Below are 55,412 nucleotides of genomic sequence, written 5' to 3'. Positions count from 1 at the left end.
GATGACCGCGTCGGTCACCACCGTCGACCAGCGCGCCGACCAGCTCCGCGGCACCTTCGACTGGATCGATCCGGGCGACGCGAAAGCGCTCGCCGCGTTCGTCGGCGCCCGCCGCTGAGGCCGGGAATCCGCGCCGCCGGGTTCCCTGGTCATCCTGCCGAGTGGGCGGACCACCCGGGTCCGATCCACCTGCCATCTGGACGCGCACGGCCGACCTGGAGTGATCAGGCGGTCTCCTTGCGGCGGCGGCGGTCGCGGACGTAGATGACCGCGGTCTTGCCCTTCTCCGTGGTGCGGCGTTCCGACTCGAACAGGGCGGTGGCCGCGAGCAGGTCGCTCAGCTTGGTGTAACCCCAGTTGCGGGCGTCGAAGTCGGGACTCTGCTTGGTCAGGATGTGCCCGACCGAGGCGAGGGTGGCCCAGCCGTCGTCGTCGGAAGCCGCCTCGACCGCGTTGCGCAGCTTGTTGACCAGCGCGCTGTCCGACTTGAGCCGGGCGGCCGGGATCGGCGGCTGCGGGGCCGCGGGGGCGTCGGCCGGTTCCGCGGGGCTGTGCGGCGCGGTCAGGTTCTCGGTGTAGATGAACTTGTCGCAGGCGGCCACGAACGGTTTCGGGGTCTTCCGCTCGCCGAAGCCGTAGACGATCAGGCCGCTCTCCCGGATCCGCGCGGCGAGCCGGGTGAAGTCGCTGTCGCTGGACACGATGCAGAACCCGTCGAGCCGCCCGGAGTAGAGCAGGTCCATCGCGTCGATCACCATGGCGGCGTCGGTGGCGTTCTTCCCGGTGGTGTACGCGAACTGCTGGATCGGCTGGATGCTGTACGCCAGCAGGTGCTCCTTCCACCCTCGCAGGTTGGTGCCCGTCCAGTCGCCGTAGGCCCGCTTGACGTGCGCGGTCCCGTATTTCGCCACCTCGGCGAGCAGCCCCTCGACGATCGCCGGCTGCGCGTTGTCCGCGTCGACCAGCACCGCAAGCCGCGCGGCGCTCTCGTTGGCCCCGATGCTCATCGCACCTCCCGCTGCCCGACGATACCCAACCCCCGATCATCACCGGAACGCCACGGGCCCGCGCCCGCCCGCCGTGGGATCTCGCGGCACGGCCGGCGAGCGGGCGGCCGCTAAGATCGGATCGTGAGCCGCCTGATCCTCGACGAGACCGCTGAGATCGGGGTCGACAGCCGCGGCCTGGTGCGGGGCGAGGACACCGTCGCCGAGTGGCGCGACCCCGACGGTCCGCTGCCCTGGGCCGTCGAGGACTGGCAGCCCGAGCCCGAGATCGTGGCGTGCGCGCAGCTGGGCGAGTGGGCGGCGGTCCTGGCCCGGGTCGGCCGGCACGCCCAGCTCGGGGTCCGGCGCGACGGCCGCCGCCCCGACTGGCACGGCCTGAGCAAATCGCCCGAGGACATGAACCGGGGGATGGTCGGCGCCACCCTGCTGGGCCCGCTGCGACTGGCCGAGGTCACCGCGGTCACCCGCCGTGAGGACCTGATCGGCGTGCAGGTGCAGGGCGCCCGCCGGGTGCAGCAGATCGTCGTGCCGCGGCATGTGGAGAATCCGCCCGGCGACGCGCTCGACCCGGCCTTGGCCCGGCACGCGGTCACCGCCATCGCCGCGCAGGCCCCCGGCGCCCCGCTCGACCTGCCCGACGAGCTGACCCGCGACCTGCAGCGGCTGCTGCACCGCAAACCGTTCCGCACCACGTGGATCGCGGTCGGCCTGCGGGTCGCCGAGACGTGGGAGCTGCCCGGCGGGTTTCAGGTGCCGGTGGTCTACGACGTGGAGCCGGGCCAGGTCCAGGGGTTCGTGGTGGACGAGGCGACCGGCGCGCCGCACAGCACCCTGCAGGCCTGCCGCAACCATCACCTGTCCGGCCGGCCCGCCTGGTGCTCGTACTGCCTGAGTCCCACCTGCGGGGCGTGCGCCGAGGCGGTCCGGCCGTGCCGGCTGTGCCAGGGCGCGGTCTGCGGCGACTGTGTGGCGACCGCGGACGGCCGCTGCCCGGCCTGCGCCCGGCTGACCAGGGTCGGCATGCTGGCCCGCGGCCGCTACGGGGTGTCCGGCGGCGGCTCGGTCTGGCACGGCGAGGTTCCCAACGTTCAGGTCACCATCCGTGAGCAGCGCAATTATTGGACGCTGGAGCGCTGGGACCGCTATGACCGGGTCACCTTCCCGCTCGATCCGCCCACCATCCATGCGTTGCGCGAGTGGGTCAAAACCTCATGATCAGGCGGACCGTCGACCGGCGGAATCCGTGAGATTCGCGGCCTCCGCCTCTTCCGCCGTGGCGCAGGCGACGACCACGTCGTACATCGTGCGGTAGAACGCCGCGGCGGCCAGCGTCGAGCGGCGGTCGACGCCGCCCGCCAGCTTGGCGTGGCCGTTGCGGTCCGGCGCGAAGGCCAGCAGATAGCGGGCGCTGCTGCGGGCGGCGAGCGCGTCCTGGAAGACGCCGCGGGTGGTGCCGGGTGCGACGCGTGACTCGAGGACGACCAGGTCCTGGTCGCGCAGATGCCCGGCGACCGTGTCCGCGGCGGCCAGCACCAGGCTCAGGTCGGGCCGCCCGCGGTGCGGCGGGGCCGGGACGGCGATCAGGTGCACGGTGCAGCCGGACAGCCAGGCCGGGTCGTCGGTGACGTGGTACCGCCCGGTCTCGTGCATCCGCACCAGGTCGTCGCCGAGCGGTGACCGGCCGGCGCGCAGTTCCGCGACGAGGCCGGCGTCGTGGTCGAATCCGACGACGGTGTGCCCGGCGGTGACCGCGGCCCGGGCGAGGGCCAGGCCGGCGCGGTCCTGCCCGACGACGGCGACGCGGTGACGGGTGGCGGCGAACTCGGCTGAGGTGGCGATGGCGGTGGCTCCTTGCCGTCGTGCGGAAACGGTCGAGAAAGAAGATAGATCGCTTCGGCTCTGTCGGTAATCGCTCGGCGGGGGTCCTCCGATCGGCGCTTTCCGCACCGTTCGAGCGGTTCCGGTGTCCGTTTCCGGTCAGACCCTTGAGCCCAGGATGTCACTGACCGTACGGATGAGCGGCGTCCGCGGGTGACCTTCGACCTTGACAGGCAAGCGCCTATCCCAGCAGGGTGGAGCGCCTATAGCTGGTGATCTGGGCGGCGCGCCGAGCGGGCCGAGCCGGTGGGCAAATGGTTACACACGGTGAGGGAGTTCGGGTGGATCTACATCCGCAGGACTATGACGACCTGGTGCACGGGCAGTCGATGGTCGAGCAGTGGCGGCGCAGTGACCACGCGGTCGCGGTGGCCGCCGAGCTGATGAAGCTGCACGGCGGCACGGTGCCGATGAGCGAGCTGCTCTGGGCCGGTGCCGAGGCCTTCCTGCCGCGTCAGTGGAACGCCGGCCGGGCCGCCGAGCCCGCCGACGCCGCGGCCGAGGTCTACGACCGGTGGCGCCGGCTCACCGACCGCCGCCTGCAGCGGCAGCGGCAGGCCGAGGCGGCCCGGGCCGAGCAGGCCCGCCAGGAGCAGGCCGACGGCAACAAGAGCTGATCAGCGGCGCCGCTTCAGGGTGCGCTCGTAGTCCTGGAAGCGCGCCTTGGCGATCACGGACCGGTCCGCGGTGCGCAGCACGATGCCCTCGGGCCGTCCCTGGCCGCTGTCGTCCAGAGCGACCAGGGTCCGCGGCAGCCGCTCGCCGAGGAACGCGTGCATCCCGGCCACGTCGGCCGGCAGGTCGGCGCCGTCCATGGTGAACAGCTGCGGGGCCAGGTCGAAGGCGGTCACCGCGCGCAGCTCGTCCTCGGTGGCCCAGGTCTGGCCGCCGTCCTCGCGCCAGGCGGCGATCCGTGGCGCCGGCCAGGTCAGCAGCTCGGCGAGACCGCTCACCTCGGCGACGTCGAAGAGCCGCCAGCCGATCGCGCCCCGGGTGCTGTAGTTCTTCGCCTGGGCGCCGATCCTGCCGCCGTACAGCTCCAGGTAGTACACCCGCAGGGTGTCCGCCGGCAGGTGCTGGTCGGGCAGGTTCTCGGCGACGGTGCGCAGGCTCGCGACGATGCCCTGCGACGGGTTGCCGATCAGGTCGCCGCGCGCGTACAGCAGCTCCTCGCGCGAGCCGATCAGGTGATTGCCGTCGGGCAGCATGATCAGGCGCGAGTTCGTGCCGTCGATCTTCTCCGAGGCGTACACCGGGCCGGGCAGGACGGTCACCGTCTCGGTCAGCCCGCCGTTGCGCGGGTCCAGCTCGTGATAGGTCGGGATCGACGGGTACTTGGTCAGTGAGTTCAGCGCGGTGAGGTCGGCGGTGCGCATGTCGAAGTCGGCCATGCGCACAGGTATGTCATGCCGGCGCCCCGCACCGCTAGCGATTTGGGGCGCCGGCGGCCGGTCTCAGTTCACGAACACCGGGGCCGCGGCGGAGGTGACCACCGGGGTGTACCGGGCGGTGAAGTAGCCGTCGGCGACGCACGCCGCCGGGCCGCTGGACTTGGTGAAGTGCTGGTCGGTGAAGGTGATCGAGTTGTCGGTGTTGTCGGCCACCGCGCTGATCGTGTTGTTCGCCGCGACGAAGTTGCAGGTGACCGAGCCCAGCAGGGACTTGAGGTCGAGAGTGGCGGAGATCGGCGCGGCGTCGGTGCCGGAGACCGTGACGGTGCCGTCGCTGGCGACCGTCGTGGCGTACGGCTGCTTGTTGATCGTGACGCTGTTGACGCCGGTGACCCCGGGGACGCCGCTGACCGTGCAGCCGGCGACGGCCAGGGTGGCGCCGAGCGCGGCGGCGCCGGGCGCGGCCGGGTTGTCGTTGACCGTGGCGCTGAAGCTCGACGTGCTGCACTTCATGCCGTTGCTGCCGCCCGGTGCGGTGGCGAACCGGGCCAGGCTGCCGCTGACGATCCCGGCCGAGATGGTGTCACCGACCGCGACGGCCGGGCCGGCCAGGGCGTCGGTCGTCAATACCGCGGTGTCGTCGGCCAGGGCCGGGGCGGCGGTGAGCAGCAGGGTGGCGGTGACGCCGGTCAGGGCCGCGGCGATGATGCGGGACTTGTGCATGGGGGTGCACCTCTCTGGTGGGAAACGGGGGATCAGGATGCTGCGAGGGCCCGGGTCAGGTCGTCCAGGCTGGGGGAGACGGCGAACGAGGTGTCGTTGCCGCTGAACACGACCGCGTTCCTGCCGGCCGCCGAGGGCAGCGGGCCGAAGGCCAGGTCGATCAGCGGGTCGAGGCTGCCCGGGATCAGGCCGCAGCCGCTCGCCTTCGGCACGGCGTACGCGTTGTCGACCAGCGTGGCCCCGGTGAAGCCGACGCCGAGGGTCTGGAAGCCGTTCGGGTCAGGGTCGATGCTGATCGTGCCGGCGTCGCCGGTGGCCGGCTTGTTCGGTGCCGGCGGGCTGGTGGTTCCGGTGGTCGGGCTGAAGCGGATCGGGTCGGTGTCCGATCCGATGTAGCACCTGGCGCCGAACAGCGCGTTGTACAGGTGCAGTTTGATCGGCATGACGAACACCGGGGTGTCCTCGCCGGTGGCCAGCGGGACGAAGCCGGTGATCGGGCCGGCCAGCTCGACCTGGGCGAAGACGCTGGTCACTCCGGGGATGATGTTGGCAATGCCGGGGATGGCGACCTGCAGCGGTTTGGCGACCAGCGTCCTGCCCCCGGCCGCGGGCACGGTGGAGTACACGTTGGCCTCGGAGCCGTCGGGGAAGGTCCGGGTCGGCGCCGAGGCCGGCCAGTACACCCCGAACTGCAGGGTGATCGGGTTGTTCAGGGCCACGGTGGTCGATCCGATCGTGACGCTGCCGCCGTGGGTGACCGAGTACACGCAGCCGACCTGCAGGTTCGACGGATCCTTCATGGCCGGCGCGCTGAGCGGGCAGTTCTCCATTCCGCTGTACGTCGCGGCCCGGGCCGCCCCGGGGGTGAGTGCCACGGTCGCCACGCTGGCGGCGATCATGGCGAGGATGAATGTCAGCCGTGACGCGGTCATGCGCCACTCCTTCGAGGGGATCGCGATGGACGGTGGGTGCGTCCCGGCCGTTTCCGCAGCGTTCCGGGGCTTCCAGTGGCGGGTGATACTGGGGGGACCCGCCACGGGCACCATCGAGAGCCGTACCTGACGGTATGAGAAACCCCAGCGGTATGTCATGTCAAGACATTGAGGGACGACAATGACGAACACAGCAATCGGGCCCCTCCCGGGCGCCCGCGCCGGACGTGATCCCGCGCGGGCGATCAAACGCGGCCCGCGGTCGATGACGCCCGAGGCGGTCGCCGCGACCCAGCGGGAGCGCCTCTTCGACGCGCTGGTGCACACGGTCGCCGAGAAGGGCTACGCGAACGCCCGGGTCAGCGACATCTGCACGGCGGCCGGGGTGACCCGCCCGGCGTTCTACGCGCTGTTCGCCGGCAAGGAGGACGCGTTCCTGGACACCTACCGGCACGGTACGGGTGTCGTGCTGCGACTGATGGACGACGCGTACGCGAACGCCGGTGACTGGCACGACGGCGCCCGGGCCGCGCTGAAGGTGCTGCTGGACGTGCTGGCCAGCGTGCCCGCCTTCGCCGCGATGGCGATCGTGGAGATCGACGCGGCCGGCCCGCTGGCCCGCCGGGAGCGCACCGAGCTGCTCGGCCGGTTCGCCCGGTTCTTCGCCGAGGCGCCGGGCGTGCCGGACGGCCTGGTCGGTGCGATCGTCGGCGGCGTCTACGCGGCCATCTACGGTCATGTCTCGACCGGGCGGGTGGCGGAGTTGCCGGACCTGCTGCCGATGCTCAGCTATTTCATGATGGCGCCGTTCCTGGGGCGCGACGGCGCGGCCGCGGAGCTGGCGTGCCAGCCCGCCGGGGAGCGGGTCGTCGCACCGTGCGCCACGTCAGATACCGACGAGGTTTTTCACTGACCGGAATGCGGGCGGATCGGCTTGACGCATCTCGTTACCGCGGCGTAACTTCGCCGAAACGCATCGAGAGTCACCGATAGTTTCGCTGGCGGCGGCATCCGCAGTGCCGACCGCGGCGACATCGCCCGCAAAGGAGCGTGAATGTCCTCCACCCGATACGGCCACACCCGCTGGCGCCGGTTCACCGCGATGCTGCTGGGCGGTCTGGCCATCACCGTCGGCCTCGTGTTGCTGACCGGCAGGGGGGTGCTGGCCGCCTCCTTCTCGATCTCCGGCATGCCGTTCACCGTCACCAGCCCCAAGCTGCACGGCTACGGCTTCGAGCAGTACGCCGAGCTCGATCAGATGGCCCCGGGCAGCCCGAACGAGGGTGACACCGGCGGCCAGGTCGTGGTGATCGTCTCCGCGATCAAGGACGCCCAGCTCGACGGGCTGTGCCAGAGCATCGCGCTGGGCGGCATCAACCTCAAGATCTCGGCCGGCAGTGCCACCAACAAGGTCACCGCCGACACGCTCGTCGTCGACTCCGACCTGATCACCGGCAACGCCGACTTCAAGGCGATCGACATCGGCCGGGACGCCAGCACCCTGGACCGGGTCAAGGGCAAGACCGGCGCGATCGGCGTGTTCGGCCAGCAGGCCGAAGAGGTGACCATCACCAACCTCAAGCAGAACAACTACGCCACCACGGCGGCCACCTTCCACCTGCCCAGCCTGCACATGTCGTTCACCTCGGACGGCTGCTGACCATGTCCGGATCCGCCGGAGCCGACCACCGGGTCTCGCCGGGCGCGCGCGTCTGGCGGGCCTTCCGGCACTGGCAGCTGGCCCGGCCGTTCTGGGGCGGCCTGCTGGTGCTGCTCGGTGGGCTGGAGATCCTGATGACGGTGTGGGCGCCGCTGGGCGTCGTGCTGCACGTCGGCATGCAGAACTTCATCGGCTACCTGCTCCCGCTGGTCATCGTCCTGCTCGGGCTGCTGATCCTGTTCAACCCGGCGCAACGGATCTTCTACTCGCTGATCGCGATGGTCTGCGCGCTGGCCTCCTGGATCACCTCGAACATGGGTGGCTTCCTGATCGGCCTGCTGCTCGCCCTGGTCGGGGCGGCGCTGACCTTCGCCTGGGCGCTGCCCGCACCGGTCCCGGTCGTCGCCGAGGCGCCGGAACCGCGATCCCCCGACAATCCGGAGCCGTCGGCGTAGCGTGAGAAGACCGATCGTCAAATCAGGGGGGAGATATGACGATGAGCAGCAAGTGGAGTGCTGTTACCGCGACCCTGCTGTTTCTCGGCGGGATCGGGATCGTTCAGGGCGTTGCCGTGTCGCCCGCCACGGCCGCGCCCGTGCCGGCCGGCGTGGTTGCCGGCGGCGCGCACGGCGGAGCCGCGGTCGGAGACCGGGATTTCCGTCAGGGATACCGGGACGGCTACAGCGACGGCTGGCGGCAGGCCAAGCAGGACTGCCGTGAGCCGCTGACCGCCTTCCGCGGGTTGCGCAACCGTGACGACGACTATGCCCGCGGCTTCGACCGGGGCTTCGGGCGCGGTTTCGCGGCGGGCTTCCGCGAGTACTGCTGATCCTGCACCACCGCGAACTCTCCAAGGTGACATCGGGGGCGGGCGTGAGCGCTCGCCCCCGATGCCGTTGCGCCGCGGCGTCCGGGGACCGACTCGACCGGCTCGCCGCCGTACGCCCAGCCGCGCAGCGTGCCGGACATGGCCGCCGCCGACGCGCCGGAGCGGGGGCGCTGCCAGGGCGCTGAGCGTGTGTCGGGGGAGAAGCAATCGGCGCCACTCGATATAGGGGCTTCAGCGGGACACCCTTCTCGTGGTTGACTGTCGGATCAGGTGGGAAAGCCCTTTCCTGGAGGTCGCGATGCGTCGGCGTACCCTGTTGAAAATTCCCGCACTCGGTGCCGGAGCGGCCGTCACGGTCCCGCACCGACCGGACCTGATCATCGAGCCGGGGGACAGCGTGCAGGCCGCGATCGACGCCGTCGCGACCGGGGTGATCGGCCTGCGCCCCGGTGTCTACCGCGGCCGGGTCATCGTGCCGGCCGATCGGATCGGCCTGGAACTGCGCGGCCTCGGGCGCCGGCCGGACGATGTGGTGATCGCCGACGACCGGGCCAACGGCACGCTCAAACCCGACGGCACCCCCTGGGGCACCTCCGGCAGCGCCTCGGTCACCGTCGACGGCGCCGGCTTCCGGGCGGTCAACCTGACCTTCGCCAACCTGTTCGACGAGGCGGCCCACCCGGAGATCACCAACCGGCAGGCGGTCGCCGTGCTGACCCGCGCCGACCGGCTCACCTTCGACCGGGTCCGGTTCCTGGCCAACCAGGACACCCTCTACGTGAACAGCACCGCGGCCGGGGTGGCGGCCCGCGCGTACTTCCGCGACTGCTACGTCGAAGGCGACGTCGACTTCATCTTCGGCCGCGCCACCGCGGTGTTCGATCGCTGCCACCTCCACTCGCTCGACCGCGGGACCAGTCCGGACGGCTACGTGACCGCGCCCAGCACCGACGCCGCCAACCCGCACGGGCTGCTGTTCGCGCACTGCCGGTTCACCTCGAACGCGCCGCCCGGCACGGTGTTCCTGGGCCGGCCCTGGCATCCCGGCAACGACCCGGGCGCGACCGGGCAGACGATCATCCGGGAGTCGTGGATCGGCGCCCACATCGGCGCGACCGGCTGGAGCGACTTCGGCTCCTGGCCCTGGCGGGCCGCCCGCTTCGCCGAATATCGCAACTTCGGGCCGGGCGCGCGGTGCGGACCCGACCGGCCACAACTCAGCAGAGCCGAGGCCACGTCGTACGACATCGAGGATTTTCTGTGGTGAAGTTTCTCCTCGCCCTACTCCTGGCCCTGGGTGGCGCCGCCGTGCCGGCCGCCGCCACCGCCGCCACCGAGCACACCGTCACCTTCGACAGGTATTCGCTGATGCTCGACGGGCGGCGCACCTTCGTCTGGTCCGGCGAATTCCACCCCTACCGGCTGCCCAGCCCCGACCTGTGGCGTGACGTGCTGCAGAAGATGAAGGCCAACGGCTACACCGCGACCAGCGTCTACTTCGACTGGGGCTACCACTCGCCGGCGCCCGGCGTCTACGACTTCCGCGGCGTGCGCGACATGGACCGGCTGCTCGACATCGCCGCCGAGGTCGGGCTGTACGTGATCGCGCGACCCGGCCCGTACATCAACGCCGAGGTCGACGCCGGCGGCTTTCCCGGCTGGCTGACCACACAGGCCGGCAAGGCCCGCACCGACGCCCCCGACTACCTCGCGGCGAGCGACGAGTGGCTCGGGCGGATCGACGCGATCATCCGGCGACACCAGTACACCGACGGGCACGGACCGGTCATCCTCTACCAGATCGAGAACGAGCTGGCGGCGGTCGGCGACAGCCAGAAACGCTACATGCGGCATCTGTACGACCGGGTCCGCGCCGACGGCATCACGGTGCCGATCTTCCACAACGACAAGGGCCGCAACGGCTACTGGACACCACCCGCGGCCGACCTGTACGCCTTCGACGGCTACCCCGGCGGCACCTGCCGCACCGACGGCACGGTCGGCGCGCCCGCGGTCGCTCCGGACTGGGGCATGTACGGACCCGGCGGCCCGAAGGGCGGCGCCACCGCGTCCCCCGACACCCCGGGTTTCGTCGCCGAATTCGGCGGCGGCTGGTTCGACTACTGGGGCAGCGCCGGCACCTACCCGTGCACCGCGCAACGCGAAGGCCCCGGCTACGAACGCGTCTTCTACGGCACCAACATCGCCAACCGGCTCAGCATCCAGAACTTCTACATGACCTTCGGCGGTACGTCGTGGGGCTGGCTGCCGGCGCCGGTCGTCTACACGTCCTACGACTACGGGGCCGCGATCGCCGAGGACCGGTCGCTGCGACCGAAAGTGAACACCATGCGGGAGCTCGGCTACTTCCTGCAGAGCACTCCGCCGATCACCAAACTGGAACGCGGCCCGGACCTCGTCCCGTCCTCCGGCGCGATCAAGGTCTATCACCCGGTCAACCCGGACGACGGCACCCAGTTCCTGATCGCCGTGCACAACCCGTCGAACGCCCGCACCGACGACACGGCCACCGTCCCGCTCACCGTCGACGGCCGCGCCTACACCGTGCCGCTGCGGATCAACGGCCAGGACGCGAAAATCCTGACCGCGGCGTACGACGTGAGCGGCCAGCGCCTCGTGTACTCCACCTCCGAGTTGATGACGCACACCGCGGACACCCTGCTGCTGTACGGGCGGGACGGGGAGACCGGCGAGACGGTCCTCAACTATCCGGCCGCGCCGGTGGTCAGCGGGGCGGTGGACAGCAGCTACGACCCGGCCACCGGCGACCTCCGGCTGAGCTACCCGCATGTCGGGCTGACGTCGGTGCGGATCAGCGGCGGTGGGCGGCCCGCGGTCACCCTGCTGATCGCCGACCAGTCGACTGCGGACACCTTCTGGAAGTCCGGGGACGTCCTGGTGCAGGGTCCCGCGCTGCTCCGGGACGCCCGCTTCGCCGGCGACGAGCTGCGGCTGACCGGCGACACCGCGGCGGCCACCCCGCTGCGGGTCTGGTCGCCGCGCCCCTACCGGACGCTGACCTGGAACGGCCGCCGCGTCGCCGCACCGGGCCGGCCCACCGTTTCCCGCTCCGGTCCGCTCACGGCCCTGCTTCCCGGGCCGGAGCCGGTCACCCTGCCGGCCCTCGACCGGTGGCGCTGGTCCGCCGAACCCGAGGAGTCCGACGACACCTGGACGCCGGCCACGCTGACCGGCACCAACAGCACCACCGAACCGCCCGCCGGCCAGCCCGTGTTGACCGCCGACGACTACGGCTTCCACCATGGCGACGTCTGGTACCGCGGCCACTACACCGGTTCGCTCCCGGACACGGTCACCTTCGACTACGGCGCCGGCGGCGCCGGCATGCTGCAGGCCTGGCTCGACGGCACCTACCTGGGCCAGCACACCCTGCCCACCGCCCTGGCGTCGCCACCGACCCGCGGCACCGCGACCTTCACCGTCCCGGAAGCCCGGCGTGCCACCGGCGACCACGTCCTGTCCATCATGGTCCGGAACAACGGCCACAACGAGGACGGCGGCGTCAACGACGCCCACAAGGAGGGCCGCGGCCTGATCTCCACCAGCGTCCCCGCCACCTGGAGGATCCAGGGCGAAACCCCGGACCCGGTCCGCGGCGTCACCAACAACGGCGGCCTCTACGGCGAACGCCACGGCTGGAGCCTGCCCGGCTACCCGGACCGCACCTGGTCCGCCCCGCCGGCCACCACCCCGACCGGCACCTCCTGGTACCGCACCACCGTCGACCTGCACGTCCCGCGGGTCGACGACGCGTCGATCGCCCTGACCATCGGCGAACCCGGGGTCAAGGGCGGCCACTACCGGGCGCTGATCTTCGTGAACGGCTGGAACATGGGCCAGTACATCGCCGACGTCGGCCCGCAGCACACCTTCACCCTGCCCGCCGGCATCCTCGACCCGCACGGCCACAACACCCTGGCCCTGGCGGTGACCGGCGACGGCGGCACCCTGGAGCCGCTCCACCTGACCACCACCACCGTGGTCCGCGGCGGCGTCCCGGTCCGCCGGGTCGCCTCCCCGCCCTATCGTCACTAGCCCGGGAGAACCGGCCGGCGGCGCGGTCGTCCCGCGCGATCGGCACCGTCGGCCGGCCGGCGCGGCCTCCGTGTCAGCCCCAGCACTCCCACCCGCCGGTGGGGTAGCTGCTCAGCCGGTCGACGACGCCCGTGCCGTAGGTCTGCCAGCAAGCCGACGTCGTATTGATGGCGACCTTACGATCGCCGTCCACCCAGAACCAGTCGTGATCGGTGGCGCCCCACCGCTTCGCGTGACCGACGCCGATCGCCGCGCAACAATGGTGCAGATACCGACCGCCGAGCTTCGATGCGGCCCAGGCGGGAGTGCCCGGTGCGAAGATCGGAACCGCGAGCAGCGCATTCAGAATGCACGACCATGCCCGCCCGCCTCCTCCGTCGGTGTATCCGTGCCCTGTGCGGGTAGGCGGATGTCCATGCGTATCGGAAACATGCAAGTCCGGTTCCTCGGTGGCCCGGCCGGCTGCCTCGGCATGATCGTGGTGTCGATCCTGCTGTCGGTCGCACTGACCGTACTGCTCAACCTCTTCCTGCGGTGACCGCCCTCGCAATCTGCGGCACGGGGGGCGTCACCGGAGACGGCGGGCCGTGCCGGTCAGCCAGGCATGCACTCGTAGTTCGCACAGGACGGTCCAGCCCCCGACCGCCTGATCGATCCACCGAAGACGCTGGCCTCCACCATGTGCCGGAGCGCCGGGTGTGTCCGGGACGGAGAGGTCATCGCCGACGGTCTTCGAGCTTTGGATCGCCCACGGCTGCGGACATGCGAAAGGGCGCCCGTTCTCGAGGGGCGCCCTTTCCGCATCGCCTGGCCGGTGCGGCTAGAACCAGACTTTTCGTCCACCGACCGGGCGGCCGACGGCACCGAGGATCCAGAGCGCGGCACCGACCACCAGGAGGACGAGGCCGACCGTGTAGAGGATCGACACGTGCAGGAAGATGCCCAACAGCAGAAGGATGAGCCCGAAAATCAGCACGACTTGCTCCGTTTCGTCAGCGGGTGTCTCCCGCCGACCGGGCTGTTACCCAGCCCCTCGGAAAGCCAATCTTCCCGATGGACGACCCGGTGCTGCCGGCGTGAAAAGGTGGCCCGCTGCCGGGAACCGGCGGGCATCGTGCTCCGTCGAAGTCGAGTCGGGGAGTGCGCGGGGTGACGCCGCAACGGGCGGGAAGTGGGCGGGCGATGGGTGCGGGACGAGGTTCGCGGAACAGGGCGGTCGGGACGCGCCTTCTCGGGGCGGCGCTGCTGTGCTCACTGCTGACGGCATGTGGCGACGCCGAGGTCGCCGCCCCCGCTGCCGACCCGGGCGCCGCGGCCGGGGTCACCGACTGCGGGACGTTCACCCTGGGGCAGGGGGAGAGCCTGCCGGCGTCCGCCGCCCGCTGCCTGATCGAGGCGGTCCATGCCGGGCGGCCGGCGCGGCTGGCGGTGACCCGGCCGACGGTCGAGGGTGACCCGATTCCGGTCACCTACACGGCCGGTGCTGACGGCCGGGTGGAGGTGGTCACCGATGCGCGCCGGGACAGGTTCGGTGGGCGGACGGTGACCCGGGACTTCTGCACCGGGCCGTCTGCTACGCCGGAGCTGGAGTTCGCTCGATGCTCGTGATCCTGGCGGCGGCCCAGCGGGTGACGGGTGGATAGATGGCGCCGCCCGCGGCGAACAGGGCGGCGAGGACCAGCCAGCCGGCGCTGTGCAGGCCCAGGACGCAGGCGGTGACCAGGGGCGGGGCGAGCATGTCGCCGACGCCGCGGCCGGCGAAGTAGGTGCCCTGGTACTGCCCCTGGGCCCAGGGTGGGGTGATCGCGAAGACGATGCCCCAGCTGCCGGTGGAGAGCCACAGTTCGCCGACGACGTGGATGATCGCGGCCAGCGTGATCAGGGTGCCGGCCAGCCATGGGGGGTGGCCGGCGGTGGCGGCGAGGACGGCGCAGGACAGGGCGAGGATCAGGCAGCCGCGGACGGCGGCGCGCCGGGCGCCGGGCAGGTCGTGCACGTCGCGGGCGGTCCGGACCTGGAGCAGGACGCAGCCGGCGGTGTTGATGACGAGGGTGACCGAGATCAACCAGAGCGGGGCGTGGGCGCCGGCGGCCAGCCACAGCGGGAGGCCGATGCCGAGCAGGTCGTTGTAGACGGCGGAGAGCAGTCCGTCGACGGCGGCGAAGACCAGGAACGGGCGGTCGCGCAGGGCGACGAGGCGGGGGCCGCCGGGCGGGGTGACCTGCGGGGGAACGGCCGGGGCCCGGGTGAGCAGGGCGGCCGCGACCACGAAGGTCGCGGCGTTGACGAGCAGGATCACGACGTACGCCCGATCGGTCTGCAGCAACAGCGGGATGCTGCCGCCGAGAGTGCCGAGACCGATCCCGGCGTTGGTCATGGTGCGCATTCTGGCGCGCATCCGGAGCCGGCCGGAGGCCGCGACGGAGCCGGCGGCAAGCGCGCCGTTGGCGCCTTTGACCAGGGCGGTGGCGACCGCGATGACGCAGGACAGCAGCCCGAACGCCAGCGGGGAGCGGACCGCGAGCAGGGCGGTGTACGCGCCGGCGAGCACGATCAGGGCCAGGATGGACAGTCGTTTCGGGCCGTGCCGGTCGGCGAGGTAGCCGAGCGGCGTCATCGCCAGCACCCCGGCGGCGGCCCCGGCGCTGAGTCCGATAGCGATCATGGCGGGGCTGAGGCCGGCGACCGTGGTCAGGTAGAGCACGCTGATGGTGACGTAGGCGCCGTTGCCGATCGCGTTCACCAGGGTGGCCAGGAGGAGGACGGTCATACCGTCCATCTAACAAGACGTACGTACGGTTTTCAACGGGGAGTGCCGGGAGAAGGCAGGCGCATCAGACAGCCGACCGCCATCGCCGCGGCCCGCCTGATCATCACCGAAGGCGCCGGGCGCCGGCCCGCGCCCATCGCGCCGCTGGGCACCGGCCCGCGCCCATCGCGCCGCTGGGCACCGGCCCGCGCCCATCGCACCGCTGGGCACCGGCCCGCGCTCATCGCACCGCCGGTGAGCGGCACCGTCGTGGCCGCCGCGCCGAGCTCTTAGCGCGGCCTTAACGATCGGACAGCGTGCCGATAGCCACCGCCCCGCGAAAGTGTGCACATCCGAAACGACCTGGAGGTTCATCCGATGTTGAAGATCCGTACCGCGGTGTTCATGGCTACCGGCGCACTCGCCGCTCTCGGCGTGGCGGGCACCGCGCTCGCGGCGGACGGGGCAGACGACACCTCGGCTTCGCCCTCGGCGTCGATGGCGGCGTCGTACGACCGGGGCGGTGCCGCCGTGGGCGTCGCGGAAGCCAAGGCGATCGCGATCCGGGTCGCCGGGGGCGGGTACGTGCGCTCCGTCGAGCGGGAGACCGAGCACGGCCGTCCGGTGTGGGACGTCGACCTGATCGTCGGCGGCGTGGAGCACGACGTGGACGTGGACCGGGCCAGCGGCGAGGTGCTGCGCCACCGGATCGAGGGGGCGAACGGTCCGGCCGCGTCGGGCGGCGCCACCGCGGCGGCGTCTGCGTCGGCGGACGACCACGGCCGGCAGGCCGAGCCGGGCGACGACAGGGGCGGCGCGAGCACGCGGTCGCGGCGCGTCGAGCCCGGGGACGACAACGGTGGTGCGGGCACGCGGCACGCCGAGCCCGGCGACGACAAGGGTGGCCACGGGCGTGGCGGCGACGACCGGGGCGGCGACGACCGGGGTGGCCGGGGGCGCGGCTCGGACGACTGACGCCGGCCGCGGCGGCCGCCCCGCCCGTGGGGGGCCGCCGCTCACCGTCGTACGGTGATAAAAAGGTTTTTGTGATCATCGATGATTCGTCGCCGTTCTCCGATCTGGACGCCTACACGGCGCTGCCTCGCCTCGGCGGGCTCCGCCTCTCCCCGGACGGCCGCCGCCTGGTCGTCGGCGTCGCCACCCCGGACCGGAAGAAGAACCGGTATGTCAGCGCCCTGTGGGAGATCGACCCGGACGGCGGGCGACCGGCCCGGCGGCTGACCCGCAGCGCCGCCGGCGAGTCCGCGGCCGCGTTCACCGCCGCCGGCGATCTGCTGTTCACCTCGGCCCGCCCGGATCCGGTGGCCGAGTCCGCGGACGAGCCGGTCGCCGGGCTGTGGCTGCTCCCGGCCGGTGGCGGCGAGCCGCGGCTGCTGACCGCTCCGGGCGGCGGGGTGCGCGGCCCGGTCGTGGCCGGCCCGGACGGCACGGTGGTGACCGGCGCGTCGGTGCTGACCTCCGCCGCCGACCTGGACGCCGACCGGAAGCTGCGCGAGGGGCGCCGGGACGCCGGGGTCTCCGCGATCCTCTACGAGGAATATCCGATCCGCCACTGGGACCACTTCATCGGGGCCGACCGCACCCGCCTGATCGCCCTCGACCTCGGCGCCGACGCTGCCGGGCAGCCCGTGCCGCGCGATCTCACCGGGCACGCCGGACGGGCCCTCGGCGAGGAGCCGGCCTGGGACCTCAGCCCGGACGGGCGCACCCTGGTGGCGCTCTGGGTCGTCGCCGAGCCGGCCGGATCCCAGCGGACCACCCTGGTCGCGATCGACGTGGCCACCGGCACGCGGCGCACCCTGGCCGACGACGAGGACTACGAGTACGACGGGCCCCGGATCTCGCCGGACGGCACCCGGGTCGCCGTCGTGGCGTACCGCCGCTCCACCGCGACCGACCCCGGTGACCGGAAGCTGATGCTCGTCCCGCTGGCCGGCGGCCCGCAGCGGTCGCTGACCGAGGCGTGGGACCGCTGGCCGGAGACGATCCGCTGGGCGCCGGACGGCGCCGCGGTCTTCGTGACCGCCGACGACCAGGGGCGCTGCCCGCTGTGGCGGGTGGGCGCCGACAGCGGCGAGGTGACCCGGCTGACCGACGACGACGGCGCCTACACCGAGTTCGAGGTGGCCCCGGACGGCTCGGCGATCTACGCGCTGCGCTCGGCGGTCGACGCCCCGCCGGCCGTGGTGCGGGTCGCCCTGGACGGCGGCGGGGTCGCCGAGCTTCCGGGGCCGGCCGGGCGGCCGGTGATCCCCGGACGGCTGACCGAGGTGACCGCGACCGCCGAGGACGGGACCCCGCTGCGCGCCTGGCTGGCGCTGCCCTCCACGGCCACCGCGGCGGATCCCGCGCCACTGCTGCTGTGGATCCACGGCGGTCCGCTCGCCTCGTGGAACTCCTGGCAGTGGCGGTGGAACCCGTGGCTCGCGGTGGCCCGGGGCTACGCGGTGCTGCTGCCCGACCCGGCGCTGTCCACCGGTTACGGCGTCGCGTTCATCAGGCGCGGCTGGGGATCGTGGGGCGCCGCCCCGTACACCGATCTGATGGCCCTGACCGACGCCGCCGAGCAGCGCCCCGACGTCGACGAGACGCGCACCGCGGCGATGGGCGGCAGTTTCGGCGGCTACATGACCAACTGGATCGCCGGGCACACCGACCGGTTCACCGCCCTGGTCACGCACGCCTCACTGTGGGCGCTGGACCAGATGTGGGGCACCACCGACGCGTCGTTCTACTGGATCCGGGAGATGACCGGCGAGGCCGTCCCGGCCAACTCCCCGCACCTGTCCGCCGACCGGATCACCACCCCGATGCTGGTCATCCACGGTGACCGGGACTACCGCGTCCCGATCGGCGAAGGTTTGCGCCTCTGGTGGGACCTGCTCTCCCGGTCCACCGCCGCGGACGGCTCGTCGCCGCACAAGTTCCTGTTCTTCCCGGACGAGAACCACTGGATCCTGAAACCGGCCCACACCCGGGTCTGGTACGAAACCGTCCTCGCCTTCCTCGCCCACCACGTCCACAAGGAGCCCTGGAGCCGCCCCGAACTGCTCGGCTGACGGGCCGCTCGGCGGGACCTCCGGCCGGAGGTGACCCCGGGCCGGTCAGCGGGCCGGCAGGGCCGGGCGGGCGGAGCGGCGGACGGTCGCGGTCGCGTGCAGGGCCGCGCCGTCCGTCGATTCCCGGGCGGCCTCCCGGGCGGCCCCGGCGCGGGCGAACAGGTCGGTCGGGGTGGCGGCGTGCACCGGGTAGACGGCGCCGCCCGCGGTGGCGTCGACGCGGATCTGGAAGCCGTCGAGGTCGGCCGGGGCCTGGACGGCGGCGCGCAGCCGGCGGGCGGCTTCCAGGCAGGCGGCGGCCGAGCCGACCCGGGGGAGCAGGACGGCGAACTCGGCCGGTCCGATCCGGGCCAGGGTGTCGGTGTCGCGCAGGGCGGCGGTGAGCCGGGCGGCCACCGACCGCAGCAGCAGGTCGGTGATCGCCGGGCCGAGCGTCTCGGTGACGTCGGCCAGGTCGTCCAGGCCGAGGATGACCAGGCCGGCCGGCTCCTGGTCGGCGTCGGCGACCGGCAGGGTGCGTTCCACCTGGGCCATCAGGGTGGCCCGGGTGGGCAGGCCGGTCACGCCGTCGTGCGCGGGCTCCGGTGCCGGCTCCGGCTCGGGCAGCACGATCCGGGCGAGCGCGGCGAGCAGCGCCAGGTCGGCGGCGAGCACCGCGGCGATCGGCCACCGGCCGCTGATCCGGAACGCGGCGAGGGCGGCCAGCGCGCACACGCCCAGCGTCAGGGCGAGCAGGATCGCCCGGGTCGCCGCCTTGCCTCGCACCTCCGCACCGGTCATGCCGCCCTGATCGGCGAGCCCGCCCCGGCGTTGAGGAAATCCCGGGATTCCGCCCGGCGCATCGCGCGGCCGGGCTCAGCCGCAGTGCTCGAACTGCCCGCTGTCGTAGCTGAGAGCGCCGACCGCCCCGCCCCACCGCACGCAGGCCTTCTCCGCGGGCGCCTTGACCGGGCCGGCGTAGTACTGGACGGTGTCGCTCCGGGTCTGCCGGTCCTGCCCCTGCACCTCCAGGAACGCCGCGGCCGGACCTTTTCTGGTCAGCCCCGCGGTGCGCAGCGTCACCACGCAGTTGCTCGCGTCGTCCTCGTTGTGGAGCAGGAAGATCCGGCCCTTCACCACCCCGGCCGCCGATTTCAGGGCCTGCTGGTCGACCACTTCGTAGCCGTCGCCGCAGAGCTGCTTCGGCGAGTACCGGTTCTCGGTCTCGGTCTCGTCGTCCCCGGAAGGTGACGGGGACGGCTCGGCGGACCGGCTCGGGGAAGCCGGCGGGTTGGCGCGTTTGCTGCCCTTGTGGGTCGGCGCCGGCTGGTTCACGGTCCGGTCCGGCGGCTGCTGGCCGTCCGGCGGTGCGCCGACCGCGCCGGTGTTCGCGGTGACCGGCGGGTTGTGGTGGATCGTCAGGAGCACGCCGGCTCCGACCAGGATCAGACCGGCCGCGCCCGCCGCGACCGCCCAGCCGCGGCGCCGCGGCGCGGGGTCGGCCGCGGGAGGGGACGCGGCCGGGAAGGTGGACGTCGGCGTCGCCGGATAGGTGGGACGTGTCGGATATGCCGGTTGAAAAGCCGGGTGGCCGCCGCTCGGCCCGCTCCCGTGCCCGGCCGCCGCCCCCGACGGCGCCCCGGAGGAGACGCCCGGGGTGAAGCCCGGAGCCACGCCGGGAGCGAAGCCCGGGCCTGCGCCGGGAGCGAAGCCGGAGCCGCCGGCAGCGCCCGCGGCATAGCCCGCCGCCGCACCCGGCCGCCCGGCGTTGCGCGCCGCGTCGGCCAGCGCCGCCCCGCTCGGGAACCGCTGTGCCGGATCCTTGGCGAGGGCCCGCAGCACCACCGCCGCCACCGGCCGCGGCACGTCCGGCGGCAGCACCGGCGGTTGCCCGTGCACCAGCTGCGCCAGCACCGCGAGCGGGTTGTCGCCGACGTAGGGCGGCCGCCCGGTCAGGCAGGTGAACGCGACCGCGCCCAGCGCGTACACGTCGGTGGCCGCCGTCACCGGCTGCCCCTCGGCCTGCTCCGGCGCCATGTAGTGCGCCGAGCCCATCACCACGTTGGTGCCGGTGATCCCGGTGATCCCCACCGACCGGGCGACCCCGAAGTCGACCAGGACGATCGCCCCGCCGGGTCGCACGAGCAGATTGCTGGGTTTGACGTCGCGATGGATGATGCCGGCCTGGTGGGCGGCATGCAGCGCGTCGGCGACCCCGGCGGTGATCGCCATCGTCTCGGCCGGGCTGAGCCGGCCGGCCTGCTGCACCTTCTTCGACAGTGAGGTGCCGTCGATGTACTCCATCACCAGGTAGTCGAAGCGCTCACCGTCGACCACCGCGTTCTCGCCGTAGTCGTAGACCTGCACGATGCCCGGGTGCCGCAGCTGGGCCATCATCCGGGCCTCGGAACGGAAGCGGGTGATGAAGTCCCGGTCGTTCATCAGCGCCGGCAGCAGCACCTTGACCGCCACCTCGCGGTGCAGCAGCCGGTCGCCGCCGCGCCACACCTCACCCATCCCGCCGGCCGCGATCCGGTGGGTCAGCTGATAACGGCCGTTGAGCACGATTCCGGGGGCAAGCACCGGGCCATGCTAGTCGGCGTTCCCGAGAATCCGGTTAAACCAAAAATCAAGACCGGGTTTGCGTACGCCGTGAGCACCCCGCCGCCGAGGGAGAAACCGGTGATCCTGGGGCGATGTTCACACTTCGACATGTCCGAAATGGTACGACTGTCTGGTACCGACCGGCGACACCTATGGATGGTCATGAAACGTGGAGCATGGACAGTGGTCACGCTCGGCCTCGCCGCCGCGACGGTCTTCGGGGCTGTGCCCGCCCGGGCCGACGAGAGCAAATCCGCGGACAAGAGCGCGACCTACTGCCGGCTCCGGGTGCACGGTGGCATCCTGAGCCACTACCGCACGCTCGGCTCGGACAAGGGGCGGCTCGGCTGTCCGATGGGCATCGAGCAGTCCGCGGCCGGCGGCGGGCGGATGCAGCAGTTCGACGGTGGCTCGATCTACTGGTCGGCGCAGACCGGCGCGCACGCGGTCGCCGGCCGGATCCTGCAACTGTGGCAGGGCAACCGGGGCGAGGCCGGCTGCGTCGGCTACCCGGTCGACGAGGAGTCGGACACGCCCGATCACCGGGGTCGCTACCAGCATTTCCAGCGGGGCACGATCTGGCACTGGAACGACGGCCGGGTCAGCGCGGTCTGCTGATCCCGGGTCGTTTCTCCGGCCGCCTCGATCTCAGCCGGCCGTGATTCGGAAGACCGGGAAGCCGGGAGCCGCGGCCGAGATGTCGGCCTCCGGCGAATCCGCTGTCAGGCCGTCGAAGAACGCGCCGGTCTCCCACGCCCACTTGCGCAGGTAGAGCCGGATCAGCTCGCTCTTGTCCGCGTCCGCCACCTCCGTCGCGACGAACCGCTCGCTGCGCCGCCCGAGCCGCAGCTCACCCTCGCCGGCCACCCGCAGGTTGCGCACCCACTGGGTGTGTCCGCGCGGCGCCAGCAGGTAGCGCTCGCCGTCGTGGGTGAACATGTTGACGATCGTGGTCCGCACCTCGCCGCTGGTGCGCCCGCGCACGGCGAGCACCCGGCTGCCCATCAGGCTGATCCCGTGGGCGGTGAGCTACTTGGCGAAGTCGTTGAAGACGTTCGTCGCGGATTTCGGGGCCAGGTAGCGCATGACGTCCTCCGGAGTCTCCTCGGTTGAGAGCAGTGCTCTCTCTTGCAAGCAGTGAACACCAGTCACCCGCTCTCCGTCAAGAGCAGCGCTCTCGCTTGGGGATTGACGGTCGTTACTTAGTCGAGTAAGAATTTACTCATGCGAGTAAACGAGACGGCCGCGACGAGAGCCCGACGGGCCCAGATCGTCACGGCCGCGATCGACACGATCGCCGAGCTGGGATATGCCAACGCGTCCTTCGCCCGGATCGCCAGCCGGGCCGGGATCAGCAGCACCCGGCTGATCTCGTACCACTTCGACGACAAGGCCGACCTGGTCCGGGCGGTGGTCGGCGCGGTGCTCGGCGAGGCGGCCGCCTTCATGGGCGAGCGGATGCGCTCGGCGCGCGACCGGACGGGCCTGCTCACCGCGTACATCCAAGCGAATCTGATCTTCATTGCGGAGCATCCCGCGGCGATCCGGGCGGTCATCGAGATCGCCGCCGCGGCCCGCACCGGGGAGGGCGCCCCGCTGGTTGACCCGGCGGACGCCGACGACCCGGGGGCCCGCCTCGCCACCATGTTCCGCGAGGGGCAGGAGGCCGGCGAGTTCCGCACCTTCGACCCGCACGTCATGGCGGTCACCCTGCGCGCCGCCATCGACGCGGCGGCCGTCCAGCCCGATCTCGACCCGCACGCCTACGCCGCGGAGCTGGTCGCCCTGTTCACCCGAGCCATCCGGAAGGACGAGCTGTGACCATGGTGAAGACCCCGTCCCGCCCGAGCCGGTTCGCGCCGGCCCTCCCGATACTGATCGATTTCGGCCTGCCGCTCGTCGTCTACTACGGACTGCGCGCGGCCGGGGTCGACCAGTGGTGGGCGTTGCTGCTCTCCGGCGTGATCCCGGCGGTCCTGGTGATCGTCCGGTTCGCCCGCACCCGAACCGTCGACTACCCGGCCCTGTTCGTCCTCACCATCGTGGCGCTCAGCCTGGGCGTCTCGGCGATGACCGGTGACGCCCGCACCATGCTGATCCGGGATGCCTGGGGTGGCCTGTTCGGCGGCCTGATCGGCGTCTGGCTGCTGGCCTCGGTGTGGGTCGGCCGCCCCGCGCTGATGTATCTGGTCCGCGCCTTCGTCCTGGCCAAGGTGGGCGAGCCGGGCCTGCGCGGGTGGGAGAACCGCTGGCACACCGACCCCGGGTTCCGGCACGGTCTGCGGACGATCACCTTCGTCTGGGGCTGCGCCAGCCTGCTCAACATGCTGGTCACCGTGCTGGCGGCCGTCCTGCTGCCGCTCGACCTGGCACCCGCCGTGCTCAACGCCGGCTGGCCGGCGATCGCCGTGCCCACCTTCCTCTTCCATCTCTACTACACCAGGAAGAAGGACCTGCGAGCATGACGTACGACGTGATCGTCGCCGGTGCCGGGCCGACGGGGCTGATGCTGGCCGGGGAGCTCGCGCTGGGCGGCGCCCGGGTCGCCGTGCTGGAGCGGCTGGCGGCCCGCACCGGGCAGTCCAAGGCGCTGAACCTGCAGCCCCGCTCGGCCGAGGTGCTCGCCTCCCGCGGGCTGCTCGACGACATCCTGGTGCAGGCGCCGGCGCTGTTGCCGCACGGGCACTTCGCCGGGATCCCGCTGGACTACAGCACGCTGGACACCCCGTACCCCTTTCAGGTCGGCATCCCGCAGGCGCGGGTCGAGGAGCGGCTCGCCGCGTGGGCGACGTCGCTCGGGGCCGAGCTGCGGTACGGCACCGCGGTCACCACCTTCGCGCAGGACGACGGGGGAGTGACGGTCGACGGCGAACGCGCAGCGTACCTCGTCGGCTGCGACGGGGCGCGCAGTGTCGTCCGCAAGCAGGCCGGGGTGGACTTCGTCGGTCGCGACGCCCGCGTCTGTGCACTCGTCGCGGATGTGACCCTGGCCGGTGACGGCCCGGCGGGCTGGGAACTGCCGGCACCGAAGGGCGACGGCATGCTGACCGTGCTGCCGCTGGGCGACGGGGTGTTCCGGATGCTGGCCGCCGGGCCGGTGCAGGCGGCCGCCGGGCGCGACGATCCGATCCCGGACAGCGAGCTGGCCGACGCGCTGGCCCGGGACGGGCTGACGCTCGATGCGGTCCGCTGGGCGAGCCGGTTCACCGACGCCACCCGGCAGGCCGCACGGTATCGACGGGGCCGGATCCTCCTGGCCGGGGACGCCGCGCACATCCACTCGCCGGCCGGTGGGCAGGGGCTGAACCTGGGCCTGCAGGACGCCTTCAACCTGGGCTGGAAGCTCGCCGAGGTGATCCGCGGGGAATCGGGCGACGCGCTGCTCGACACCTACCACGCGGAGCGGCACCCGGTCGCCGCCCGGGTGTTGCAGGCGAGCCGGGCGCAGGGCGTCCTGTACATCGCGGACGACGACGTGCTCGCCCTGCGCGCGATGGTCACCGAGTTCGTGGACACGCAGGCGCTGGCCCGGCGGGTGGCCGGACTGGACCACGGCGACCGCATCCCCGGCCTCGACCTGACCCGGCTGCACGACGGTCGCCGCCACGTGATCGACGGCGTCCCGGTCCGCCCCGACGGCTTCCGCTGGTCCGCGCCCGCCTCCGCCGCGGTCTCCGCTCAGGCGGCCGCGAACTGGGTGCGGTAGAGCTCCTCGTAGCGTCCGCCGGAGGAGAGCAGCGACTCGTGCGTGCCGCGCTCCACCACCCGGCCCTGCTCGATCACCAGGATCTGGTCGGCGGCCCGGACCGTGGACAACCGGTGGGCGATCACCACCGCGGTCCGGCCGGCCAGGGCCTCGCCGAGCGCCGCCTGTACCGCCTGCTCGGAAGTCGCGTCGAGGTGCGCGGTGGCCTCGTCGAGGACCACCACCCGCGGCCGGGCCAGCAGCAGCCGGGCGATGGTCAGCCGCTGGCGTTCCCCGCCGGAGAGCCGGTAGCCGCGCTCGCCGATCACCGTGTCCAGCCCATCCGGCAGCGCGGCTACCAGGTCGGCGACATGCGCCCGGCGCAGCACCGCCCACATCTCCGCCTCGGTCGCCTCGGGCCGGGCGAGCCGCAGATTGGCCCGGACCGAATCGTGGAACAGATGCCCGTCCTGGGTCACCATGCCGAGCGTGGCGCGCAGCGACGCCGCGGACAGGTCGCGCACGTCCACCCCGGCCAGCCGCACCGCGCCCGCCCCGGCGTCGTAGAGCCGGGGGAGCAGACCGGCCATCGTCGACTTGCCGGCCCCCGACGAGCCGACCAGCGCCACCATCTGACCCGGCTCGGCGGTGAAGCTGACGTCGTGCAGCACCTCGCTGCCGCCCCGGGTGTCCAGCGTCGCCACCTCCTCCAGGGAGGCCAGCGAAACCTTGTCGGCCGACGGGTAGGCGAACCGGACCCCGTCGAACTCCACCGACACCGGGCCGTCCGGCACCTCCCGGGCGTCGGGCTTCTCCCGGATCAGCGGCTCCAGGTCGAGCACCTCGAACACCCGCTCGAAGCTGACCAGCGCGCTCATCATCTCGACCCGGGCGCCGGCCAGCGAGGTGAGCGGCGCATACAGCCGGGTGAGCAGGATGGCCAGCGCCACCACGTCGCCCGCCGGCAGGCTGCCGCGCAGCGCGTAGTAGCCGCCGAGGCCGTAGACCAGGGCGATCGCCAGCCCGGACACGGACACCAGGGCGGTCATGAAGGTCCACTGCGCCATGGCGGTGCGTACGCCGATGTCCCGCTCCCGCCGTGCCCGGGCCGCGAACTCGGCGGACTCCGCCTCCGGCCGCCCGTACAGCTTCACCAGCGTCGCGCCCGGCGCCGAGAACCGCTCGGTCATCTGCGTGTTCATCGCCGCGTTGTGCTCGGCCGCCGCCCGCTCCAGCCGGGCCAGCCGCCCGCCCATCCGCCGGGCCGGCCAGACGAAGATCGGCAGCAGGAGCAGCGCCAGCACGGTGATCTGCCACGAGATGCCGATCATCACGATCAGCGTGAGGATCAGCGTGACCAGGTTGCCGGCCACCCCGGACAGCGTGTCGCTGAACGCCCGCTGCGCGCCCAGCACGTCGTTGTTCAGCCGGCTGACCAGCGCGCCGGTCCGGGTGCGGGTGAAGAACGCGACCGGCATCCGCTGCACGTGGTCGAAGACCGTGGTGCGCAGGTCCAGGATCAGCCCCTCGCCGATCCGGGCCGAGAACCACCGCTGCGCCAGCCCCAGCCCGGACTCGCCGAGCGCCACCAGCGCGATCGCCGCCGCGAGCCGGACGACCAGGCCGGTGTCGGCGCCGCCGACGATCGCGTCCACCACCCGCCCGGCCAGCACCGGGCCGGCCACCGCGAGCACCGCGGCGACCACGCTGAGCGTCAGGAACCCGGTCAGCGCCCTTCGGTGCGGCCGGGCGAAACGCGCGATCCTGCGTAACGTGGCCAGGGAGAACGGGCGTTTCTCGTCCTGCTGGTTCATCGCGTGGTACATCGAACTCCAGGCAGCCATCTCCATGCTCATGGCCCGACGGTGGCACCTCATCCCGGCTTGAGGTCAAGCGCCTATTCCGGCTCGGCCGTCAACTGGGGGGTGACCAGCATCGACCGGGCGCTCTGGGCGAGCGCGGCGGCGGCGTCGGCCGGGAAGGCGACCGGGTCGACCGCGGGCATCAGCGGGCGCCCGCACGTCGCCCGGCTCACCCGGGACAGCCGGGCCGGCCCCGGGTGGTCGAAGGCGTCCATGGCCAGCAGCCAGGCCGCGTTGTCGTACGCCATGCCGAAGTGCTCGACCGTCTCCAGGGGACACAGGTCCTGCACGGCGAGGTTGGTGACGTTCGGCGCGGGCGGCAGGGCGGAGCGGCGGTACGGCAGGATGATCTCGTCGTACCGGGTGTAGAGCTGGGTGTAACTGATCCCCGGCCAGGTCTGCGGACCACTGTTGAGCGCGGCGATGAAGGCCGCGTTCGAGCGCTGCTGCCAGTACGCGGCCGAGCACACCGTCTGGGCGGCGCACTGCACCACGAACTCGTCGGTGCCGTGGTTGGAGGCGGACAGGGAGACGTAGTCGTCGATCATCGAGCGGGTGTCCGGGGCGAACTTCAGGACCCAGCGGGCGATCATCCCGCCCTGGCTGTGACCGAGCAGGCTGATCGGCGTACCGGCGATCCGGTGGAGGTAGCGGATGCCGCGTTCGACGTGCCCGGCGGCGATCCGGATGTCGCCGTTGCCGCTGTCCGGCAGGTCGATGTCGCAGTGTGCGCGACCTTCGTGGTCGAAGGCGCGGTCCCAGTTCCAGGAGAAGTTCGCGCGGGAGTTCGAGGTGGTGCCGTGGATCAGCAGGATCGGGGTCCGGCCGTTCGCCGGGTCGCCGGTGCAGTGCAGATCCGCGGGCTGCCGGTGTGCCGGTGCCGGCACGAGCAGCAGGGCGGTGGACAGCAAGATCGCGAGGCTCACGTGGACGGCAACGATCCGCCCGCGCCTTCGGTTGCCGGATCCGCTCCACGAACCCGAAATTGCCCACCAGGGCGGCGCAACCGTGGCGAGGTGCCCGTCCCGCGCCGGAATCCGGCCCGGTGGGGATGACCCCACCGGAATCCGGGGGCCGGCCCGGTGTCGGTCCGCGCGCGACCGCCGTAACTTCTCTGCTGTGGACAAGGGATTCGCCGTCGTGCGCGGCCTCTACCGGTGCCTGCGGCTGGCGGCGCTGACCGCGGTGCTGCCGCTGGTCGGCGTGACCGTCGCCGGGGGCGGTGCGCTGTTCGCCGGCACCTGGACGCACGGCAGGCACCTGTCCTGGCCGCTGCGCACCCTGATCGGCGCCGGACAGGTGCTGATCGTGGTCGTCTGGGTGGCCGCCGCCCTGTGGATCACCCACCTGCTGACCAGCCGTCCGCTCGCCGGGTCCGCCCGGCGTCTGGCCGCCCGCTGGCTGGACCGCGACCTGGCGGTCACCTACCACCCGCCGGCCCCGGTCACCCGGATGGCCACCGGCTTCTGGTGGGACGGCAGGGAGTATCACAAGACGGAGCGCGAGGCCCGCCGCCGCTCCGCCATGCACGCCCGCTTCCACGATCCGCAGGTCACCGGGGACGGCATCTGGGCGCTGGCCGCCGGCGTGACCGTCTTCCCGGTCACCGTCCTGCCGCCACTGGCCGGCACGGCCGGCCTGCTCGCGGCCCTCGTCCGGCCCGCGTCGTGGGGCGCCGTCGCGATCCCGCTGGGTGTCGTGCTGATCCTCGCCGGTGGCGCGGCCGCCCCGTTCGCCTGGCGGATCTTCCGGCCGGTCGCCGACCGCTTCCTCGGCCCCGGCGCCCGCATCCGCCTCGGCCGCCGTGTCGCCGAGCTGGAGACTCTGCAGGCCGACCTGACCGAGACCCAGGCCGCCGAGCTGGACCGCATCGAACGCGGCCTGCACGACGGCGCCCAGGCCCGCCTGGTCGCCATGGGCATGTCCATGCAGGCCGCCGAGCGCATGGTCGACACCGACCCGGCGGCCGCCAAGGCCCTGCTCGCCGAGACCCGGGCCGCCTCCCGGGCCGCCCTGGCCGAGCTGCGCCTCCTGGTTCGCGGCATCAACCCGCCCGTCCTGGTCGAGCGAGGTCTCGTCGACGCCCTGCGCGCCCTGGCGCTGGATCTCCCGGTCGCGACGGAGGTGACCGCCGCCGTCCCGGCCCGCCCCGAACGCCCCCTGGAGTCGGCCCTCTACTTCGCCGTCGCCGAGCTGCTCACCAACGTCGCCAAACACGCCCACGCCCGGCGGGTCACGGTCGACCTGGCACATGCCGGCCGGACGCTCACCGCAACCGTCACCGACGACGGCACCGGTGGCGCCGCACCCGCGCCCGGTTCCGGTCTGCACGGCATCCAGCGGCGGCTGGCGGCCTTCGGCGGCACGCTGGAGATCGACAGCCCCATCGGCGGGCCGACCCGCGCTACCGTGTCGGTGCCATGCGTGTTGTGATCGCCGAAGACCTGTTCCTGCTCCGTGACGGCCTGGTCCGCCTCGTCCAGGCCTACGGCCACGAGGTGACGGCCGCCGTCGACAGCGGACCGGCCGCCCTCGAAGCCCTGCTCACCGAGCGTCCCGACGTCGCCATCCTCGACGTCCGCCTCCCGCCCACCTTCTCCGACGAGGGCCTGCAGGCGGCCCTGGCGGCCCGCCGCGAGATCCCCGGCCTGCCGGTCCTGATCCTGTCCCAGCACGTCGAGCAGCTCTACGCCCGCGAGCTGCTCGCCGACGCGCGGGGCGGCGTGGGTTACCAGCTCAAGGACCGGGTGCTCGACGCCGACGACTTCATCGACGCGCTGACCCGCGTCGCCGCCGGCGGCACCGCCCTGGACCCGGCCGTCGTCGCCAAGCTGCTCGGCCACCCCCGCCGCGCCGACCCCCTGGCCACCCTGACCGAGCGGGAACGCTCCGTCCTGGCCCTGATGGCCGAGGGCATCTCCAACACCGCCATCGCCACCCGCCTGTTCCTGAGCGAGGGCGCCATCAGCAAATACACCACGACCATCTTCGCCAAACTCCACCTGCGCCCCGACGACAACGACACCAACCGCCGCGTCCGGGCCGTCCTCACCTACCTCGCCGCGGACCGCCCGGACGACTGACGCGACCAGCCGCGCTCTACGGCGTTCTGCGTGAGGTCGTGACCGCGCTCCGGCAAGGAACGGCCATCTCGGTCGTTGCGCACCACACGGCGCTGACCACGCAGGCGGCCGTGGATCTGGCGACCATCTCCCGGCCGGCCCGGGTCCGCATGGTGTGCGGGAGCGGCACCGGATGGTCGCGCCGCCGCGGTCCGGGCCGAAGCTTTCCCGCCGGAGGATGCCGCATACGGTGCCCGGCATCCCTGGCCTGCTGGAACGAAGGTGAGTGCCCGAGCTCGCGGCCGGAGTGCGTCGTCATTGCGCTCCGGATGCCTGGTAGGGCTCGTCCGGATCAGCGTCGGCCCGCCCCGGCCGGGCGGTTGGCGCCACACGTCGGGCATCGGGGACGGGCGGGGGGAGCCGCGGTGGTGCGGTGCCGCAACGCGGTGGCTGCGATGAGCAGGACGGTCAGGGCGGCGACGATGACGAGGACCGCCACCGCGGCCATGGAACTCCAGGTGGGGTTGGGGACGTTCGCGGCGGTGCCGGTGATGGCCGCGGTCAGCGGATGAATGGCCAGCAGGGCGATCGGGGCGGGCAGCGCCAGCAGGGCCTGGGCGCCCCGGTGGTCGCCCCGGGCCGACAGGGTGAAGGCGGTGGCCAGGGCGGCCGTCAGCAGGATCGTGCCGGCCGCGGGAAGTTCGTGGTCGGCGGCCCTGTAGTAGATCATGAAAGGGTCGAGGTACGGGCCGGCGAGCACCCCGGCGGCCAGGGCGGTGGCGGTGATCGCGGCGGCGGCAGCGGCCGGGAGCAGGCGGACGGCGAGCCGGCCGCGACCGGCACCGGCCAGGGCGAGCAGGCCGAGTGCGGCTTGCGGAAGCAGGACGAAGAGCGGCGGCCGGAGTCGGGCGAGAAGGTCGGCGAGCGGCGCGATCCCGACCGTGATCAGCAGGGCCGCGATGACCGCCGGACGTGCCCATCTGGCCGGGGCGGCGACGTGCACGACGGACGCGAGCAGCCACGACGCCCAGACCAGGATGCCGATCGAGGTGAATGTGCCCGGCCGGGGGTCGTCCCAGGCGAAACGGCGGACGAGTTCGACGACGGACCAGCCGGCGGCCAGGGCGGTGGCGGTGATCATGGCGAAGGTGCCGGCCAGGCGGAAGCCGGGTGCCAGGTCGGCGAGGCCGCAGGCGCGGACCCGCTCGCGGAGGCCGCCGGTGACCAGGTCGACGGTGTCGGCGAGAGTGGGACGACGGCGGTCCGGGGAGACCGAGTCCAGGTAGGTGCCCAGGATCTCGGTGCCGCGCGCCCGGCGGTAGGCGGCCGGGTAGCACCAGTGGATCAGCCGGGCGTAACGGCGTTCCAGATCGGTCATGCCCAGCCTCCGAGGCGCAGAGCGGTGCCGGGCGAAGCGAGGCTCCGGCCGAAGGTGGTGCCCGGCGTGCGGCGGCCCCGGCGGGCGGGCGACGGGGCGAGTCGGAGGCGGGTGGTGGCGGCTTCGACGTTGCGGCGCATGCGGTCGGTCTCCTCGGTGAGCAGGGTGGTGCCCCGGTCGGTGAGGCGGTAATAGCGGCGCAGCCGGCCGTCGACGGTCTCCTCGCGGTCGACGGTGATCAGGCCGGCGTCGGTGAGGCGGTCCAGGGCGCCGTACAGGGTGCCGGGGCGCAGCGTGATGCGGCCCTCGGAGAGGCGGCTGACCTCGGCGACCAGGCCGTAGCCGTGCAGGGGCTCGCCGGCCAGGGCGGTCAGGATCAGGAACGTCGGTTCGCGCAGAGGCGTTTCCACGCCCCGCAATATATCGGCTGCGAAGGTATGCCGTCAGCCCGCCGCCCGGGGCGCGGCGCGGCGGCCAGGAGGGGGCGGCGCGGCGGTCAGGAAGGGCGGCGCGGCGGCCAGGATGGCGGGGGCGCGGCGGCCGGGAAGGAGGGGCGCGGCGGCCAAGAGGGGCGGCGCGGCGGCCAGGAGGGGCGGCGCGGGGTCAGGGGGCGGGCAGCTCCAGGCGGACGACGGCGCCGCCGGGGCCGCCCTCGGTGTGGAAGCCGGTGGCGATCTGGCGGGCGATGTCCAGGCCGAGGCCGGTCGAGTCGCCGCCCGAGGCGCCGCGGGTGGTGGCGGAGGCCGGGAAGCCGGGGCCCTCGTCGGCGACCGTCAGGGTCGCGCCGCCGCCCGGGCGGGCGGTGAGGGTCACCGCGAACGGGGTCTCGTCCGGGGTGTGCGCGAAGACGTTGCCGAGCAACGCGTCCAGGGCCGCGGCCAGGTCGTCGGCGGCGACCGCGACCGGCAGGGGAGTGTCCGGAAGTGATCGGGTCACCGGGCGGCCGGTGTCCTCGGCGAGGACCTGCCAGAAGGCGACCCGGTCGCTGACCACCGCGGTGGCGTCGCAACCGGCCGGCTGGTGGGTGACCTCGCGCCGGGCCTGCTGGATGGCCGCGGTGACGGCCCGGGCGACGCCGTCGGCGGCGGCCGCGACCCGGGCGGATTCGGTCGGATCCTGCAGGGATTCGGCTTCCAGGCGGAGGGCGGTCAGCGGGGTGCGCAGACGGTGTGAGAGGTCGGCGATCCGTTCCCGTTCGGCGGCGAGCAGGTCCTGGATGCGGGTCGCCAGGTGGTTCAGGGCGCCGGCGACCTCGCGCAGCTCGGGTGGGCCGGCGGGGGCGGCGCGGGCTGTGAGTTCGGCGCCGGCCAGGCGGTGCGAGACCGCGCTGAGCTGGGTGATCGGGGCGATGATGGTGCGCGCCAGGCGGTCGGCGACCAGCAGGCCGAGCAGCAGCAGGGCGGCGCCGAGGCCGGCCAGGGTGAGCCAGGAGCGGGAGACGCCGCGGGTCAGGTCGGCATCGGCGACGACGGTCCGGATGACGCTGGTGCCGCGGGCGCCGACCACGGGGACGACGACCTCGCGGCCGGCGGGGGTGCTGACCGTGAACGATTGGCCTTTGGCGGCGGCCAGCCGGACCGCGGGGGTGACCGTGGCCGGGGCGCCGACCACGGTGCCGTCCCAGTGGAAGACGGTGACCGGCACGGCCTGCCCGGTGACCGCGGTCCGCAACGCCGGGACGTCCCCCACGGCGAACGGCACGATCGTGCGGACCACCGTGTTGGCCTGGCTCAGCGCGCGGTCCTGGGCGACCTGACGCAGCAGCAGCGCGATCGGCACCAGAAAGGCCAGCAGCACCAGCACCGTGGTCGCCGCGACCAGCAGGGTCAGCCGGGCCCTCACGCCGGCTCGCTCAGCTTGACCCCGACCCCGCGGACGGTGTGCAGGTAGCGCGGTTCGGTCGCGGTCTCGCCGAGCTTGCGGCGCAACCACGACAGGTGTACGTCGACGGTCTTGTCCGCCCCGCCGTACGGCACCTGCCACACCTCGCTGAGCAGCTCCCGTTTCGTCACCACCTGACCGGCCCGCGCCGCGAGGTGGTGCAGCAGGTCGAATTCGCGGGGCGTGAGGTCGACCCCGGTCCCGTCCAGGGTGACCTCGCGGGCCGCCACGTCGATCCGCAGCCCGCCGACGACCAGGGCCGGTTCCGTCTCGCCGGGGGTGGCGGAGCCGCGCCGCAGCACGGCCCGGATCCGCGCGTCCAACTGCGCCGCGGTGAACGGTTTCACCACGTAGTCGTCGGCACCCGCGTCGAGCAGCCGGACCATCTCGGTCTCCTCGTCCCGGGCGGTCGCGACGATCACCGGGGTCCGGCTGACCGCGCGCAGCATCCGCAGCAGCTCCCGGCCGTCGAGGTCGGGCAGGCCCAGGTCGAGGACGATCAGGTCCGGTCGTTCGGCCAGGGCGGTCTGGAGTCCCGCCATCGCCGCGGGCGCCGCGGCCACCGCGTGCCCACGATCCCGCAGGGCGCGCAGCAGGGTGTTCCGGATCGCCGGGTCGTCCTCGATCAACAGCAGTCTCGCCACGGCTGCACGGTATCGGCTGGGCCGGGCCGCCCGGGCGGTTCTTAACCGTCCCTTATCCCGGTCCCGGCGGCGGCTTAGCGATCCCGGGCGCATAGTGGCCCGGTGAGCCGAGTGGGACAGCGTGTGGTGATCGTCGCGGGGTGGGTGGTCGCGGCGGTCCTCGCCGTGCTCGTCGGGGTGGTCGGGATCGGCCTGGTCGGGGCCGGCCTGACGAATCGGGAGGCGGACACCGCGCGCAGCGAGGCGGACGTGGAGCGGGAACTCGCGCAGGCCGGGCCGGCTCCGATCCCGACGTCGGCGCTGCCCACCGCGTCGCCGGCGACCGCCGCCCCGACGACCCCGGTGGTGTCCTCGTTCCCGACCCGGGGCGGCACGGTGGTCGCCGACTGCGACGGGATCACCTCGATGTCCCCGGCGCAGGGTTTCGCGGTGCACGAGCAGAGTGCCCGCGAAGGGGAGTTCCGCGGCGTGCGGGACGACCACGTCCGGGTGAAGGTGCGGTTCGCCTGTGTGAACGGCAGTCCGCGGGTGGTCGAGGACTGAGGGCCGGCCGCGGTGTTCCGGCAACCGGCGCACCGCCCGGGTGCCGCGCGATCGGATCGCGTCCCGGGATTGATCTACCCTGTCTGCCGTGCCAGGACCATCGCTCGCCGCCGTCGCCCGACCCGCGACCGACATGGACGCCGACCGGATAGCGGAGATCTGCACGGCCGCGTATCGGGCTGCCTACCGTGAGCTGCTCCCGCCCGGCTACATCGAGCGGACCGCCGGCATCTGTTTCGGCGCGGCCCGGGTCGCGCGTCAGGTGCCGGCCGACCCGCCGCGCTGGTTCGGCTACCAGGTCGCCGAGGAGGGTGACCGGCTGGTCGGCGCGGCCGGCGGCGGCCTGACCCGGCCCGGGATCGGCGAGCTGCACCTGATCTATCTGGATCCGGCGGAGCGCGGCCGCGGACTGGGCACGCTGCTGCTGGACCGGGTGATCGCGCAGATCCGGGAGGCCGGCGGCACCGAGGTGTGGCTGTCGGTGTTCCTCGGTGACGGCCCCGGGATCGGCTTCTACCGCTCACGCGGCTTCCAGCCGATGGCGACCGTGCAGGCCGATCTGTCCCGAGAGGACGATCACATCCGCAGCCTGCGGATGCGGCGCGCGCTGCGATAATCCTCTTCCCGCCGGCCGGTCGCCCCAGGCAGGATGTCAGGTGTGCGACGGGGACCCGGGCGTTATCTGTGGTGGCTGGCCGGGCAGGTCAGGGGGCGGCTGGCGCTCGGCATGACGTTCGGCTCGCTGTGGTTCTTCAGCCTGGCCGCGATGCCCTGGCTGATCCAGCAGGCGATCGACCAGGGGGTCACGCCGCGCCGACCCGGGCCGCTGGTCGCCTGGTCGTTCGGGGTGCTCGCGGTCGGCCTGGCGAATGCGATCCTCGGCATCCTGCGCCACCGCAACATGACCCGGCTGCGGGTCGACGCCGCGCTGCGCACCGCCGACCTGGTGCTCACCCACGCGGTCCGGCTCGGTGCCGCGCTGCCCCGTCGGATCACCGCGGGCGAGGTGGTCACCATCGGCATCTCCGACGTGTGGCAGATCGGCCGGGGGATGAACGTGGGCGGTGTCGGCGTCGGCTCGGTGCTGGCCTGCATCACGATCGGCGTGCTGCTCGGCCACACCGCCCCGATCCTGTCCCTGGTCGTGCTGGCCGGGGTGCCGCTGCTCGCGCTGCTGGTCATCCCGCTGCTGGCCGGCACTCAGCGGGCCGGCTCGCGATACCGGGAGCGACAGGGCGCGCTGAACGCCCGGCTGGTCGACGTGATCGGCGGCCTGCGGGTGCTGGGCGGGCTCGGCGGCAGTGCCACCCACCTGGAGCGCTATGTGCGCGAGTCGGCCCGGCTGCGCGATCAGGGCTACCGGGTGGGCCGCCCGTCCAGCTGGGTGAACGCGCTCGGCGACGGGCTGCCGATGATCTTCCTGGCCGGGGTGGTCTGGGTCGCCGCCCGGATGGCGGTGACCGGCGAGATCACCGTCGGCGAGCTGACCGCGGTCTACGGCTACACCGCGCTGCTGGTCATCCCGGCCAGTGTGCTGATCTTCTGCGGCTTCGATCTGGCGTACGGGGTGGTCGGCGCCCGCCGGGTCACCGCCTTCCTGCGCCTGCCGCTGGACGACCCGGCCGGCGACCCGCCCCCGCCCGGCCCGGCCGCGCTGCACGACCCGGAGTCCGGGGTGACCGCCGAGCCCGGCCGGCTGACCGCGCTGGCCGGCGCCCGCCCGGCCGACGCGGTGGAGGTGCTGGACCGCCTCGGCCGGTACACGCCGGGCGGCGCCACCTGGGCCGGCCACCGCCTCGACCGGCTGGACCGGGATGCGGTCCGCGACCGGATCCTGGTGGCCGAGAACGCCGCCGCCCTGTTCGCCGGCCCGCTGCGCGACGTGGTCGCCGGCCGCCACGACCCGGACGACGACCTGATCCGGGTCGCGATCGACACCGCGGTGGCGCACGACGTGGCCGACGACCTGGGCCGGCACGTCGAAGGGGACGGACGCAACCTCTCCGGCGGCCAGCGGCAGCGGCTCCGGCTGGCCCGGGCGGTGCACGCCGACCCGGAGATGCTGCTGCTGGCCGAGCCCACCTCGGCGGTCGACGCGCACACCGAGTCGGCCATCGCCGAACGCCTGGCCGCCGCCCGCCGGGGCCGCGGCACCGTGGTCGCCACCACCTCGCCGGTGCTGCTCGACCGCGCCGACACGGTGCACTACCTGGTCGCCGGCCGGGTCGCCGCCAGCGGCACACACCGCGAGCTGCTCGACACCGACCCCGGCTACCGCGCCCTGGTCACCCGCGTGTTCGGCGACGACCGGTGAGCGCCGCCCTGCCGATCGCCGACCAGCGGCAGGTGGCCCGGGCCGCGCTCGCTCTGATCGCCGCCGACAAGCGCTCGGTCGCCGCGATGACCCTGCTGAACTCGCTGGCCGCGCTCGCCGGCCTCGGCTCGCCGTGGCTGCTCGGCCGGGTGATCGACACGGTCGCCACCGGCGGCGGGGTGCACGCGGTCGACCGGCTGGCCCTGGCCGTGCTCGGCTGCGCGATCGCCCAGGTCCTGCTGTCCCGGTTCGCCCTCGCACTGGCCTTCCGGTTCGGCGAGCGCACCTCGGCCCGGATCCGGGAGACGTTCCTGCGCCGCGCGCTGAGCCTGCCCGCCTCGGTGGTCGAGCGGGTCCCGGCCGGCGACCTCGCGGCCCGCGGCACCACCGACGTCGACGCGGTCGCCACCACCCTGCGCGACGTGCTGCCCAGGATCCTGATCGGCCTGGCCGAGATGGTCTTCATCGTGGTCGCCGTGGTGCTGCTCGACCCGCTGCTCGGCATCGTCGGCGTGCTCGGCCTCTCCGGCATCTGGTTCGCCACCCGGTGGTATCTGCGCCGCGCCCGGGACGCCTACCTGCGCGAGGGCGAGTCGAACTCGTGGCTGGCCGACGAGCTGGCCGCGACCACCTCCGGCGCCCGCACCGTCGAGGCGTTCGGGCTGGCCGACCGGCGGCTCGCGGCCGGGCACGCGGCGATCGACGAGACCCGCCGCACCCGCCTGTTCACACTCCGCCTGCGCAGCGTGTTCTTCCCGGTCACCGAGACCTTCTACGCGGTGCCGGTGATGCTGGTCCTGCTGCTCGGCGGCTACCTCTACCTGCACCACCGGGTCAGCCTCGGCACCGTCGGCGCGGCCGTGCTCTACCTGCGGCAGCTGATCAACCCACTGGACACGCTGCTGATCCGGATCGAGCAGCTGCAGTCGGCCGCGGCGTCGTTCGCCCGGGTCGAGGGCCTGGTCCGGATCGAGGCGCCGCCGGTGATCCGGGACCGCACGCCGGACGGCGACCGGATCGAGGTCCGCGACGTGCGGTTCGCCTACGACTCCGGCCGCGACGTTCTGCACGACATCCACTTGACCGTACGACCGGGGGAGCGGCTCGCCGTCGTCGGCCTGTCCGGGGCCGGCAAGTCCACTCTCGGCCGGCTGCTCGCCGGCGTCGACCGGCCCACCGCGGGCACCGTCACCGTCGGCGGGGTGCCGATCGCCGGCCTGCCGCCCGAGCTGCTGCGCCGCCAGGTGGTCCTGGTCACCCAGGATCACCACGTGTTCCGCGAGTCGCTGCGGGACAACCTGATGGTCGCCGCGCCGGACGACGAGCTGCGCCGGGCACTCGCCACGGTCGGCGCCACCTGGGCCGACGACCTCGACCGTGACCTCGGCGCGCAGCCGCTGGACGGGGCGCAGGCACAGCAGCTGGCGCTGGCCCGGGTGCTGCTAGCCGGCCCGCACACGGTGATCCTGGACGAGGCGACCGCGCTGCTCGACCCGACCGCCGCCCGCGACGCGGAACGGGCGCTCGCGGCGGTCCTGCACGGCCGTACCGTGATCGCCATCGCCCACCGCCTGCAGACCGCACACGACGCGGACCGGGTCGCGGTGCTGGACGACGGCCGGATCATCGAACTCGGCACGCACGACGAGCTGATCGCCGCCGGCGGCTCCTACGCCGCGCTGTGGCGGTCCTGGCACCGCGCCGATCAGATGCGGTAGTACGGATATCCGGGGTACAGGTAGCCGCCACTCCAGAACGGCGCGTACCCGTAGTGCCGGTACAACTCGTTGTAGTACTCGCTCGCGTCGATCAGCGCCGGGTCGTACCGCGGCGCCTCGGCCACGATCTGCTTCGGCTCGCTCACGTGCACCACGTCGTCGTCGATCGCCCGGATCGCCTCGATCGGCACGAACGACGAGGTCGCGCCGAAGCCGAGAATCCCGCCGTGCGCCACGCACAGCATCCGCACCCGGTGCTCGGCCGGGTCGATCAGCAGGTCGTCGACCCGGCCGAGCTCGTGCCCGTCCCGGTCCCGCACCTGCCGGCCGCGGACGTCCTCGGCCGGGTCGCCGACCATCTGGTCGCTGTCGCTCAGCCTCACCAGCTCGATCCCGGTGTTCGGCGTCGTCATCCCCGCCACCCTTCGTCGCTCGCCATCGCGTCGTCGGCCGCCATCGCCTCGCCGTCGGCGCCCCCCGCCTCGTCGCTCCGCATCGCGTCGTCCCCCCGATCGCGTCGTCGCGGGAAGATCAGCAGCTACGGATGCGGATACCCGATCCGTCCGTCTCGCAACCCGACTGGCACCGCCGGGGCAACTGGTGCAGGCTGGGCCCATGGGATGGACGGTGCGCAAGCAGTTGCTCTGCCCGGCCTGCGGCGACGTGCTCGCCGACGCCCTCCACCGCCGTTTCCCGGCCCAGCTGATGCTCCGGGCCCCGGCCGGCTGGGAGATCATGCCCCGCCGCAGCGCCGCCGTCGAACGCGAACTGCTCGCCGGCGACCTCCCCGGCGACCCGGACCGCGCCACCCTGCAGGCCATGCTGCTCCGCCACCACGCCGACCTGATCTACACCCTGACCTGCCCGCGCGGCCACGTCACCTACCGCGCCGCCCCCGACCTGGTCCGGGCGCTGCGCACCACCCCCGGAAACTGGGTCACCCCGGCCTGAGCCGCCGGGTCGCCGCGGATCAGCTCCGATCGAGCCGGACCGGGGCCGCCCCGCTCGGCTGAATGTCGCTATTCGCGGCCTGCTGGAACGGCACGTCGCGGTAGTTAATGTCAATTCGACATTAATCTAGCGTCGAAGCGCCCTGGCGATCGAGATGGAAGCCGCCGGCGTCGCCAAGGCCGGCCACCTGAACGCGGCGCCGGTCGCGGTGATCCGCGGCATCAGCGACTTCGCCAACGGGACGAAGGCCGCCAGCGACGGCGCATCCTGGCAGCCGCGGGCCGCTGAGCACGCCGCCGCCTTCGCCGCCGCCCTGGCCGCCGAGATCAGGCCGAGGCGGACGGCCGCACCGTCGGCTGCCCGGCAGGCGGAGCCGGTGACGGTGGAGAACCACAACACCGTCACCGGCAACGCGCGGGTCGGCATGCAAGGCGGCACCATCGCCGGGGACGTCCACTTCGGCGCCGGATTCTGGGACGACGCGACGGGGAGCGGCCGGCGATGAAGTCCTCGGACAACAGGCCCCCGACCACGACCACCAACAACCATGCGGGTGACAACGCCCGGGTGGGATTCCAGGGCGTCGTTCACGGCGACCTGAAACTCGTGGTGCCGCCGGATGCCAGCCCGGCCGAGAAGTTCCAGGCGGCCAAGGCGCATCTCGACAGCCGGTCGATCACCACGGCCAGGAAACTGATGGAGGAGGTCGTGCATGCCGGGCACACCTCCGCGGAGATCTGGTTCTACTGGCTTCTGGCGTACCTGAGCAGGCGTACGCTCCGCGAACTGTCCCCCACCGAGCGGGACCGCCTGGAGAAGGCGCGCGAGACCGCCGCCGGCGTGCCCGGAGCCGACCGGTGGACCCGGGGGATCCGGGTCATCGGCCAGGTCCTGGATGCCGCCGAGTCGGGGGCCGGCCAGTCCACGTCGATCACGGAATGCCTGATCGGCCTGGACGACAAGCCACAGGACGAGATCCATCGGCACCTCGGCCTGCTGTTGCGCGACGCGGTCCGCAACGACGTGTGGCGCCAGGACATCGCCTCGGCGATCCGCAGGCAGCGAGCCGCGAACCGGGAGAAGCGGGTATGGAAGTTCTTCGAGCCGGATCCGCGGGCAGCTCGGGTGTATCCCCTCGCAGACCGGCCCAGCGACGCTCAGATGGCCGAGTGGCTGGACTGCGATGTTCAGGTCCTCCTGGACCAGACGATGAGCCGGTACCAGCTCCGCAGGGACGAGATCCAGACGTATGCCTCGCTGGAGGCGCCCGGGCCGAACTGCCGGAATGCCCGGATACCCAACGGGCCATGGCGCTATTCGACGTACCGGATCGTAGTTTTTCTACTGACCCGTGAAGGCGTCCGGCAGATCGAGGTGGATCTGAGATTCGCGCAGGGGACCTTCCACAGTTGGAATCGCATGAACTACCGGTTCGAGGCGGTCGCGGCGGTCCGGGTGGAGGAGGGCGACGACGGCGCCCGGGACTTCGATCTCTCGCTGATCAGCGGCGAGAACGTCGAGGTGCGGGCGACCGATTCCACCCAGGCGGACCCGGCAGTCGAGGATCCGCGGATCGTGGCGGACGCGTCGATGGACGCGGCGGGCCTGCGTTCCACGCTGTTCATGCTGGAGGGTGTCGCCGCGGAGGGGCGGGCCTGGTGGCATGCGCGTCATCCACGCTCGTCGGATCCGGACGACGACCCGGTCCGCAGGATGGGTGGGAAGAGGGAGACCGCCGAGCCGCGCCGGTAGAGGATGGCGGGGCGCCCCACGTCGGCGGCACGTTTCGCTCCGGTCGGCACGACGAAACCGCTGGTGTGCATGACTTTGCGGTTGAAGTTGCGCGGATCGACCGGGGCGCCCCACACCGCCTCGTACACGGCTCGCAGATCGCCGATGGTGAACGATGACCCGCAGAACGCGGCCGCCAGGGTGGTGAACTCCAGCCGGGTGCGGGCCCGCTCCACCGCGTCGGCCAGGATGACGTCGTGGTCGAACGCGAGGCCGGAGCGGGCGCGGTTGACCGGCATCCAGGCCGCGCTGCTCGCGTCCGAGCCGGCGGTCGGCAACGGGAGATCGGGCATGACGGCCAGATAGGCGACGCTGACCACCCGACCGCGGGGATCCCGGCCGGGTGCGCCGTAGGCGGCCAGTTGCTCCAGATGCAGTGTCGTTCCGTCGAGGCCGGTCTCCTCGCCGAGTTCGCGTACCGCCGTGTCGTGGATGTCCTCACCGCGCCGGACGAAGCCGCCGGGCAGCGCGTGACGACCCTGGAAGGGCTCGTTGCCCCGCGTGATGATCAGAACCTGGAGCCCGCCCTCCCGGACGGTGAGGATCGCCAGATCCACCGCCAGGCGCAGCCGCTCGTGTTCCCGGTCGATCACCGGCGGCGACCCCAGCGCAGGTAGGCGAGGGGGCCGAACGGCTGCACGGCGGGGGCCGGGAGCCAGGCGAGTTTGCGGCCGCGGACCTGGACGCCGGGGCGGCGGATCAGGTCGGCGAGGGCGACGGTGGTGACCACGAGCTCGGCGGCGGCCAGCGCCATGATCGCGCGTTGCTGGCCGCGGCTGAGGTCGCTCCAGGATTTCTTCTCCGGCATCACCCTGTTGTACCGGAGCCGGGGACGCGACGGGTCCCCGGCTCCGGTGTGGATCAGAGCAGTCCGCCCATGCCCGGGTCGGTGATGCTGTCCCGACCGTTCTCCAGGTGCCCGGCGTACTGCTGGACGGTGTCACCCACGGTGATGGTCACGTCGTACCAGCCGCGGGTTCTCGTGGTGTTGATCTGCGAGGTGCGGGTGGTGCCGCCGCGCAGGGTGAGCGTCGACGCGTGCCCGGTGTACCGATCCGAAACGGTCACCTCGGCGCGGTCCCGGCCGGTGTTCCGGATCTCCAGGAGGACCGTGTCGTGGTGTTCGACGTACCGCGCCCGGGTTTCGATCGGGGAGGTGCCGCGCCGGAAGCGGCGGTAGAAGCCGTTCGGACCGTGCACCTCCACCTCGGCGGCGGTGAAGTCGCCGGTCAGGTGCTTGCCCGGTTCGACGGTGAAGGACACCGGGTCGGCGCCCGAGGGCCGGACGTGGAAGACCGCCGTGGCCCGGCCGACGTTGCGCAGCACCAGCGTGTCGCCGGTGAGATCGGCGTGCAGGGCGTAGGGCAGGGCCCGGGCGGGACGTACACCGCGCTCCTGCCGGGGCAGTCTCGCCTCGGTCGGTGGGACCGGGACCAGGTCGGGCTGCCGGGTCAGGTCGGACGGTTTCAGCGCCGCGGTGTCCGGCAGGTCCACCGGCCGCCGGTTCGGCGTGCGGAAGTCGAAAGCACCGGTCAGGTCGCCGGCCACGGCCCGCCGCCAGGGCGTGATGTTCGGTTCGGTGACGCCGAAGCGGCGCTCCAGGAACCGGATCAGCGAGGTGTGGTCGAAGGTCTGCGAGTTGACCCAGCCGCCGCGGGTCCACGGTGAGACGACGATCATCGGGACCCGGATGCCCAGCCCGTACGGCCCGGCCGGATGCCCGGCCCCGGTGAAGATCTCGTTGACCGTGGAGACGGTCGAACGGGCCGGGTCGGGGGTCGGCGGGATCAGGTGGTCGAAGAAGCCACCCTCCTCGTCGTACGTGACGAACAGCGCCATCTTCGACCAGATCGCCGGGTTCGACGCCAGGATGTCGATCACCTGCGAGATGTACCAGGCGCCGTTGTGCGGCTCCCAGTTCGGGTGCTCGGTGTACGCCTCCGGCGCCACGATCCAGGTGACCCGCGGCAGCGTGCCATTCTCCACGTCTGTGCGGAAATCGGTCAGCAGTCGCTCCGGGGCGCGGCCGAGTCGGTTCACCTCGGTGCCGGTCTTCGCCCGGTCCGCCAGCGGGTCACCGGGCTGCGCGTTCTGATACCGGTGGAAGTAGAGCAGGGCGTTGTCACCGTAGTTGCCGATGAACGGGTCCGACGTCCACCCCCAGGAGCCGGCCGCGGTCAGCCCGAGCCCCACGTCCTGGTAGACCTTCCACGAGACGCCGGCCTTCTCCAGGCGCTCCGGGTAGGTGGTCCAGTCGTACCCCGCCTCGGCGTTGGTGATCACCGGGCCGCCGCCCGTGCCGTCGTTGCCGACCCAGCCGGTCCACATGTGGTACCGGTTCGGGTCGGTCGGCCCGAGCAGCGAACAGTGGTAGTTGTCGCACACCGTGAAGGCGTCGGCCAGCGCGAAGTGGTACGGCAGGTCGGCTCGGGTGTGATGGGTCATCGTCTCGACACCCTTGTTCGGCACCCAGCCGTCGTACCGCCCGCCGTTCCACGCGCCGTGCGTGTCGTCCCAGCCGTGCGGTGGGTCCGGGAGGAACGAGCCGCCCAGGTCCGGCACATCCGGCCGGAACGGCAGCAGTTCACCGTCCCCGTTGCGCTGATGCCACACGCTCTTCCCGCTCGGCAGGGTCGCCGGATGCGGATCGGCGAACCCACGCACCCCGCGCAGCGTGCCGAAATAGTGGTCGAAGGAACGGTTCTCCTGCATCAGGAAGATGACGTGCTCCACGTCCTCGATCGACCCGGTGCGGTTGTTCGCCGGAATGGCGAGGGCCTTCTCCAGCCCCGCGGGCATCGCGGCGGCCACCGCCGGCATGCCCAGCATCTGCAGGAAGCTTCGACGATCCACGCTGCTCACGCCGGGGAACCTAGTTACTCCAGATGGACTCGACATGACATTCAAGAGTACCGATTGATACGCCCCGGCTAAACTGCCCGCCGTGCGCTGGTGGCGGGGGCTCCGACCACTCCTGATGATCTATTCGCCGTCGCCGTCGCCGTCGCCGTCGCCGTCGCCGTCGCCGCCGGCCAGGCCGTCTCGGCGGTCGCGGGCCAGGCGATCCCGTCACTCGCGGCCGGTCTCCTGGTCGCCACCGCGACGATTGCCCGGTACGCGTACCTCGCCCGCTGCCCGGAGCAACGCGAAACCACCGATGTGCCACGCGCCGGCCGATTCTGATCGACCGGCCGTGGTGTCCTCGCGACATCGGCGTGCTCACCGTCGCACTCCCGGCCATCGCGACCGCGGTGGCTTCCGGATGAGGGCGAACTAGCCTCCTAGGATGCCTAAGGGTGGTGATCGGTGCGGCTCGCGCCGGCAAGAGCGACGAGAGCGGCGGTCGTGGCGCGGCGGCGGGTGGCGGAAAGCGGTTTGGTGTGGGTAGCGCGGTCGGGAGAGGATCGCAGCGTGAGCGAGCGCGGAGAGCGTGCCGGGCGGTTACGGGTGGAGCTGTTCGGTGGTTTGCGGGTCTGCCGGGATGAAGCGGATCTGGCGGTGCCTGGCGCGCGGCTTCGGGGGTTGGTCGTGCGGCTCGCGCTGGCAGCCGGGCGGCCGGTCGGGGCCGGGACGCTGGTGGACTCGCTGTGGCCCCGGGAGCGGCCGGCGGATCCGGCGAACGCGCTGCAATCGCTGGTCTCGCGGCTGCGGCGGGTGCTGGGGGACGCCGAGGCGGTGGCGCAGGACGAGGGCGGATATCGGCTTCGGGTCGGCGACGACGATGTGGACGTGGTGCGGTTCGAGCGACTGGCCGGGCAGGGGCGGCAGCGGCTGCGGGCCGGGGACGCGGTCGGGGCGGCGGAGCTGCTCGGGGCGGCGGTGGCGCTGGTCCGGGGTGGGATCGCGGCCGAGGTCGGGGTGGTGGCCGCGGCGGTCGGGCTGCGGCTGGAGCGGTCGGTGGGGGCGGCGTTCGCCGATGTGGCGGAGAGCGATCTGCTGCTCGGGCGGTTCGACGCGGCGGAGGGGCGGCTGGTGCGGCTGCTGGCGGAACATCCGCTGGACGAGCGTGTCACCGCGCTGCTGATGGACACGCTGGCGGCGCAGGGGCGGCAGGCGGATGCGCTGGCGCTCTACGAGCGGGTGCGCGAGGAGGTGGCCGAGCGGCTCGGGGCCGATCCCGGTGCGGCGCTGCGCGAGCGGCACCTGCGCCTGCTGCGTGGTGAGTACGGCGACGGCACGCGCACGACCGGCCCGGTGGGTGCGGGCCGGGCCGGGGTCGGACGTGGCGGCTCAGCGGAAGCCGAGGCTGCCGGCCAGGCGGGGAGAGGTGGCGGAGTCTCGGCCGGACCACGAGGAGCCGGCGAGGCAGGGGCGGGGAGCGCCGACCCGGTGGCAGGTGGGGGTGCCCGCGGTGTCGGGCGGGCCGGCGGTGGCGCCGGGCGCGATGCGGCGGTTGACGGTGCCGCTGGGCGGGCGGGTGGCCTCGGCGTACCGGGCGATGGCGGACCGGAAGAAGAGAGGGAACAGGGCGGTAGCAACCTTCCGGAACCGTTGACGAGCTTCATCGGCCGTGAGGCCGATCTGGCGCGGCTCGATGACCTGCTCGCGGCCGGGCGGCTCGTCACCGTGCTCGGGCCCGGTGGGGCGGGGAAGACTCGGCTGGCTACGCAGGCGGCGCGGCGGCGGCGGGGGGAGTTCCGGGACGGGGTGTGGCTGATCGATCTGGCTTCGGTGACGGCGTCCGGGGAGTTGCCGGCGGCGGTGCTGACGGCTACCGGGCTGCGGGCGGCGGCGATCTTCGAGGGTGGGTTGCGGCTGGAGGGGCGCGGGGACGTCGATGTGCTGGTGGATCAGTTCGCGGGGCGGGAATGCCTGTTCGTGGTGGACAACTGCGAGCATCTGATCGATGCGGTGGCGCATCTGACGACGGCGCTGCTGGTGCGGTGTCCGGGGTTGCGGATCCTGGCGACCAGCCGGGAGCCGCTGGCGGTCGACGGCGAGGCGCTGGTGCCGCTCGGACCGCTCGGCCTGCCCGAACAGACGCCGCCGGGACATGCGGCGGCCGGGCAATCGCCGTCGGGACATGCGGCGGCCGGGCAATCGCCGTCGGGACATGCGGCGGCCGGGCAATCGCCGTCGGGACATGCGGCGGCCGGGCGATCGGTGCCTCAGCCGCCGGCGGCGGTCGAGGGCATGGACGGTGCGGTGGAGCGGGCCCGGCGGGCACCCGCGGTGCGCCTGTTCGCGGAGCGCGCGGCGGCGGTGCTGCCCGGTTTCGCGGTGGACCGGTCGACGGTGGCGGATGTGGTGCAGATCGTGCGGCGCCTCGACGGGCTGCCGCTGGCGCTGGAGCTGGCCGCCGCCCGGCTGCGGACGCTGGGTCTGCGGGAGTTGGCCGACGGCCTCGATGACCGGTTCCGCCTGCTGACGACGGGGAGCAGGACGGCGCTGCCCCGGCACCGGACGTTGCGCGCGGTGATCGCCTGGAGCTGGGAGTTGCTGGCCGAGGACGAGCGGATCCTGGCCGAGCGGGTGTCGGTGCTGCCCGGTGGGGTGACGGCCGGTTCGGCGGCGGCGGTGTGCCCGCAGGTGCGGGCGGCGCTGATCCCGGATCTGCTGGCCGCGCTGGTGGACAAGTCGCTGTTGCAGCGGGCGCCGGACGGCCGTTACCGGATGCTGGAGACGTTGCGGGAGTACGGGATCGACCGGCTGGCCCAGCAGCACGCGCTGGTGGCGACGCGGGGGTTGGCGGCGCGTCACCTGGCCGGCGTGGTGGCCGAGCACGATCCGCGGTTGCGGACCGCCGAGCAACTGGACGCGTTGCGGGTGCTGCGGGCCGAGTATGACAATGCGCTGGCCGCGCTGCGGCATCTGTGTGACGAGCGGGATGCGGACGGCGCGACCCGGCTGGCGTTGAGTCTGGTCTGGTACTGGCAGATGTTCGGCCGGCATGCGGATGCGGCGTTCTGGCTGCACGAGGCGCTGAGCCTGCCGGGGGAGCGGGATCCGCTGGTCACCGACACCGCGGAGGCGGTGCTGGCGCTGAACCGGGTCAGTGCGGACCGGGTGATGGTGACGGAGACGGCGCAGCAGCGGCAGGATCGGCTGCGAAGTCTGGCGGTGCGGCTGAACCGGCATGCCGAGCTGCCCGGGATGGTCGGCGCACTGTCCACGGTGGTGCTGTTCATGGCGCAGGAGGAGGCGGCGGCGCAGGAGCGGATGGCGCAGCTGGTGTCCGGTCCGGATCAGTGGGTGGCGGCGCTGGCCCGATTGTTCCGGGCCCAGGTGGCGGAGAACAACGGGGATGTGGCGCAGGTCCGGGTGGATGTGACGGATGCGCTGGCCGGGTTCCGGGCGGCCGGGGACCGGTGGGGGCAGGCGACCACGTTGCCGCTGCGGGCCCTGCTGCGGCAGTACGAGGGTGATCTGGACGGCGCGCTGGCCGACCTGACCCTGGCGAAGGCGCTGGCCGGCGAGTTCGGTTCGCTCGACCTCGGCGATGAGATCTTCATCGATCTACGTCGGGCCGACCTGCACATGCGTCGCGGGGAGCCGCAGGAGGCGCTGATCGCGGTGCAGGCGGCGCGGCTCCGGGCGGCCCGGGCGATGACGCCGGAGATGATGCTGCTGATCGATGCCCTGGAGGCCGGCACGATGGTCGGCATGGGGGATTTCGCCCGGGCCGAGGAGCTGGTGGCCCGGGCCGAGGGTGGCCTGTCCGGCGGGCCGGGCGGCTTCTTCGACGGCGATCACGGCACGGCGATCGTTCAGACGGTGCGGGCGTCGCTGGCGTTGCACCACGGTGATCCGGTGCGGGCCGAAAAGGCGTTGATCGCGGCGTACGCGGCGGCACAGCAGACGCGTGACATGCCGATCCTGTCGATGGTGGCGGTGGGCGCCGCCGGGCTGGCCGATCTGCTGGGCCGGCATCGGGAGGCGGCGCAGCTGCTGGGGGCGGCGGCCCGGTTGCGCGGGTCGCACGATCCGACCGAGTTGCAGGTGGCCGAGTTGACCCGGCGCTGCCGGGCGGCGCTGGGCGAGGACGGGTTCAGCGAGGCGTACGCGGTGGGCTGGACGATGGATCCGCACACGGCGCTGGCCCGGGCGGACCCGGGCCAGCTGCGTGCACTGGAAGGTCAGGCGCGCTTGTTGTAGGCGCGCAGTGCCAGTGGGACGAAGACCACCAGCAGGCACGCCATCCAGGCCAGGGTGGCGATCAGGTGGTGGGCGACGGGGCCGCCGGTGAGCAGGCCGCGTTCCGCGCCGACCAGGTGGGTGATCGGGTTGACCTTGACGAAGGCCTGCAGCCAGCCGGGCAGGGTCTCGGTCTTGACGAACACGTTGCTGCCGAACGAGAGCGGGAAGACGAGCAGGAACATCACGCCCTGCACGGCGCCCGAGGTGCGCACGAGCATGCCGACGAAGACCGAGATCCAGCCGAAGCAGAGGCCGAAGCCGATGGCGAGGGCGACCGCGGCCAGGGTGGCTTCGGCGTCGGTCTCGATCCGGAAGCCCATCACCGTGCCGATGCCCAGGGTGACCACGCAGACCGTGACGTACCGGATGATGTCCGCCATGACCGCGCCGACCAGGGGTGCGGACCGGGAGACCGGCAGTGACCGGAACCGGTCGAAGACGCCCTTCTCGATGTCGGCGTTGAGGTTCTGGCCGAGCGCGATCCCGCCCATCGCCAGCGACTGGGCGAGCATGCCGGGCAGCAGGAACTGCAGGTAGGTGTGCCGGCCGCCGACGCCGGCGATGGCGCCGCCGAACAGGTAGGTGAACATCAGCAGGAAGATGACCGGCTGGATGGTCACGTCGATCAGGGCTTCGGGGGTGCGGATGGTCTTGATCAGGCTGCGCTGGGCCAGGGCGGCGCTGTGCCGGATCAGGGCGAGGAAGGGGCCGCCCCGCGCGTGATCGGTGTAGGTCACTTCGTCCAGGACCGCCGCGGTCATACCAGGACCTCATCCTTCTTCTCGCCACCGGTCAGGGTGTGGAACACCTCGTCGAGGCTGGGCAGGTGCAGGCCGAGCTCGTTGACCTCGATGCCGGCCCGGCGCAGTGCGGGCAGCACGTCGTCGAGCGCGGTGTCGGTGGTCACCGGGACCGAGGCGGCTCCGGGCCGGGAGCCGGCCGTGGCGTCCGGCGCGGCGGTGGTGCCGGGCGAGGCGACCGCGTCGAGGATGCGCAGCACGTCGGGCAGCCGGCCCGGGTCGGCCGGCCGGATCCGTAGGGTCTGCCCGCCGACCCGGCGTTTGAGCCCGTCCGGGGTGTCCTGCGCGATCACCCGACCGTGGTCGACGACCACGATCTCGTCGGCGAGTGCGTCGGCCTCTTCCAGGTACTGGGTGGTGAGCAGCACGCTGGAGCCCTGCGCGACCTGGGTGCGCACGACACCCCACATGTCTTCGCGCTTGGCCGGGTCGAGGCCGGTGGTCGGCTCGTCCAGGAAGATCACCTCGGGGTGGCCGACGAGGCTGGCGGCCAGGTCGAGGCGGCGGCGCATGCCACCGGAGTACGTTTTGGCGGGGCGGCCGGCGGCCTGGGTCAGGTCGAACCAGGCGAGCAGTTCGGTGGCGCGCTTCTTGGCGTCGCGGGTGGTCAGGTCGAGCAGCCGGCCGATCAGCACCAGGTTCTGGGTGCCGGTCAGATCCTCGTCGACCGACGCGTACTGGCCGGTCAGCCCGATCCGGCGGCGCACCTTCTGCGGTTCGCGCAACACGTCGATGCCGGCCACGTACGCGGTGCCCTCGTCCGGGCGCAGCAGGGTGGCCAGCACCCGGACCGCGGTGGTCTTGCCGGCCCCGTTGGGTCCGAGCACGCCGAGCACCGTGCCGCGGCGCATGGCCAGGTCCACCCCGTCGAGCGCCTGTGTCTTGCCGAAGCGTTTGCGCAGCCCTTCGGCCCGCACTACGAGATCGTCCACGATCGTCCCCCTCATCCGTCTACGGGACAGAGCGTGGGGGAGGGCGCTGGCATGATCCGCACACGGCGCTGGCACGGTGGTGCCAGCCGGCTGTCAGGCGGTTCGCCCCGGGGCGCCGGGCGGCAATGGTCGGACCGACCTGAGCCAGGACCTCATTTTCCCTGGGCGGCTGCCGATCTGACCGGATGTGACGGGTATGCGGCGACCGCCGGGGTGGGCCGCCTGGCTGCTCGGCGGCTCGGCCGCCGTGGTCGGGTACACCCTGCTGCCGTACGGCTGGCCGCAGTTCGTGCTGTCCTGGCTGGTCGCGGTGAGCGCGTGCGTGACGCTGGTGGTCGGCGCCTGGCGGCACCACCGGGAGCAGCTGGCGGCCTGGCACGTGTTCGCCGGCGGCGCGCTGCTCTGGCTGGGCGGCGACCTGTATTACGCGCTGCGCGCCGATGGCGGCTATCCGACCTGGGCGGACGCGTTCTACCTGGGGGCGTATCCGCTGCTGCTGACGGCGCTGTTCCAGCTGACCCGACGGCGCGGGCCCCTCTGGTCGGGCAACCTGATCGACTCGGCGATCGTGGCGATCAGCGTCGGCATCGTCTACTGGACGTTCGTGATCGAGCCGGTGCTGGTGAACCCGGCGGTGCCGCTGCTGACCCGGGCGGTGACCGCCGGCTATCCGGCGATGGGGGTGCTGCTCTGCGCGCTGCTGGTGCCGATGCTGTTGCGCCGCGGACCGCGGACCGCCGCGATGTGGCTGCTCACCGCCGGCGGGGTGGTGACCATGGCGGCCAACGTGGTGTACACGCTGCTGCCCGAGGTGTTCGCCGCGCACGCGACGCTGGTCTACGCCGGATATCTGTTCGCTGACGTGTGCTGGGCGGCGGCGGCCGCGCATCCGGGCAAGGCGGCGGGCGTCGTCGAGGAGGACGACAGCCTGGGCTGGGGCCGGCTGCTGGTGCTGACCGCCTCGATGCTGCTGGTGCCGGCGATCCTGTTGGTGCAGGGTGAGCTCGGCGTGGGCCGGATGAGCTGGCTGACCGTCGGGATCGGGTCGATGGCGTTGTTCGTGCTGGTGGTGACCCGGATGTCCGGGTACATCGCGCGGGTCCGCAGTCAGGCCCGCCGGCTGCACGACCTGGCGATGCGTGACGACCTGACGGGGCTACCGAACCGGCGGGCGTTCGAGGAGGAGGCGGCCCGGGTGGTGGCCGGTGGCCCGTGCCGGCTCATCATGGTCGACCTGGCCGGGTTCAAGCACGTCAACGACCGGTTGGGCCGGGCCGCCGGCGATCAGGCGCTGGCTGCGGTCGGCCGGCTGCTGCGCATGTCGCTGCGCGAGGGTGACGCGGTGGCCCGGATGGGCGCCGACGAGTTCGCCGTGCTGGCCTGCGACACGCAGCCCGGCGACGGCGAGTCGGTGGTCGCCCGGCTGCTCGACGCGCTGCGCCGCCCGATCGTCTCCGGCGAGCAGGAGCTGCTGCTCAACCCACGGTTCGGGGTGGCCGACAGCGAGGACTGCGGCGCGGTGCCGGTGCCCGAGCTGGTGCGCCGCGCGGACACCGCCCGGTATGCGGCGAAGTCGTCCGGCGCCCAGTTGATGGTCTACACCCCGGAGCTGGACGAGCGGGCCGACGCGGCCGCCTCGCTCGGCGCTGAGCTGCGGCACAGCCTCGACGACGGTGACTTCCGGGTGGTCTACCAGCCGATCGTCGACCTGCGCAGCGGCCGGTTCGAGGCGGTCGAGGCGCTGGTCCGCTGGCAGCATCCGGTGCGCGGGTTCGTCAGCCCGGCCGACTTCGTGCCGGTCGCCGAGGACAACGGGCTGATCGTCGAGCTGGGCGAGTTCGTGATGCGGACCGCCTGCCACAAGTTCGCCGGCTGGCGGCGGGACCTGGGGGCGGACGGGCCCAGCTACGTCAGCGTGAACGTGTCCGCCCGGCAGCTGAGCGAGCCCGGCTTCCCCGAGGTGGTCGCCGCGATCCTCGACGAGTGCGGGCTGGCCCCGGCCGAGTTGCTGGCCGAGGTGACCGAGACCGCGCTGTTCGGGGGCGGCACCGCGGTGCAGGCGGTGGAGACCCTGCACGCGGCCGGGGTGCGGATCGCCCTGGACGACTTCGGCACCGGGCACTCGTCGCTGGGCCTGCTGCGCACCGTCCCGGTCGACGTGCTGAAGGTCGACAAGTCGTTCGTCGACGAGATCATCGCGGGCGCCGGCCGGGCGGTGATCGTCGACGCGCTGATCCACGTCAGCAAGGGGTTGCGGCTGCGGGCGGTGGCCGAGGGGGTGGAGACCGCGGAGCAGGCCCGGTATCTGCGCCGGCTCGGCTACGAGTATGCGCAGGGTTATTTTTTCGGCCGGCCGGTGCCGGATCCGGAGTTCCGGCCGGAGTTGCGTGACCCGCTCCCGGACTACGAGTTCGGCGGCGAGCTCGGTACGGGCGACCGCCCGGCGTTCGCCGTCGACCAGGTGTAGCGGAGTTCGACGAAACTGGTCCAACCAGTTGACGGTTGATGTGTGGCGGGGCACACTGCCGCGCATGGATTTCGATCCGGCGCCTCGCCGATCCGTTTCCGACCACGTGTTCGGGCAGCTGCGCGACGCCATCCTGAGCGGCGGCTGTCCGGCCGGCGACCCGCTGCCCAGCGAGCGGGAGCTGGCCACCACCTTCGAGGTCAACCGGCACGCGGTGCGCGAGGCGCTGCGCCGGCTGCAGCAGCTCGGCCTGGTCCGGGTCAGTCAGGGCGGCGCCACCCGGGTGCTGGACTGGCGGGCCACCGCCGGGCTCGATCTGGCCATGGCGCTGACCGCGGCCGGGGACGTGCTGCCGGTCGAGAGCCTGGCCCGTGACGTGCTGGAGATGCGGGCCTGCATCGGGGCCGACGCCGCCCGGCTGTGCGCGCTGCGGGCGAGCGACGCGGCGAAACAGCGGGTGAGTGAGGCGGTGGAGGCCTATGCCGCGGCGGTGCCCGACCTGGCCGCGATGGGGCCGGCCGACCTGCTGCTGTGGCGGCGCATCGTCGAGGGCTCCGGCAACATCGCCTACCTGCTGGCCTTCAACAGCCTGGCCGCCGGGGCGCTGGCCGTCGGGCACGTGCCGCCCCATCTGCGTACCGAGGAACTTCTGAACGTGGCCGCCCACCGCCGGCTCGCCGCGCTGATCGGGGCCGGCGCGGCCGCCGAGGCCGAGGAGGCCGCCCGCGGCCTGTTGCAAGTGAAGGAGATCGTCCGTTGATTCCCGCCGTCGTGTACGCCATTCCGGCGTTCCTGCTGCTGATCGTCATGGAGGTGCTGTCGTACCGGTTCCTGCCCGATGACCAGGAGCGCGGATACGAGACCCGGGACACCGCCACCAGCCTGTCGATGGGCGCCGGGAGCCAGGTGATCGGCATTCCGTGGAAACTGGTGACCGCCTTCGCGTTCGCCGGTCTCTACGTGCTCAGCCCGGTCAAGCTCGACCCGCACGACTGGTGGGTCTGGGTGCTGCTGTTCTTCGCCGACGATCTCGCCTATTACTGGTTCCACCGGCTGCACCACGAGGTACGGGTGCTCTGGGCCAGCCACGTGGTGCACCATTCCAGCCAGTTCTACAACCTCTCCACCGCACTGCGGCAGAGCTGGACGCCGATGACCTCGACCCCGTTCTGGCTGGGTCTGGCGCTGCTCGGCATTCCGCCGTGGATGATCTTCCTGCAGCAGTCGATCAGCCTGGCGTACCAGTTCTTCCTGCACACCGAGCGGGTCGACCGGATGTGGCGGCCGATCGAGTGGTTCTTCAACACCCCGTCGCACCACCGCGTGCACCACGGTTCGAACGACCCCTATCTGGATCGCAACTACGGCGGCATCCTGATCGTCTGGGACCGGCTGTTCCGCAGTTTCGAGCCGGAGGGCGAGCGGGTCACCTACGGCCTGACCACGAACATCACCACGTTCAACCCGTTGCGGGTGGCGACACACGAATACGCCGCGATCTGGCGTGACCTGCGCTCGGCGACCTCCTGGCGGGCCCGTCTCGGCTACGTTTTCGGGCGCCCCGGCTGGCAGCCCGCCGCATGAGACTCACCCTCTTCGCCGCCGTCGCGACCACCGAGATCATCGCGGTGGCGGCGGATCTGACTCCGCTGCAATGGGCGACGAAACCGCTGCTCGCGCCATTGCTGATCGGATACGTCGGCAGGGCGAACCGGCTGAGCGCGGGGCTGGCTTTCGCCTTCCTCGGGGACGTCGCCCTGCTGATCCCCGGCCAGCCGGCCTTCCTCGCCGGGATGGCCTGTTTCCTCGGTGCCCAGCTCTGTTTCCTCACCTGGTTCCTGCGCCTGGCCCGGCCGAAGCCGGCCGCCTGCATCGGCTACGCGGTCGTCTGGGCCGCGGCGAACGCCCTGCTCGGGACGCGGCTCGGCGCACTGCGCCTCCCGGTCCTGATCTACAGCCTGGCGCTGGCCGCGATGGCCGCCGCCGCGACCGGCGTCTCCCGGCGCACCGCGATCGGCGGCGCCCTGTTCCTGCTCTCCGACCTGACGATCGGGGCCGGCGCCGCGGGCGTGCACCTGCCGGCCGCCGGGGTGCTGGTGATGACCACCTATGCGGCGGCTCTCGCGCTGATGGTCACCGGCTCGGTTCCGGCCGGGAGCCACCGGCGCGAACGGTACGGGATGGCACGTTCCGGCCGGTAGCGCGCCGGTCCCGTCAGCGGCCCGCGCGGATGCCGTCCAGGGCGAAGGTCAGCACCCGGTTGCGCTGCTCGTCGTCGACGAACGCGCCGGACACCAGACCGGAGATCATCCGCAGGACGTCGTCGAAGCTGGCGTCGGCGCGCACCTCGCCGGCCGCCCGGGCCCGCGCCATCAGGGGCTCACCCGCCGCGTACATGGCGACCCGGCACGCCGCGAACAGATCGGACTCGCGGTTGAGCGCGTCGACCACGGCGCGCTTGGTCACCACGTAGCCCACGAAACGATCGAGCCAGGCGCGCAGCGCCGCCCACGGGGGCAGCTCGGCGGCGGCGGCGGCCGCGGCGCTCAACTGCTCGATCTCCTCGACGTACACCGCCTCGAAGAGATCCCGCCGGGTGGGGAAGTTGCGGTACAGCGTGCCGATGCCCACTCCGGCGCGGCGGGCGATCTCCTCCAGCGACGCGTCCGCGCTGCTCTCGGCGAAGATCTCGCGGGCGGCGGCGAGCAGCGCGTCGTAGTTGCGCCGCGCGTCGGCCCGGGTCGGGCGGCGGTTGGCGACCGGAACGTCTGGCACGGTGACCCTCCTCACACCACCTCCGGGGCAATCGGGTGGCGAACCGGAGGCACCCCTCCGCTAATCTGGAGGCATGCCTCGACTTTACCAGGCGACCCCGCGCGTCACCTTCACGGTGCTGGCCGCGGCCGCCGCGGCGTTCGCCCTCATGCAGTCCCTGGTCACCCCGGTCCTGCCCACCATCCAGCGGGACCTGCACACCACCACCGGCACGGTCACCTGGGTGCTCACCGCCTGGCTGCTGGCCGCCTCGGTGGCCACCCCGCTGATGGGCCGGATCGCCGACATGATCGGCAAGGACCGCACCCTCCTGGTCGCCCTCGCCGCCATCGCCGCGGGCTGCCTGATCGCCGCGCTCGCTCCGAACGTCACCGTCCTGATCGCCGCCCGCGTCGTGCAGGGCCTGGGTGCCGCCGTCTTCCCGGTCTCGTTCGGCATCATCCGCGACATCTACCCACCGCAGCGCGTCACCTCGGCGATCGGCATCCTGGCCGCCGTCATCGCCAGCGGCAGCGGCGTCGGCATCGTGCTGGCCGGCCCGATCGTCGGCGTCCTCGACTGGC

General features: G+C 72.7%; 56 protein-coding genes (2 of these 56 only partly in view). 32 read left to right on the top strand and 24 right to left on the bottom strand.

Translation table 11 applies throughout. The features are described from left to right. On the top strand, positions 1–118 hold the 3' end of the coding sequence (locus ACSP50_RS28085; protein ID WP_014692689.1) for a hypothetical protein. Its footprint begins 476 nt before the window's first position; 118 of the gene's 594 nt are visible here — the last part of the coding sequence; the start codon falls outside the window, past its left edge; it ends in the stop codon at positions 116–118. A gap of 106 nt (positions 119–224) precedes the next feature. On the opposite strand, the gene ACSP50_RS28080 is transcribed toward ACSP50_RS28085, so the two are convergent. Next, the gene (locus ACSP50_RS28080; protein WP_014692688.1) at positions 225–1,007 is read right to left on the bottom strand and encodes an NYN domain-containing protein; all 783 of its coding nucleotides are present in this window, start codon (positions 1,005–1,007) and stop codon (positions 225–227) included. 123 nt (positions 1,008–1,130) lie between these two features. Between ACSP50_RS28080 and ACSP50_RS28075 the strand changes: the two genes are divergently transcribed. Beyond that, positions 1,131–2,222: a hypothetical protein gene (locus ACSP50_RS28075; RefSeq protein ID WP_014692687.1), complete on the top strand. Its 1,092-nt coding sequence runs from the start codon at positions 1,131–1,133 to the stop codon at positions 2,220–2,222. Here the strand turns inward: ACSP50_RS28075 and ACSP50_RS28070 are convergent, their stop codons facing one another. Continuing rightward, complete coding sequence (locus ACSP50_RS28070; protein ID WP_014692686.1) at positions 2,223–2,954, bottom strand: UDP-N-acetyl-D-mannosamine dehydrogenase; 732 nt, start codon at positions 2,952–2,954, stop codon at positions 2,223–2,225. It lies immediately after the preceding gene. Positions 2,955–3,166: 212 nt separating this feature from the next. Between ACSP50_RS28070 and ACSP50_RS28065 the strand changes: the two genes are divergently transcribed. Next, positions 3,167–3,502, top strand: a complete 336-nt coding sequence (locus tag ACSP50_RS28065) for a hypothetical protein (protein WP_014692685.1) — start codon at positions 3,167–3,169, stop codon at positions 3,500–3,502. On the opposite strand, the gene ACSP50_RS28060 is transcribed toward ACSP50_RS28065, so the two are convergent. The 3 genes from ACSP50_RS28060 to ACSP50_RS28050 all read right to left on the bottom strand — a co-directional run bounded on the left by ACSP50_RS28060 (position 3,503) and on the right by ACSP50_RS28050 (position 5,931). Beyond that, positions 3,503–4,276: an RNA ligase family protein gene (locus ACSP50_RS28060; protein ID WP_014692684.1), complete on the bottom strand. Its 774-nt coding sequence runs from the start codon at positions 4,274–4,276 to the stop codon at positions 3,503–3,505. Between the two features lie 63 nt (positions 4,277–4,339). Further along, the gene (locus tag ACSP50_RS28055) at positions 4,340–4,999 is read right to left on the bottom strand and encodes a hypothetical protein (protein WP_014692683.1); all 660 of its coding nucleotides are present in this window, start codon (positions 4,997–4,999) and stop codon (positions 4,340–4,342) included. Positions 5,000–5,031: 32 nt separating this feature from the next. Beyond that, the gene (locus ACSP50_RS28050; protein WP_014692682.1) at positions 5,032–5,931 is read right to left on the bottom strand and encodes a hypothetical protein; all 900 of its coding nucleotides are present in this window, start codon (positions 5,929–5,931) and stop codon (positions 5,032–5,034) included. 181 nt (positions 5,932–6,112) lie between these two features. Between ACSP50_RS28050 and ACSP50_RS28045 the strand changes: the two genes are divergently transcribed. The 6 genes from ACSP50_RS28045 to ACSP50_RS28020 all read left to right on the top strand — a co-directional run bounded on the left by ACSP50_RS28045 (position 6,113) and on the right by ACSP50_RS28020 (position 12,497). Continuing rightward, the gene (locus ACSP50_RS28045) at positions 6,113–6,844 is read left to right on the top strand and encodes a TetR/AcrR family transcriptional regulator (protein WP_014692681.1); all 732 of its coding nucleotides are present in this window, start codon (positions 6,113–6,115) and stop codon (positions 6,842–6,844) included. Positions 6,845–6,985: 141 nt separating this feature from the next. Beyond that, positions 6,986–7,591: a DUF6230 family protein gene (locus tag ACSP50_RS28040; protein ID WP_014692680.1), complete on the top strand. Its 606-nt coding sequence runs from the start codon at positions 6,986–6,988 to the stop codon at positions 7,589–7,591. 2 nt (positions 7,592–7,593) lie between these two features. Beyond that, positions 7,594–8,046, top strand: a complete 453-nt coding sequence (locus ACSP50_RS28035) for a DUF6114 domain-containing protein (RefSeq protein ID WP_014692679.1) — start codon at positions 7,594–7,596, stop codon at positions 8,044–8,046. Between the two features lie 41 nt (positions 8,047–8,087). Continuing rightward, positions 8,088–8,420 carry a hypothetical protein gene (locus ACSP50_RS28030; RefSeq protein ID WP_014692678.1) on the top strand — a complete coding sequence of 111 codons (333 nt, stop codon included), beginning with the start codon at positions 8,088–8,090 and terminating at the stop codon, positions 8,418–8,420. Positions 8,421–8,718: 298 nt separating this feature from the next. After that, the gene (locus tag ACSP50_RS28025; protein ID WP_014692677.1) at positions 8,719–9,687 is read left to right on the top strand and encodes a pectinesterase family protein; all 969 of its coding nucleotides are present in this window, start codon (positions 8,719–8,721) and stop codon (positions 9,685–9,687) included. Further along, positions 9,681–12,497, top strand: a complete 2,817-nt coding sequence (locus ACSP50_RS28020) for a beta-galactosidase (RefSeq protein WP_043512330.1) — start codon at positions 9,681–9,683, stop codon at positions 12,495–12,497. The genes ACSP50_RS28025 and ACSP50_RS28020 overlap by 7 nt, the downstream gene beginning before the upstream one ends. A gap of 73 nt (positions 12,498–12,570) precedes the next feature. Here the strand turns inward: ACSP50_RS28020 and ACSP50_RS42360 are convergent, their stop codons facing one another. Continuing rightward, positions 12,571–12,933, bottom strand: coding sequence for a hypothetical protein (locus ACSP50_RS42360; protein ID WP_155123642.1), 363 nt, complete (start codon positions 12,931–12,933; stop codon positions 12,571–12,573). A 384-nt stretch (positions 12,934–13,317) separates the two neighbouring features. Beyond that, entirely contained in the window at positions 13,318–13,473 is a 156-nt protein-coding gene (locus tag ACSP50_RS43160) for a hypothetical protein (protein ID WP_014692674.1), read from the bottom strand. A gap of 206 nt (positions 13,474–13,679) precedes the next feature. Here ACSP50_RS43160 and ACSP50_RS28015 point away from each other — a divergent pair, with 206 nt between their 5' ends. Beyond that, positions 13,680–14,105 carry a hypothetical protein gene (locus tag ACSP50_RS28015; RefSeq protein ID WP_014692673.1) on the top strand — a complete coding sequence of 142 codons (426 nt, stop codon included), beginning with the start codon at positions 13,680–13,682 and terminating at the stop codon, positions 14,103–14,105. Here ACSP50_RS28015 and ACSP50_RS28010 read toward each other — a convergent pair. Further along, a complete protein-coding gene (locus tag ACSP50_RS28010) occupies positions 14,071–15,267 on the bottom strand; it encodes an MFS transporter (RefSeq protein ID WP_231956730.1) in 1,197 nt (398 codons plus the stop codon). The two genes, ACSP50_RS28015 and ACSP50_RS28010, sit on opposite strands and share 35 nt — an antisense overlap. Before the next feature lie 357 nt (positions 15,268–15,624). On the opposite strand from ACSP50_RS28010, the gene ACSP50_RS28005 reads away from it, so the two are divergent. Both ACSP50_RS28005 and ACSP50_RS28000 read left to right on the top strand, forming a co-directional pair. Beyond that, complete coding sequence (locus tag ACSP50_RS28005) at positions 15,625–16,221, top strand: PepSY domain-containing protein (RefSeq protein WP_014692671.1); 597 nt, start codon at positions 15,625–15,627, stop codon at positions 16,219–16,221. Between the two features lie 71 nt (positions 16,222–16,292). Then, positions 16,293–18,326 carry a prolyl oligopeptidase family serine peptidase gene (locus ACSP50_RS28000; RefSeq protein WP_014692670.1) on the top strand — a complete coding sequence of 678 codons (2,034 nt, stop codon included), beginning with the start codon at positions 16,293–16,295 and terminating at the stop codon, positions 18,324–18,326. A gap of 45 nt (positions 18,327–18,371) precedes the next feature. Here the strand turns inward: ACSP50_RS28000 and ACSP50_RS27995 are convergent, their stop codons facing one another. Together ACSP50_RS27995 and ACSP50_RS44270 are read right to left on the bottom strand one after the other, a co-directional pair. Beyond that, positions 18,372–19,106, bottom strand: coding sequence for a GGDEF domain-containing protein (locus ACSP50_RS27995; protein WP_014692669.1), 735 nt, complete (start codon positions 19,104–19,106; stop codon positions 18,372–18,374). Between the two features lie 75 nt (positions 19,107–19,181). Further along, a complete protein-coding gene (locus ACSP50_RS44270) occupies positions 19,182–20,888 on the bottom strand; it encodes a serine/threonine-protein kinase (RefSeq protein WP_014692668.1) in 1,707 nt (568 codons plus the stop codon). A 183-nt stretch (positions 20,889–21,071) separates the two neighbouring features. Between ACSP50_RS44270 and ACSP50_RS27985 the strand changes: the two genes are divergently transcribed. Next, positions 21,072–21,527: an LGFP repeat-containing protein gene (locus tag ACSP50_RS27985; protein WP_157432803.1), complete on the top strand. Its 456-nt coding sequence runs from the start codon at positions 21,072–21,074 to the stop codon at positions 21,525–21,527. A gap of 30 nt (positions 21,528–21,557) precedes the next feature. Here the strand turns inward: ACSP50_RS27985 and ACSP50_RS27980 are convergent, their stop codons facing one another. Next, complete coding sequence (locus tag ACSP50_RS27980; protein WP_014692666.1) at positions 21,558–21,914, bottom strand: nitroreductase family deazaflavin-dependent oxidoreductase; 357 nt, start codon at positions 21,912–21,914, stop codon at positions 21,558–21,560. 219 nt (positions 21,915–22,133) lie between these two features. Between ACSP50_RS27980 and ACSP50_RS27975 the strand changes: the two genes are divergently transcribed. Genes ACSP50_RS27975 through ACSP50_RS27965 form a run of 3 tightly spaced genes read left to right on the top strand, consistent with a single transcriptional unit; the run spans position 22,134 to position 24,615 of the window. Continuing rightward, positions 22,134–22,730 (top strand): TetR/AcrR family transcriptional regulator, encoded by a 597-nt coding sequence (locus ACSP50_RS27975; RefSeq protein ID WP_014692664.1) that lies wholly within the window; start codon positions 22,134–22,136, stop codon positions 22,728–22,730. 2 nt (positions 22,731–22,732) lie between these two features. Next, positions 22,733–23,374 carry a VC0807 family protein gene (locus ACSP50_RS27970; RefSeq protein WP_014692663.1) on the top strand — a complete coding sequence of 214 codons (642 nt, stop codon included), beginning with the start codon at positions 22,733–22,735 and terminating at the stop codon, positions 23,372–23,374. After that, positions 23,371–24,615, top strand: a complete 1,245-nt coding sequence (locus ACSP50_RS27965) for an FAD-dependent monooxygenase (RefSeq protein WP_014692662.1) — start codon at positions 23,371–23,373, stop codon at positions 24,613–24,615. The genes ACSP50_RS27970 and ACSP50_RS27965 overlap by 4 nt, the downstream gene beginning before the upstream one ends. Here ACSP50_RS27965 and ACSP50_RS27960 read toward each other — a convergent pair. Beyond that, complete coding sequence (locus tag ACSP50_RS27960; protein ID WP_043512328.1) at positions 24,588–26,450, bottom strand: ABC transporter ATP-binding protein; 1,863 nt, start codon at positions 26,448–26,450, stop codon at positions 24,588–24,590. The genes ACSP50_RS27965 and ACSP50_RS27960 overlap by 28 nt on opposite strands. Before the next feature lie 41 nt (positions 26,451–26,491). Further along, positions 26,492–27,382 carry a triacylglycerol lipase gene (locus ACSP50_RS44265; protein WP_231956729.1) on the bottom strand — a complete coding sequence of 297 codons (891 nt, stop codon included), beginning with the start codon at positions 27,380–27,382 and terminating at the stop codon, positions 26,492–26,494. Positions 27,383–27,575: 193 nt separating this feature from the next. Here ACSP50_RS44265 and ACSP50_RS27950 point away from each other — a divergent pair, with 193 nt between their 5' ends. Both ACSP50_RS27950 and ACSP50_RS27945 read left to right on the top strand, forming a co-directional pair. Continuing rightward, a complete protein-coding gene (locus ACSP50_RS27950; protein WP_014692659.1) occupies positions 27,576–28,889 on the top strand; it encodes a histidine kinase in 1,314 nt (437 codons plus the stop codon). Continuing rightward, entirely contained in the window at positions 28,877–29,539 is a 663-nt protein-coding gene (locus ACSP50_RS27945) for a response regulator transcription factor (RefSeq protein ID WP_014692658.1), read from the top strand. Before ACSP50_RS27950 ends, ACSP50_RS27945 begins: the two co-directional genes overlap by 13 nt. A gap of 331 nt (positions 29,540–29,870) precedes the next feature. On the opposite strand, the gene ACSP50_RS27940 is transcribed toward ACSP50_RS27945, so the two are convergent. From ACSP50_RS27940 to ACSP50_RS27925, 4 genes are all read right to left on the bottom strand, one after another. After that, positions 29,871–30,896: a hypothetical protein gene (locus tag ACSP50_RS27940; protein ID WP_014692657.1), complete on the bottom strand. Its 1,026-nt coding sequence runs from the start codon at positions 30,894–30,896 to the stop codon at positions 29,871–29,873. Continuing rightward, a complete protein-coding gene (locus tag ACSP50_RS27935; protein ID WP_014692656.1) occupies positions 30,893–31,306 on the bottom strand; it encodes a PadR family transcriptional regulator in 414 nt (137 codons plus the stop codon). The genes ACSP50_RS27940 and ACSP50_RS27935 overlap by 4 nt, the downstream gene beginning before the upstream one ends. 193 nt (positions 31,307–31,499) lie before the next feature. Beyond that, a complete protein-coding gene (locus tag ACSP50_RS27930) occupies positions 31,500–32,738 on the bottom strand; it encodes a HAMP domain-containing sensor histidine kinase (protein ID WP_014692655.1) in 1,239 nt (412 codons plus the stop codon). Beyond that, the gene (locus ACSP50_RS27925) at positions 32,735–33,421 is read right to left on the bottom strand and encodes a response regulator transcription factor (RefSeq protein ID WP_043512326.1); all 687 of its coding nucleotides are present in this window, start codon (positions 33,419–33,421) and stop codon (positions 32,735–32,737) included. Before ACSP50_RS27925 ends, ACSP50_RS27930 begins: the two co-directional genes overlap by 4 nt. A 102-nt stretch (positions 33,422–33,523) precedes the next feature. On the opposite strand from ACSP50_RS27925, the gene ACSP50_RS27920 reads away from it, so the two are divergent. From ACSP50_RS27920 to ACSP50_RS27905, 4 genes are all read left to right on the top strand, one after another. Continuing rightward, on the top strand, positions 33,524–33,964 hold the full coding sequence (locus ACSP50_RS27920) for a hypothetical protein (RefSeq protein ID WP_099343892.1): 441 nt from the start codon (positions 33,524–33,526) through the stop codon (positions 33,962–33,964). A gap of 88 nt (positions 33,965–34,052) precedes the next feature. Beyond that, positions 34,053–34,580, top strand: coding sequence for a GNAT family N-acetyltransferase (locus tag ACSP50_RS27915; RefSeq protein WP_155123640.1), 528 nt, complete (start codon positions 34,053–34,055; stop codon positions 34,578–34,580). A 111-nt stretch (positions 34,581–34,691) separates the two neighbouring features. After that, positions 34,692–36,278, top strand: a complete 1,587-nt coding sequence (locus tag ACSP50_RS27910; RefSeq protein WP_099344178.1) for an ABC transporter ATP-binding protein — start codon at positions 34,692–34,694, stop codon at positions 36,276–36,278. Next, positions 36,275–37,996 carry an ABC transporter ATP-binding protein gene (locus tag ACSP50_RS27905; RefSeq protein WP_014692650.1) on the top strand — a complete coding sequence of 574 codons (1,722 nt, stop codon included), beginning with the start codon at positions 36,275–36,277 and terminating at the stop codon, positions 37,994–37,996. Before ACSP50_RS27910 ends, ACSP50_RS27905 begins: the two co-directional genes overlap by 4 nt. Here the strand turns inward: ACSP50_RS27905 and ACSP50_RS27900 are convergent. After that, positions 37,984–38,409: a PRC-barrel domain-containing protein gene (locus ACSP50_RS27900; protein ID WP_014692649.1), complete on the bottom strand. Its 426-nt coding sequence runs from the start codon at positions 38,407–38,409 to the stop codon at positions 37,984–37,986. The two genes, ACSP50_RS27905 and ACSP50_RS27900, sit on opposite strands and share 13 nt — an antisense overlap. 202 nt (positions 38,410–38,611) lie before the next feature. Here ACSP50_RS27900 and ACSP50_RS27895 point away from each other — a divergent pair, with 202 nt between their 5' ends. From ACSP50_RS27895 to ACSP50_RS27885, 3 genes are all read left to right on the top strand, one after another. Beyond that, positions 38,612–38,947 carry a hypothetical protein gene (locus ACSP50_RS27895; protein WP_014692648.1) on the top strand — a complete coding sequence of 112 codons (336 nt, stop codon included), beginning with the start codon at positions 38,612–38,614 and terminating at the stop codon, positions 38,945–38,947. A 154-nt stretch (positions 38,948–39,101) separates the two neighbouring features. Further along, positions 39,102–39,452, top strand: coding sequence for a purine phosphorylase family 1 (locus ACSP50_RS27890; RefSeq protein ID WP_014692647.1), 351 nt, complete (start codon positions 39,102–39,104; stop codon positions 39,450–39,452). Next, a complete protein-coding gene (locus tag ACSP50_RS27885; protein WP_014692646.1) occupies positions 39,449–40,699 on the top strand; it encodes a hypothetical protein in 1,251 nt (416 codons plus the stop codon). The genes ACSP50_RS27890 and ACSP50_RS27885 overlap by 4 nt, the downstream gene beginning before the upstream one ends. On the opposite strand, the gene ACSP50_RS27880 is transcribed toward ACSP50_RS27885, so the two are convergent. The 3 genes from ACSP50_RS27880 to ACSP50_RS27870 are packed head-to-tail and all read right to left on the bottom strand — an operon-like array spanning position 40,618 to position 43,600. Further along, positions 40,618–41,331, bottom strand: a complete 714-nt coding sequence (locus ACSP50_RS27880; protein WP_014692645.1) for an NUDIX domain-containing protein — start codon at positions 41,329–41,331, stop codon at positions 40,618–40,620. The two genes, ACSP50_RS27885 and ACSP50_RS27880, sit on opposite strands and share 82 nt — an antisense overlap. Then, positions 41,328–41,546 carry a PLD nuclease N-terminal domain-containing protein gene (locus ACSP50_RS27875; protein ID WP_014692644.1) on the bottom strand — a complete coding sequence of 73 codons (219 nt, stop codon included), beginning with the start codon at positions 41,544–41,546 and terminating at the stop codon, positions 41,328–41,330. The genes ACSP50_RS27880 and ACSP50_RS27875 overlap by 4 nt, the downstream gene beginning before the upstream one ends. A 53-nt stretch (positions 41,547–41,599) precedes the next feature. Continuing rightward, a complete protein-coding gene (locus ACSP50_RS27870; RefSeq protein ID WP_043512320.1) occupies positions 41,600–43,600 on the bottom strand; it encodes a phosphocholine-specific phospholipase C in 2,001 nt (666 codons plus the stop codon). Positions 43,601–43,690: 90 nt separating this feature from the next. Between ACSP50_RS27870 and ACSP50_RS27865 the strand changes: the two genes are divergently transcribed. Further along, positions 43,691–43,921 carry a hypothetical protein gene (locus ACSP50_RS27865; RefSeq protein ID WP_014692642.1) on the top strand — a complete coding sequence of 77 codons (231 nt, stop codon included), beginning with the start codon at positions 43,691–43,693 and terminating at the stop codon, positions 43,919–43,921. 228 nt (positions 43,922–44,149) lie between these two features. Then, on the top strand, positions 44,150–47,833 hold the full coding sequence (locus ACSP50_RS44895; protein WP_014692641.1) for a BTAD domain-containing putative transcriptional regulator: 3,684 nt from the start codon (positions 44,150–44,152) through the stop codon (positions 47,831–47,833). Here ACSP50_RS44895 and ACSP50_RS27855 read toward each other — a convergent pair. Then, positions 47,815–48,636 (bottom strand): ABC transporter permease, encoded by an 822-nt coding sequence (locus ACSP50_RS27855; protein WP_014692640.1) that lies wholly within the window; start codon positions 48,634–48,636, stop codon positions 47,815–47,817. The genes ACSP50_RS44895 and ACSP50_RS27855 overlap by 19 nt on opposite strands. Then, positions 48,633–49,622, bottom strand: coding sequence for a daunorubicin resistance protein DrrA family ABC transporter ATP-binding protein (locus ACSP50_RS27850; RefSeq protein ID WP_043512316.1), 990 nt, complete (start codon positions 49,620–49,622; stop codon positions 48,633–48,635). The genes ACSP50_RS27855 and ACSP50_RS27850 overlap by 4 nt, the downstream gene beginning before the upstream one ends. Before the next feature lie 181 nt (positions 49,623–49,803). Between ACSP50_RS27850 and ACSP50_RS27845 the strand changes: the two genes are divergently transcribed. From ACSP50_RS27845 to ACSP50_RS27830, 4 genes are all read left to right on the top strand, one after another. After that, positions 49,804–52,074, top strand: coding sequence for a bifunctional diguanylate cyclase/phosphodiesterase (locus ACSP50_RS27845; RefSeq protein WP_014692638.1), 2,271 nt, complete (start codon positions 49,804–49,806; stop codon positions 52,072–52,074). A gap of 64 nt (positions 52,075–52,138) precedes the next feature. Beyond that, positions 52,139–52,834 carry a FadR/GntR family transcriptional regulator gene (locus ACSP50_RS27840; RefSeq protein ID WP_014692637.1) on the top strand — a complete coding sequence of 232 codons (696 nt, stop codon included), beginning with the start codon at positions 52,139–52,141 and terminating at the stop codon, positions 52,832–52,834. Then, positions 52,831–53,658: a sterol desaturase family protein gene (locus tag ACSP50_RS27835; protein ID WP_014692636.1), complete on the top strand. Its 828-nt coding sequence runs from the start codon at positions 52,831–52,833 to the stop codon at positions 53,656–53,658. The genes ACSP50_RS27840 and ACSP50_RS27835 overlap by 4 nt, the downstream gene beginning before the upstream one ends. Then, positions 53,655–54,275: a lysoplasmalogenase gene (locus ACSP50_RS27830; protein ID WP_014692635.1), complete on the top strand. Its 621-nt coding sequence runs from the start codon at positions 53,655–53,657 to the stop codon at positions 54,273–54,275. The genes ACSP50_RS27835 and ACSP50_RS27830 overlap by 4 nt, the downstream gene beginning before the upstream one ends. Before the next feature lie 13 nt (positions 54,276–54,288). Here ACSP50_RS27830 and ACSP50_RS27825 read toward each other — a convergent pair whose 3' ends face one another. Continuing rightward, entirely contained in the window at positions 54,289–54,849 is a 561-nt protein-coding gene (locus tag ACSP50_RS27825; RefSeq protein ID WP_043512313.1) for a TetR/AcrR family transcriptional regulator, read from the bottom strand. A gap of 73 nt (positions 54,850–54,922) precedes the next feature. Between ACSP50_RS27825 and ACSP50_RS27820 the strand changes: the two genes are divergently transcribed. Next, positions 54,923–55,412 carry the 5' end (the start) of an MFS transporter gene (locus ACSP50_RS27820; protein WP_014692633.1) on the top strand. The gene runs 944 nt beyond the window's last position, so 490 of the gene's 1,434 nt are visible here — the first part of the coding sequence; the start codon lies at positions 54,923–54,925; its stop codon lies off the right edge, out of view.

The sequence above is a fragment of the Actinoplanes sp. SE50/110 genome (assembly GCF_900119315.1).
In the GTDB taxonomy this organism is placed as follows: domain Bacteria; phylum Actinomycetota; class Actinomycetes; order Mycobacteriales; family Micromonosporaceae; genus Actinoplanes.
This window is presented reverse-complemented; position numbering and strand designations above follow the sequence as displayed.

Excerpts from the sequence above, each read along its gene's own strand:
- ACSP50_RS28080 (WP_014692688.1), bottom strand. The coding sequence starts at position 1,007 with ATGAGCATCGGGGCCAACGAGAGCGCCGCGCGGCTTGCGGTGCTGGTC.
- ACSP50_RS28060 (WP_014692684.1), bottom strand. The coding sequence starts at position 4,276 with ATGGCCGACTTCGACATGCGCACCGCCGACCTCACCGCGCTGAACTCA.
- ACSP50_RS28055 (WP_014692683.1), bottom strand. The coding sequence starts at position 4,999 with ATGCACAAGTCCCGCATCATCGCCGCGGCCCTGACCGGCGTCACCGCC.
- ACSP50_RS28050 (WP_014692682.1), bottom strand. The coding sequence starts at position 5,931 with ATGACCGCGTCACGGCTGACATTCATCCTCGCCATGATCGCCGCCAGC.
- ACSP50_RS28045 (WP_014692681.1), top strand. The coding sequence starts at position 6,113 with ATGACGAACACAGCAATCGGGCCCCTCCCGGGCGCCCGCGCCGGACGT.
- ACSP50_RS28040 (WP_014692680.1), top strand. The coding sequence starts at position 6,986 with ATGTCCTCCACCCGATACGGCCACACCCGCTGGCGCCGGTTCACCGCG.
- ACSP50_RS28035 (WP_014692679.1), top strand. The coding sequence starts at position 7,594 with ATGTCCGGATCCGCCGGAGCCGACCACCGGGTCTCGCCGGGCGCGCGC.
- ACSP50_RS28030 (WP_014692678.1), top strand. The coding sequence starts at position 8,088 with ATGAGCAGCAAGTGGAGTGCTGTTACCGCGACCCTGCTGTTTCTCGGC.
- ACSP50_RS28025 (WP_014692677.1), top strand. The coding sequence starts at position 8,719 with ATGCGTCGGCGTACCCTGTTGAAAATTCCCGCACTCGGTGCCGGAGCG.
- ACSP50_RS28015 (WP_014692673.1), top strand. The coding sequence starts at position 13,680 with ATGGGTGCGGGACGAGGTTCGCGGAACAGGGCGGTCGGGACGCGCCTT.
- ACSP50_RS28010 (WP_231956730.1), bottom strand. The coding sequence starts at position 15,267 with ATGACCGTCCTCCTCCTGGCCACCCTGGTGAACGCGATCGGCAACGGC.
- ACSP50_RS28005 (WP_014692671.1), top strand. The coding sequence starts at position 15,625 with ATGTTGAAGATCCGTACCGCGGTGTTCATGGCTACCGGCGCACTCGCC.
- ACSP50_RS27995 (WP_014692669.1), bottom strand. The coding sequence starts at position 19,106 with ATGACCGGTGCGGAGGTGCGAGGCAAGGCGGCGACCCGGGCGATCCTG.
- ACSP50_RS27985 (WP_157432803.1), top strand. The coding sequence starts at position 21,072 with ATGAAACGTGGAGCATGGACAGTGGTCACGCTCGGCCTCGCCGCCGCG.
- ACSP50_RS27980 (WP_014692666.1), bottom strand. The coding sequence starts at position 21,914 with ATGGGCAGCCGGGTGCTCGCCGTGCGCGGGCGCACCAGCGGCGAGGTG.
- ACSP50_RS27975 (WP_014692664.1), top strand. The coding sequence starts at position 22,134 with ATGCGAGTAAACGAGACGGCCGCGACGAGAGCCCGACGGGCCCAGATC.
- ACSP50_RS27970 (WP_014692663.1), top strand. The coding sequence starts at position 22,733 with ATGGTGAAGACCCCGTCCCGCCCGAGCCGGTTCGCGCCGGCCCTCCCG.
- ACSP50_RS27965 (WP_014692662.1), top strand. The coding sequence starts at position 23,371 with ATGACGTACGACGTGATCGTCGCCGGTGCCGGGCCGACGGGGCTGATG.
- ACSP50_RS27960 (WP_043512328.1), bottom strand. The coding sequence starts at position 26,450 with ATGAGCATGGAGATGGCTGCCTGGAGTTCGATGTACCACGCGATGAAC.
- ACSP50_RS27945 (WP_014692658.1), top strand. The coding sequence starts at position 28,877 with ATGCGTGTTGTGATCGCCGAAGACCTGTTCCTGCTCCGTGACGGCCTG.
- ACSP50_RS27940 (WP_014692657.1), bottom strand. The coding sequence starts at position 30,896 with ATGACCGATCTGGAACGCCGTTACGCCCGGCTGATCCACTGGTGCTAC.
- ACSP50_RS27910 (WP_099344178.1), top strand. The coding sequence starts at position 34,692 with ATGACGTTCGGCTCGCTGTGGTTCTTCAGCCTGGCCGCGATGCCCTGG.
- ACSP50_RS27900 (WP_014692649.1), bottom strand. The coding sequence starts at position 38,409 with ATGACGACGCCGAACACCGGGATCGAGCTGGTGAGGCTGAGCGACAGC.
- ACSP50_RS27895 (WP_014692648.1), top strand. The coding sequence starts at position 38,612 with ATGGGATGGACGGTGCGCAAGCAGTTGCTCTGCCCGGCCTGCGGCGAC.
- ACSP50_RS27890 (WP_014692647.1), top strand. The coding sequence starts at position 39,102 with ATGGAAGCCGCCGGCGTCGCCAAGGCCGGCCACCTGAACGCGGCGCCG.
- ACSP50_RS27885 (WP_014692646.1), top strand. The coding sequence starts at position 39,449 with ATGAAGTCCTCGGACAACAGGCCCCCGACCACGACCACCAACAACCAT.
- ACSP50_RS27875 (WP_014692644.1), bottom strand. The coding sequence starts at position 41,546 with ATGCCGGAGAAGAAATCCTGGAGCGACCTCAGCCGCGGCCAGCAACGC.
- ACSP50_RS27855 (WP_014692640.1), bottom strand. The coding sequence starts at position 48,636 with ATGACCGCGGCGGTCCTGGACGAAGTGACCTACACCGATCACGCGCGG.
- ACSP50_RS27850 (WP_043512316.1), bottom strand. The coding sequence starts at position 49,622 with ATGAGGGGGACGATCGTGGACGATCTCGTAGTGCGGGCCGAAGGGCTG.
- ACSP50_RS27845 (WP_014692638.1), top strand. The coding sequence starts at position 49,804 with ATGCGGCGACCGCCGGGGTGGGCCGCCTGGCTGCTCGGCGGCTCGGCC.
- ACSP50_RS27840 (WP_014692637.1), top strand. The coding sequence starts at position 52,139 with ATGGATTTCGATCCGGCGCCTCGCCGATCCGTTTCCGACCACGTGTTC.
- ACSP50_RS27830 (WP_014692635.1), top strand. The coding sequence starts at position 53,655 with ATGAGACTCACCCTCTTCGCCGCCGTCGCGACCACCGAGATCATCGCG.